Here is a 57671-nt window from a genome sequence, read left to right on the forward strand (position 1 = left end):
CGTGAATCCGAACTACTTCGATGCCCAGTACGCACTCGAGTACGTCGGCGCAACGCCATAGATCTCTGCCCCCTTATCGGACGCAAGTAACTTCTGTGAATTCTAATCATCTAAAGGGGTGAGGTATATCCATTCAATTTTATACACGAGTGTACGCCAAGAGGCGTGCATCGTTGGAAGGAGTAAATGAAGATGTTAATCAGTAAAACATTAAATCAAGCCATGGACACACAAATCGGCAGCGAGTTGGGCGCCTCCAACCAGTATTTGATCATCGCCTCGTATTTCGATAACGAGTCGCTGCCCGAGTTGGCCGGTTTCTTTTTCCGCCAATCGGATGAGGAGCGCATGCATGCGATGAAGTTCGTGCGTTACATCCTGGACGCAAACGGCCGCGTCGAGATTCCTTCGATCCCAGCACCCCCGACTGAGATCCAATCCGCTGAGGCGGCCGCTAAAATGGCGCTCGATTGGGAAGTGGAAGTCACAAAGCAGATCAACAACCTGATGGATTTGGCCATCAAGGAGAACGATCACATCGCTCAGGATTTCCTGCGCTGGTTCGTGACGGAACAATTGGAGGAAGTGTCCACCATGGATGAATTGCTTTCGGTCATCCGCAGAGCAGGGGAAAAGCAGCTGCTGCTGGTCGAGGATTTTTTGGTCCGAAAGGGAGACCCGCACGCAAGCGAAGAGGCGGCGTGATCTCCGCTGAATCGATATTCGAACCACCCGCGTACTGTAGCGGGTGGTTCGCTTTTGGTCAAATTGACAAAGCCCTAGTTTGATTCGGCTGCCGATTTATTCCAGCCGCGGGAATGGCGCTGGTGTTTGGGGGCGTCGAAGTCAGTCCGGCCGAGCAGCGCATCGAGGTCATCGACCATCAAAAAAGGTCTGTAGTTCAGATAATCCGCGCCGGAGGGTACACTGAGCGTTCCGTCCGGGAAAACCATGACGTAGAGACGGTCGAGTGTGTCGTGATCGAGCCAGTTAATCTGGAAACGATGGGGGCTGCTTTCGACAGTTTGACGCAGCTTCGAGAATGCCTCGTCGTCGACGAGGAGTCCTTCCCAATCGCATTCCGCCATGGAGCGAGGGAAGGCCTGGAACACGTTGTAGAAGAGTCGATTTTGCATGCGCCCGGCGTAGCCGTCGAGCAAATCGACGGTGGCGGGGATGGAATCCAGGTTACAGCTTGTCACAGGAGTGGCGACTTTAACATCGATCGTTGGAAACTGCTCAAGCAGGTCCAGATCTCGCAGGATCGTCCGGAAGTGCCCCGGTTTTTTCGTGCGGCTGGAAATCTCCTCCGAAGGTCCGTCGATAGGGAGTGAGATCAAATCGATCCATCGGCCGTAGCCTCGCAGGAAGCCGTAATCCAATTCGTCCCCCGTCGTCGAGAGGGCGACTTCCAATCCGAGTTGTTTGGCGTATCGGATCAATACGCCGATATCCGTTCGCAAGAGCGGATCGCCGCCTGTGTAGACGATCCGTCGTGCTCCAAAGGAATGGATTTTTTTAACGATGGCGATGGCATTGTCGGTATCAACTTCGTTTTCGAAATCCTGGGGACCCCAGCAATATGGGCATTCTTGATTGCAGCGTGAGGTTACGTGGTAGTCGATCGTCGTAAAAGAAGTCATGAAACCCTGCCTCTGTATGTCAGGGAACCATGAGAAATCAGACGTCATCTCAAGCACATCGGTTTGATGGCCGTACTTGCAGTATAACGCAGTTCCACGTTCTCGGGTCGGTTATTTTTTAAAACTGATCGTAATTCCAGGAATATCAATCATTCATCCAAACGTCTGAACGGGGAAAATAGATATCATCGATATGGAATTCCAAGTTGCATCCTTTCGAGACGGAGCGGAAGTCGCAGGAAGGTGAGCCGGAAGCAACGCGGATCTTCATCAAAAGCCGGGTTGGCGACGGACTTTATAGAAGTTCCAGCTGTTTTGCCGGGCGATGGCCATCGAGCGTAATGTACGGTGCGGCACGCTCGGCCACGATGCCGATTCTACGCAGGTCTCCCAATTCACGGAAACGCTGCTCTCCGCGCAGTTTGAGAATCGAAGTTGCACTCTTGAGGCCGATTCCCGGCACGCGTAATAGAACCGATCGATCTGCCCGATTGATCTCCACCGGTGTGTGGGCCAATGCGTTCTGTGCATAAGCGATTTTCGGATCGCGGTCGAGCGGCAGCAGCCCTTCCTTTGTGAACGATATTTCTTCGAAGTCGAAACCATAATCGCGCATCAGGAAGGAGGCTTGATACAGCCGATGCTGACGAAGCGGATCGGTAGGGGTGTGGTTTTCGAGTGGGGTTCCGGCAACGGGATTGAAGGCCTCGAAATACGTACGCTTCAACCCCACGTTTTGGAATAATTTCTCGACCAGGCTGAGAACTTCGATATCGTTCTCGCCTGCAGCGCCGATGACGAACTGCGTGCTGCTCGATGGCCAGCGTCGATTCCACCCTTCGATGGGATCCCGACTCTGACGGATATCCTCGACCCAGATCAACGATTGTAGCAGTTCCTCGTGAAAACGTTTCATCGGGGCAATGCGCGACAGATGATTCTGGTCGGGCGCTTCGAGATTGATCGAAACGCGATCCGCCAGCCGCATCGCCTGAAGCACTTGATCGCGTTCGACTCCCGGCATGATTTTTAGATGCAGGTACCCCCGATAGCCGAGTTTGTGGCGAAGGATCGAAGCGGTGTCGAGCAGTTTGGTTTGTGTGAGGCTTCCACCGCGGATCACTCCGGCGGAAAGGAATATACCTTCTACGGCTCGCATCTGGTACAGCCTGAAGTATGTTTGAGCCATGTCTTCTGCCGAAAATGTGACGCGGCGGAAGTCACGACCGGCCTGGAAGGGACAATAACGGCAGTTCCGTTCGCACGCTGTGCTGAGCATGGCCTTCAACAGAGGAATACGTTTACCTCCGGAGAAGACGGCGTTGGTGATGCGAATGATCCTGCCGTCGATGTTGACTTCGCGATCGTTCCATTTCTCGCCGTATTTATTCCGCAGTTCGGCCGGCGTATATGCGCAGCTTCTCCGTTGTTCCCGAATCGAAGCATTCCCTTCGGATTCGAAGGTCATCGCTCGAGCGGCATGCGACAATTTATCCAGGGTGTCCATACCTCAACCATGATAGCACAAACGTTCTAGATATACAACACGGTAAAGGTTCGTTCTTCACCGGAAAAGACGGACCGATGCGCAGGAATGTCGGGCGAATCACCAAGGCGGGATCTCCGTGCTTGACCGGCCCCGGGTGAGGTACTAGAATCTTGATTCGAGCGGAGGCGGAATCCCATTACGGCGCAATAAATGGCCAATGTTTCCTGCGCGCGCGGGATATGCTATACTGCGCGTAGGTGAACGAAGAGCGCAGTGCTTCCGAACGTGCCGCAAATTGGCTTCGACATTTCGGCTTGGGATTTGCAGCTGCCGGATTTCTCGAGGCATTCCGCTCCCTGACGTATATCGGCGCCCAAGTGTTGTTCTTGTTTGAGCCAATGATTGGCTGGCGCAGTGATTCGATCCGGGATTTTGCGCAGCTCCTGGAGGATCCCGATCAGGTCGAGGATCTGATTCAGCGCCTGCGGGAGGAGGGATAGCCGTTGAACGTGGTGGGGATATTGGTTCTGATGCTCTTCATTGGTGGCCTGATCGTCTACACCACCATCGGTAGGCGTTGGCCTGCCGTCTTTCGTCCCTTGCCTGCATACGATGATTTGGGAGCGGCGATCGAAGAAGCTGTCGAGGCCGGAGAACGCGTTCACGTGTCTCTGGGTACCGGCTCGGTGATCGGTACGGACGTTGCACCCGCGCTGGCTGGATTGACGATGGTGTCGAAAATCGCTGAAATTACATCTGTCAGCGACCGGCCGGTCGTCGTCACCGCAGGGGATGCCGCAATGGCGCTCCTGGCGCAGGATACCCTCCGAACAACCTACAATCGCATCAACGCCAGCGAGGCCTACAGTCCCAATGCTGGAAGGATGCTCGGTCCAACCCCGTTCTCATATATCGCCAACCTTCCGGTACTGATCGATACGGAGAAGGTATCCGTTCACGTTTTGGCTGGTTCATTCGGATATGAAGGGGCTTTGGCAGTGGATTTCGGGACCCGGCAGGGGGCTTTCTGCCTGGCCGGCACCGATGACGTGCAGTCTCAGGCGCTGATCTATGCTACGGCAGAAGATCCGCTTGTCGGGGAGGAGCTCTTCGCGGCAGGAGCCTATTTCAATCAGCATCCAGTGCACCGGGCGGGATTACGCGTACAAGACCTGATGCGCATGATCATTATCGGCGGTATATTGGCGGGGACAATATTGCGCGCTTTGGGGGCGTTCTAGTGAAATTGGGTGCGCACCTCGTCTGGGCCGTTGTGGCGGGCACTGCGGGTCTGTTTGTCCTGTTGGGTTACTTTATCGACCATGAAATCATCATCGCCATGCGCTTGGTGCTCATGCGTTGGGCGGTTCTCATCGCTGCCTGGGCATTGATCCTCGGGATCATCAACATCCTTTACGTGCATTTCATAAAAGTTCAGGATATGGAGCCAGGCTGGCCTTACAGCATTGTGTTGATGCTGGCGTTGATCGCAACCATCGTGTTTGGTTTCCTGTTCCGCCCCGACAGCGAAATCATGGTCATGGTGTTCAATTACATTCATTTACCCATCGAAACCAGCTTGATGGCCTTATTGCCGATAACTCTGGCCGTGGCGGGATTCCGCCTTGTATCCCAAAAACGAGATTGGGCCAGCATGGTTTTTGCCGGCACGGCGTTTCTCGTTCTTCTGGGTACGGTGCAATGGCCTTTTTTCTCGGACGACATGTTCGAAAATCTTTCCGGATTGCGGGACTGGCTGGTTCAAGTTTTGGCCTCGGGAGGAGGGCGGGGAATTCTGTTGGGTGTCGCCCTGGGGGCAATCGTTACCGGTTTGCGGGTCTTGCTGGCCGTCGATCGACCATACGGGGATTGAACGCATGGCGGAAATTCGCTGTCCCATGTGCAGCCAGTTGAACCCTGAAGACGCAGAAGTGTGCGTTTCCTGTCAGGCGCGTTTGAAGCCTCTGGTCGCGGACAGTGCTCCGTCCGGTGCGGCTGACGACAGGCTCGAGACGCCGGCAGCACAAGCGGAAGGCGGAGCAGACCAGGGCTCGGATTGGTTGTCTCGCATACGTAGTGGTGCCGCGGAGTCGGATGCTCGGGATGAGGAACAAGCGGAGGATTTGACCCCCGATGCAACCCCGGATTGGCTTGGAAGATTGCGCGATACGCAGGCCCAACAAGCAGATCAGCAAGTTGGTCAGGAGGCCGAGTCAGACTGGGCGGCTCAGCGTGCGGCGCCTGATGAATCTCCCCCCACCCCTGACGCGCAAGAGGGTGAGGTTCCAGATTGGCTGGCGCGTATTCGCCAGCGCGAATCTGAAGAAACTGCTGCTCCACCCGAGACGCCAGAAATTAACGATGTGGATTGGCGATCCCGCCTCGGACAAGGCGACAGCGCCGGTGTGGAGGATGTGGAAATTTCGGCGCGCCTCATGGGGCAGATGGAGGAACCAGAAGCGGACATGGGGTTGGAAGCCGATCAAGCTGCGCCGCAGTTCAGCCAACCCGCATGGGATGAACCCGTCTCTGCGGGAATCGATGATCGGCAAGAACTCCCCTTTCTGGCCGATGAACCTTCCTCCCCGGCAGGTGGAGAATACGACCGCCCGGAAGAACCGGGCGCTCTCGAATCTGATCTCTCCGATGTTGAATTACCGTGGTTGGCTTCCACAGAATCTCATCCAGAGTCGTTCCCGGATGAAGGTGATTCGGGCGGGTCTGCCGTGGATGATGCGGCTGAATTTTCCGAGGATCTCGAATTCGAATGGCCTGAAATCGAGGGGCTGGACGAACCTTCCGGGATGCCGTGGGAAAGTGAAGCAGAGGCGCAGGAAGCGCAAGGTGAACAGGCTTTCGATTGGTTGGAATCCGGCGAGCCGCAACAGCCTGCTCCACCGATGGACGATGGTGTACTTTCCGGTGACGAACCCGAAGTTGCTCCAGACATATCGGCGGAGGAGCGCATCTTTGGCGTCGACCTCGGGCTGGATGCGGAACTTCCAGACTTTATGGAACCTGCGCCGCCTGAAGCCGTCGAACCCCCAGCTTCATCCGCGTTAATCCTCGAGGAAGAGCAGCCCCCTGAGGCTCCGAGCGGAGTCGATCTAAGCCTCGACGATATCGATCTGCCGGATTGGCTGGCAGACATGCAGGGACCTGCTGGAGCGCCAGGTCGGGAGGAGATCGTCGATGACGCGGCGTTGGCGCCTGCCACATTGCCCTCCTGGTTGGAAGCCATGCGTCCCGTTGACAGTTTCCGCTCGGTCATGGACGGGGAATCTGCCGATAGCCAGGCCGTAGAATCGGCCGGACCGTTGGCCGGGCTGCGGGGTGTGCTCATGGCTGAGCCCGTCGTGGCCATGCCGCGTGCTGCGACGATTGGTTCTGCGGGTCTCGAGGTGACTGAACGGCAGTTCGCGCAGGCTGAACTCCTGCAGCATATTCTCGTGGAGGAGGAGCGTGAATTCCCACCGGCCCAACCTGCACAAACGGGCCTGCCGCTGCTGCGTTGGATCATCAGCATCGTCCTGGTGCTGAGTGTGGCAATGCCGACGTTTCTACCGTCGATCTTTTTCGGCGTGTTCCCCAAGAACTTGTATCCCGATTTTTCAAAATTTTTTGCGGTGGTCGAGAGTCTTCCCACGGATGCGCCGGCGCTCGTCGTGTTCGATTATCCGCCCGGATACAACGGCGAGCTGAGTACGATTGCAGGGCCGTTCCTGGAACATCTCGTCGGGCGAGGGGTTCCGATCGCAACGTTATCCACGACGCCCACCGGTCCCTCCTTGGCCGAAGCGATCCTCAGTAAGTATGGTGAGAACTGGACCAATTACATCCACCTGGGCTATTTATCGGGCGGGCCTACTGCGGTTCAAGTTTTTGCGGCTGCTCCACGTATTGCTATTCCGAGGGGCTTCAAAATTCCAACTACGCTTCAGGATGATCAAATTCTGCCCGATAAGCGGGAAGTCGATATTACAGTCTGGCAATCGAGGCTTCTCGGAAACGTCGAAAGACTTTCTGATTTCAGCATGGTTGCGGTCATCACCGCCGGCCCTGAAAATGCACGCACCTGGGCCGAGCAGGCACCGAAATGGCTGGACGGCAAACCGCTGATCATGATTTTAAGTGCGGGTGCAGAGCCGTTGGTGTGGCCGTACTACGAATCCACGAATCCACAAGTCCAAGGCATCATTGCGGGAATGCCGACGGCAGTTGGTTATGAGTTGTATCTAAACGGACAGACCCACGCAGCAGAGAACAGATGGGATGCTTTTGGGTTCGGCATGTTTTCCGCCCTGCTGCTTCTTCTCGTTGGTGGGTTGTACGGCCTTGGAAGAGGATTGTGGCGCCTCGGTATGAGAACGACCCAAGGTGGCGTGGATGACTGAACTCAGCGGCCTCGATCTCATCGGCACACTCATCGCCGCGCTGCTGACCGTGATGGTGCTATCTTATATCATCGGCGACAATTTCCTTTTTCGCCTGGCGACGTACATCTTCATCGGGGTTGCCTCTGGGTATGCGGGCTCTGTTGCCGCGCACAGCGTCTTGGGCCCAGGTCTTTTTTCACCGTTGCTTAATAATAGTTTACAGGGGATCTTCGAATCGAAAAACATCATCAACTTGCTGATCCCATGGTTGATGATTTTGCTTCTTTCGTTGAAGATTTTTCCGGGCGGCGCTCGCTACGGGGGCTTACCGATGGCGATCCTCGTCGGCGTAGGCGCCGCCGTTGTTGTTGGCGGGGGTATTACAGGCACGTTGATCCCACAATCCCTTGGCGCCACGGAGACGGTCGATTCTCTGCTCCAATCGTCGAATGCGGAAGAGCCACTCTACGAAAGGCTTATCTATGCGGTCGTAATGCCCCTGGGCACGATCAGCACGTTGATGTATTTTCGTTTCAGCGCCAAACGGGAGCTTTCCGGTGAAGCTCGCCGGCCTTTCATAACGAGTGTGTTGGCTACCGTCGGTAAGTTTTTCATCGCGGCGACATTTGGGGTGATGTACGCCGGTGCCCTGGCATCATCGATCGTCATTCTTGCCGAGCGTTTCCAATTCCTGAAAGATGTCTTGTCGATGTTGGCGGACAAGTTGGTGGGCGGATGAACACGAACATCGACATCGAAACCCTCCTGGCGATCGACGTAGGCAGTGTGCACACGCGCGCGATCCTGTTCGACGTCGTCGACGGGCAATATCGCCTCGTTGCAACCGGCCGAGTTCCTTCGACTTCGGGTGCCCCGCTGTTCGACATCAGCGAAGGCGTGCGCAACGTGTTGGATGAATTGAAGCGCATCTCGGGGCGATCCTTCATAGACGATTCCGAAAATTTGATCATGCCGGTCGCCAGTGCCAGCGCTGGGGTCGACCGCTTCATGGCTACGGCTACAGCCGGGCCGAAAGTACGCACTATCCTGGTTGGCCTCATGCCTGGGGTTTCCGTGGAGAGCGTGCGTCGCCTGGCGGCGATGAGTTATCTGGATGTCGTCGGGGAGATCGACCTCATGGACCGCCGCCGGGATGAAGAGCAAATCGATGCCATTCTATCCGCGCGACCGGATTTGATCCTCATCGCTGGCGGCACGGACGGCGGAGCGATAGATTCGGTTCTGCGTATGGTCGAAACCGTGAGTCTGGCGTCACGATTGCTGCCCATCAACCAGCAGCCCAGAATCATCTACGCGGGCAACCAGCAGATTGTGGGCGCCATAGGTGATTATTTCGGAGATTGGGCGACCCTCATCCCATCGTTGAACGTGCGGCCAAGCATCGAAACGGAAGACATCGCTCCGGCTCGTAAACGCGTTACGGACGGCATCGCCGAGCTGCGTGCAGCTAAGATCGCGGGATTTGACGAACTTATCGATTGGTCGGACGGTCACTTCATGTTGACGGCGGATGCTTTCGGCCGGGTGATACGATATTTGAGTCAGGTATACAGCCCGGAGAAAGGTGTCCTGGGGATTGACCTTGGCGCCAGTCAAGTGACCGTTGCCGCTGCTTTTGACGGCAATCTCGATGTTTCTATCCTGGCGGATTTGGGAATGGGTACGTCGTTGGATGGCATTCTTGAACGCGGCAAGATAAGCGATATCAAGCGCTGGTTGCCGATCGAATTACCCGACTCCTACGTGCGTGATTACATTCACAACAAGACGCTGTTTCCGCGCACGGTACCGACCATTCTCGAAGAGCTACATCTCGAGCACGCCCTGGCACGGGAAATCGTGCGTCTGGCGGTTAAAAAGGCACGTTCGGGTTGGGCGGGAAACAGCGCTGCGCATTCTTCTGTTTTAATGCCGCCGTTGGAACCGATCATTGCCAGCGGCGGCGTGCTGACAGGTGTGCCCCGACCGGAATTCGCCGCCTTGATGCTTTTGGATGCCATTCAACCGACCGGTATCACGACTCTGGTTCTCGATCCCAACAGTTTGACACCGGCGCTTGGCGTTGCGGCCGGACAAATGCCGGTCGTAACAGTCCAAGTCCTCGAGACCGGGAGCTACATCAGCCTGGGTACGGTCATCGCACCCATTGGACGCTCGCGTAAGGGTAGGCGTATTCTAAGTTTACGGCTCGAGCGAACGGATGGAGGTGAAGAGGTCACCGGGGAGTTAAGAAAGGGGCAATTGGTGCGTATACCGCTTTCCCAGGGAGAACAGGGCAGGCTTACTATCCGGCCCGAACGAGGCATCGACGTCGGTTTCGGCGGGCCGGGGAAGGCGGGGACAATTCGTGTTTCCGGAGGCGCCGTGGGTTTGGTCATCGATGGGCGGGGTCGACCTTTGCAGCTTTCGAAAGATCCGGCCCACCGACGGGAACTCAATCAGAAATGGCTGTGGGACATTGGAGCGATGGAATAGTGGTCTGGCATCAACCTTGCAACGTAAGGCACGGTGAGATATGAAAAAGTCGTATAACATACCCGTGACTCACGTCGTTTCCATGACGACGATCCGGCGAGAACGCTTGATGCCAGTTCCCGGAACGGTGCTCGTGGGTGTGAACGAATCCGTCAAGGGAGATCAGGTGTTGGCAGAATCCGCACCCACACCACATCATTATTTTTTGAACGTCGCCCGTGGTCTGGGTGTGCCCGTGCGCCGCGTGGGGCAATATCTGGTGCGTAAAGCCGGAGAACGGGTTGAAAAGGGAGAGATTATCGCCGGCCCGGTGGGTTTTGCGCGGCGATCCGTACGCGCCCCGCACGATGGGCGCATCGTGGCGATCACGCGCGGACGGGTGCTGTTCGAAGTGCGAGCAGAACCGATGGAATTACAGGCGGGTTTCCCCGGCCGGGTAATTGCTACGGATGGCGTTCAAACCATAACCCTCGAAACCAGCGGCGCCCTGGTTCAAGGCATATGGGGGAACGGTTTGCAGGATGCCGGCATCATGCGGCTCGCGGGGGATGATCCGTCGAGCAGACTGCGAGCGGGTCAACTCGATATCAAATTGCGCGGCGCGATCGTGGTTGCGGGAATATGCGACCACCCTGCACCATTGAAACAGGCAACGGACATCTCCGTGCGCGGAGTCATATTGGGAAGCATACTCTCGGATATTATTCCCGTCGCGAAGGAATTGCCTTATCCGTTGATTATTACGGAGGGTTTTGGGGAGCTGCCGATGAACAGCGCTGCTTTTCAAATCCTGGGGAGCAACGTGGGACGGGAAGTATCGATCGATGCAACCCCGATGGAACCCTACAAGATAAACCGCCCGGAGGTCATCATTCCGCTGCCTTCGAACGTGCCTATCGAACTGCCGAACGAAGTGATCCCGATCAAGCGCGGAATTCGTGTGCGCATTCTACGTGCACCCCATCGAGGTAAAGTCGGCAAGGTGCGAGAGATGCTGCCCAGGGCGAGCATCTATCCGAGCGGCGTACACGCCGTGAGCGCAAAAATCGAGCTGGAACAGGGTGGCGTGATCTCCGTTCCTGTGGATAATTTGGATGTGATTCAATGAGACCCATCGCCGGTTGTGGGCCGATTGCCCAGCGGGAGGCCGCTTGCCGGTTTGGAGAGTAAGGAGCATGGATTATGGCAGAAGATTTTGAGGTGGGTGGCTTACTGCCCGGAGAGTCCTCGAGCAATCGAACCTTCGTTATGGCTGCCGTCGGATTGGGCGCCTTGCTGATTCTAAGTATGGCTTGCTTGGCGGCCTACGCATTGTGGTATGCGCCAAGACAGAAAGTAGCGCAACAGACAGAGGCGGCGGAAATCGTACTGCAGAACACGGAAGTCGCCGGTACGCAAACCGCAGAAGCGTCGGGCGCCACGGAAGCAGTTGCCCCTCCTACGGAAGCGGAAACTGCCACACCATCTCCGACGATCACGCCGACTCAAGTCGTCGTGCTGCCCACCAACACGCCTACGGAATTCTTGACCCTGGGCACGGTCGAACCGGGCACGGCGACCGCGGCCGCCCAGGCTACGCTCGATGCGGAAATGGGGGGAGGCGGAGGTGGAACACCGACGGCAACAGCCTTGCCGGTGACCGGCTTTGCGGACGAAGTGGGTATGCCGGCGCTGCTATTGCTTGCAGGGGCCTTGCTGGCCGTCATTTTCGTCGCCCGGGGCATTCGAACGCGTGGCGAGGTACAAGACTGAGCCGTATAGATTTCTCAGTGTTTACAGTTGACAATCGAGCAGGGTCAATATACGATTGACCCTGCTCATAATTTAACGACGAAAAGCACAAACGATGGATATGCAACTATCTGATCTGGCACTTCGATTGCTGGGCGACCTTGCTGCTGGAAATTGTGTTGCGATTACAGGATTGAGCAATTCCGGAAAATCGACACTCATGCGATCTCTGGCAACGCAAGAAGCCAAGGACGCCTTTTACCAAGCCGGCGGTCGCCACGGCTTTCTCATCTACATCGATTGCAACCATGCAGTATCGATATCGGCGCAGGCTTTTTATGAGGTCGTATTACGAACGGTATTGGAGAGGCTGACGGATCAAATTTCCGAGGATCTGGCAAAGGGGTTGAGAAATTACTATGAATCCGTAACGGAAGCCGAATCGGCGTTCGCCGCTTCTCTCTCTTTCAATCTTGCTTTGAGCGATCTCTGTGAACAATTGGAGGGCGATCTTTGCCTGCTCCTGGATGAGTTCGACGAAATTTATTCGTCGCTCGACGAGCGTGCTTTGCTCAACTTGCGCGCGCTGAGGGATCGGTTCAGCGATCGTCTGGCGTATGCGACCGCAACACTGCGCGGACTTCCTGTTTTACGCGGCCGTCCCATCGAAGGGGAATTCGCCGAGTTGTTCTCCCGGTTTTGTTACACAATGCCGCTGCTCGATGACGCGCAATCCGAACAAATCCTCGAGAAGCTCCAGCTCGGTTCAATTACCGAGGAAAAACGCTCGTTTTGTGTATCGATGGCAGGTGGACATCCGGGTTTATTAATCGCCGTTGCTCAAGTGGTGGCGGCTTCTGCGGACGATAAAAAAGCGTATCAAGTCGAACGCGTAAGCCGTGAACCGCAGCCGAGGGCAGAGTGCCTGAAGTTGTGGGATCAGCTCAACGAAGATGAACAGGCTCATCTGAGTTCATTGGCGACGGATCCTCAATCCGGACTACCGCAGCAGCATCTCCGCCATCTGGAACAACTCTCGCTACTCCGCGGTAAAAAGATCTTTTCCCCGATCTTCGAGGACTTCTTGCTGCGGAAATCGAGAGGGCCCGAAATCGACGCGCAGGGTGTTTACCTCGATTCGGACTCCGGCGACGTGTGGGTCGACGGCGTGCGTATCCCCGTGTTGACCGACCTTGAATTCCGTTTGCTCGCGTTGCTGTATGAGCGGCTGGATAAATTGACCGATAAATACCGCATCGTTACAGCCGTGTGGGGGGAAGAGTACCTTGGCGATGTGGATGATGCGCGAGTGGAGAAATTGGTGAGTCGCTTACGCAGCAAGATCGAGACCGACCCTGCCGAGCCACGTTATTTGATTACGCAGCGCGGCCGCGGGTATAAGCTTTTATCCGTGCCGCGCACGCAGTAAACTGCAATCATTCGTCTTATCGTCCTGCTCGAATTATCTTCCTTGCACTCGAAATCTGCTGCAGAGTAGCCGTGTTCTGGGGAAGGGGAAACATCGATCCATCATGGGATAGTCAGCATGATGCTGCGCTTTGCATCAACGTCGAGATTCGAGCATGGCTGGAAGCTGCTGTAGCGCGTCGTTTTCCCCTTTAACGACAAACTTGCGTTCCAACTGCGATTGGGGCAAACTAGATGAATAATTCATCGGTGTTTATTCCGCAGTGTGATTACCAGGAACGAGATGGATCTAGATTTTATCCACGTCTTTTATAATCATCATCAAGTGTCAATGCCCACCCCGCGGACGTGGATTGATTGAGGTTTAGACTGATATGGCCGAACCGACGATAATGGTCGTGGAAGATAACGTTTCACTTCTCGAAGGCCTCAAGGACCTTCTGGAGAGCACCGGCTATCGAGTCGAAATCGCCGAAAACGGCGGGGAAGCACTCGAGTTACTCGAAGACGTCAAGCCTGACTTGATCATTTCCGACATCATGATGCCCAGGCTCGATGGCTATGAATTCCAGGCCAGGGTACGTGAAAAGCCGGAGCTGCTCGGCGTACCGTTTATTTTCCTGACCGCGAAAGGGGGAAGAGATGACATCCGCTTGGGTAAAGACCTCGGAGCGGACGATTACATAACCAAACCCTTCGACGAAGAGGATTTGCTGGTTGCCGTCAGGTCCAAGCTCTCTCGTTGGGGCGATCTAAAGAAAGTGCAGGACGAGCAGATTGCTGGCATCAAACAAAATATCCTGCTCACCATGAGCCACGAATTCCGCACGCCATTATCCTAAATACTCAATTACGCAGAAATGCTCGATGAGAATTATGAAACCATTGCCCCCGAGGATTTTCGTTTGTTCATGAAGGGAATTCAAAAAGGCGCGGCACGTTTGAACCGGCTTGTGGAGGATTTCATTCTCCTCGTTGAGTTGGAGACGGGGGAAGCTGAAAAAGCATACCAAATCCGCAGACGCGAGGTCGCGGATTTGGGCGCATGGCTGCGGGTTACCTGCCGCCGTTTTGAAGACGATGCAGGCGCGAGAGGCTTGAACCTCATTCTCGATATACCCGATCAACTGCCGGTGCTTGTCGTGGATGAATATTACCTGGCGAATGCGTTGGGACGGATTGTCGAGAACGCGATAAAGTTTTCGAAATCCACGAGCGAGTGGGTACGTGTGATGGTGAACGTTACCGATGAAGCACTCAGGATCTCCGTACAGGATCAGGGAATCGGAATTCCTGAGGAAGAAATGGAATCGCTGTTCAACATCTTCCATCAGATTGATCGAGCGAAATATGAACAACAAGGAATCGGCTCCGGGCTGGCGATTTGTCAGCGAATCGTCTCGATCCATGGGGGAAGTGTGAGCGTCGAGAGCGAGCATGATGTCGGCACGGTAATCACGATTGAATTACCGTTTGAAGCGGCCTCGGGATAAACTGTCTGCTGCGAAAATCTCAGTCATGGCGAATTGTCGTTCCTTCGATTGCTTTCAATCTACGATTTATTTGGGATGTTGGGGATGATGCGAATTAAAATCCTCTTCTCCATCCTTCTGTTTATTTCCCTTGGCGCTTGCCGCACCCCAACACCCGAACCCTTGCCGGCAAGTACGATCGTCGAGAATTGTGTTGAGAGAATGCAGGCGCTATCCGGGTTCCATTTTTTGATCGAACGCAGTGGGTCACCTTCTTTCATCGACGCTAACCAATCTCTCGCCTTCCGCAGGGCTGAAGGCGATTTCCAGGCGCCGGATCGGGCGAGTGCAACCGTTCGGGTGATCGGACCCGGGATCGTCGCCGAAGTCGACATCATCAGTGTCGCCGAAAATCAATGGGAAACCAACGTGCTTTCCGGAGAATGGCAGGCATTGCCGCCAAACTGGGGCTTCAATCCCGCCTCGCTCTTCGATCGAGACATCGGCATTCAATCGATCTTGATCTCCGATCTGCGGAATCTCCGTTTACTCGGATACGAAGAACTCGAGGAATATCCCGGTCAATTGCTGTATGCATTGGAAGGGACTCTCGATGGCGAGCGGCTCTACCGATTGAGCTACGGAATGATCGGTCCGCACACATTGGAGATCTCACTATTCATCGCCCCGGAAACCTTCGAGCTGTATCGTTTGAACATCGTCGATCACCGGTCGGACGCGGAAGAAGATACGCTGTGGCAGCTTGATTTCTGGAATTTCGATCAGTCGATAGACATCGTTCCACCCGAAGTGATTGGGGATTCGAACTCGTGACTGCGATCGCGCAAAAGGCGAATCGCTCGGTGATCATACTCTGGATCTGTCTGCCGATTTTCATCGGCGCGATGGATCTCACCGTGGTATCCGCGGTCCTGCCCCAGGTCATTTTCGATCTCGAAATACCACTGCAGACCGGTCTGGATGAAGCGGCATGGCTGGTCACGGGTTATCTTCTGGCCTACAGCGTCGCCCTGATGTTCATGGGGCGATTATCGGATATCTACGGCCGACGCAAAGTCTTTCTGATTTCACTGACCGTCTTTGCGGTTGGGTCCTATCTCGTGGCAGTTGGTGAAACATGGCCGACTCGCTTCGCGCTGCGCACGATCTACACGTTCGCCGAAAATCGTCCAGATCCCGCACACGTCTCTCTGGCCGTTTTGATCGCTGCGCGGATGATCCAGGCTTTTGGTGCAGGCGCCATGGTGCCCGTCGGAATGGCACTCGTTGGAGATTTGTATCCCATCGGAGAGCGGGCAAAACCTTTGGCTGTGATCGCCGCCGTAGACACCGCGGGTTGGGTCGTGGGGCATCTGTACGGCGGCATTATCGTCCGCTTCTACGATTGGCGAACGATTTTCTGGCTCAACCTGCCGCTTTGTCTGCTGGCGTTCGTCATGATTTGGAAGGTTCTGCGAGGTACGGCAAAAGAAAGCGCGAGTGCGCGGATGGACTGGTTGGGTGCCAGTCTGATCGCTGCGAGTCTCGTTCTACTCAACGTTAGCATGGGGACGAAAATGGAGCTGGGAGGAGCGATTTCACAGGCGGGTCATACCGGTCTGCCTTCCTACGCGCTGCCTTTCGCCGCTGCAGCCGTTGGTTTGTTCGCGATATTTTTGCTGCGCCAAGCTCGCTTCGAACACCCGCTCATTCCCCTGCGCCTCTTCCGCTTACCGAACTTCACTTCGGCTACACTGGCCAATTTCCTGGTCGGTTTCAGCCTTTTTGTGGCCATCGCCAACGTTCCCCTTTTTATCAATACCGTCGTGGCACGAACGTTGGAACAAGGCGCCTGGGAGAGCGGTTGGGTTCTCTCCGCACTTACGGTTCCAATGGCGCTCGCCGCGTTGCCCGGTGGCTGGCTGACTGCAAGACGTGGCTATCGTACACCGGCGATTATCGGATTGCTTGTGAGCTTGATTGGCTTTATACTAATGACCGCTTGGCAACAGGACACGCCGTATTCAGTGATGTTGCCGAATTTGATTCTGGCCGGGTGTGGATTTGGATTGACGATCGCGCCCATCGCTGCGGCCGTGATCGACAGCGTTCCTGCACCATTCCGGGGGACGGCTTCTGCGTTGGTCATTTTCTTTCGCTTGATGGGGATGACGCTCGGGGTTTCCAGTATGACCGCTTACGGCTTGTATCGAGCGGATATACTCACCGACCGGTTGCTGCCACTCAATGCCGGTTTGAATGAGAGCTTACAAGTTGGGATGGAAGTCGCCGTCCAAGTGGTACGTGAAACCTTTTTGTTTGCAGGCCTCGTATGCGTAATCGCGCTCCTGCCTGTAATTCGCATCAGGAGCAAGAGAAGACCAAAGGAAGTAGAAAATGAGTGAACAAGAATCAACAGCCCCGGTTTCCGAATCCAGTGATCGCCGGAGGATGTTTGTAGGATTCGGCATTCTCGCAGGCGTCATTCTCGTGATCGTCCTTGCCGTCGTGATCCTGCTTTTCGTCGATCCCTTCAGGTGGGACTTGCTGGGCACGGCCGGAAGGGATGCGGCGGCTGAGGCAATGCCAACCGACGTAGTCTTGTATCTCCACCTGGACATGGATCGTCTCGGTGATGAAAACCTCGAAGCGGTCGTACGTGCACTCTCACCTGAACCGCTGGAGGAAGGCACGACGTTCCTCGATCAAACACTGGAACAGGTGGACGAGTGGCTCGGTGAGGAAATGAACATCACCTACAGTGAAGATATCCAACCCTGGATCGGGAACGATGCGGGCCTCGGCGTCGTAGATTTGATGGCAGGCGTGATTGGTGGAAGCGCGGAAGAGGGAATACTACTCGCTCTCGAGGTCGACGACGAAAGCGCAGCGGATGTGTTTCTCGATCAAACCATCGCCGAATTCGAGGAGAGCGGTGGTACCGTAGAAGAGGAAATCTACGAGGAACAAACCATCTACTTCATCGAAAATGAGATGACGAGTGACGTCGCGATCTGTCGTTCGGGTGATCTGATGCTCATCGGTGAAACCGTAACCTCCATTCAAAACGGAATCGATGCCCAGAATGGTGACTCACTTGCCGATCTTGAAGGCTACCGGGATGCGATCGGGGGGCTGCCCGGCAGCGAAATTCTGACGATATATATGGATATGGTGAAGTACCAGGAAAGTATGGAGCCGTTACTCTCTATGGCATACGGCCCGGGGATGTCGGATTTGATGTCCGAATCAACAGGCGTCGCCGCTTCCGTCGGTGTGGGGATCTCCGCCGTGGGGCTATTTCAACACCAACCCCCAAATCCCATCCATGGCACCAGAAGATACGATCCTGTATCTCGCATCCGGGTTCGACGCAGAGAATATCGAGCAGACGAGAAAAACTATGCTGGAGATGTTGGGCGGCCAGGGGGCGGATGCGGAAGAAGCGCTGGCGATGTTTACCACGGCATTTGGTTTCGACCCGATCGACGATCTCCTCGGCAGCCTGGACGGCGAATTCGATTTCTTGCTGGTGCCGTCCTCTTCAGGTGTGTTGGCTGAATCCCTGGACATTCCCCTCGGTTTTGCGATTTTAGCCGAGACCAATAAACCGCAGAAATTGCTGGACGTTGCCGATAACTTCAGCGCAGCGATGGAAAGACAAGGAATCGGAGAAGCTGAGGTCAGCGAGCAGGAGTTCGGAACAATATATGACCTGGTGAACATGTTCAATGGAGATTCGATCCTCACCTACGGCGTCAGTGATGATCGTCTGATGATCGGATCGTCGCTCGATATCCTTGCTGATCTGTTCGACGGTGGTCCGTCCCTTGCGGACAGCGATAGTTATCAGGACATTTGGAAAGAATTCCCGAAGAACATGGCTCCCGTGGTGTACGTAGACATCGAAGGTTTGATCGGACAGCTTCGGGAGGTGATGGAGCCCTGGGAACGGGAAGATTTCGACGAGGAAGCTGGTGAAGTCCTGGCTGCGATGAAATTCTTCGCTGCAGCAGCAGCGCCAATGAAAGGCAATATTGGTAGAGCCACTTTTATCCTGTTTGTTGAAACCGAATAAGCACGTCAATCTCCGTATCTCGTGCGATCCCGGAACTGCGACCGGTTCATTTCAGTGGATTGCACGAGATTGTTGTAGATATCGAAGAAAAGGGTATTTCACGCAAGAATTATCCCAGAACAGAGCGCCCGGCTTGGTTCTTTCCTGCTGCCGTCTGTGTAATCTTCATGATGGCGAATTTAGCCTGCAGCCTTCCGGCGGTCTTGAAAGATACGGTTGTGGATGACATCGTTCTGGATGCGCTTGGCCCGATAGGCCAATCGCTATACCTGCTTGCCGCCATCGGCGGCGCGCTTTTACTCTTCGCGGGTTGGAAAATTTATCGTTTCATCGTCGCTTTACCCGGATTCTTTATCGGGGCAATGCTCGGTGTGCAGATCGCTTTCCATCTGGATCAGAGCGGGTGGATCGCACTACTTGCCCTGCTCGTCGGTGGGATGATCGGTGCCTGGCTCGCCCTGGCGGTTCACGATCTCGCCATCTTCGTCATCGGAGTGGTAGGAGGCATCTTGCTCGCCGACACGCTGTGGGGAGTGTTTTCGACGACAGATCCAACGTTGTTGTTCGAAGTCGGCGCAGGAATCGCAGGTGGGATACTGCTGTTGGTGATGTCCAGAGCCTGGATGATGCTGCTTTCAGCCGCAGTCGGGGCGGTGATGTTCGTCTGGGGCGTGCAGATCAGTTTGGTCTATGCTCTGCTTTTCTTCATTCTGGGGATCGTCGTGCAATCGCTGTTGTCACGTGCAATGGGGGAACGGGCGTACGAGCAAGCGTCTGAGGCGGAACATCCTCCGATGATAAACGAATAAAGGCAGCCTTCTTGATTCCGCAGGATCGTTCGTATAATTTGTAAGGGCTCACGCACGTGAGCCCTTTTTTCATTTTAAATTTATCCTCGTTCTGCACTTACTCTGCTAATGACCCGCCAAAATCCAGCAGCGCTTGTACTTCATCCGAATTGGGGGCTTCGGCGTAGATGCGCAGCACCGGTTCCGTGCCGGAAGGTCTGATCAAAAGCCAGGAGTCATCCTCGAGGATGTATTTCACACCATCGAGCGTGTTGACTTCGCTTACCTTTACGTCGCCGATTTTATCCGGCGCAGTACTGGCAAGCTGCCGGACCAAACGAGGTTTCTCGATCGGACGGGACAAGCGTAGATCGAGGCGGGCGTACTGGATCGGCCCTGCTTCCTTCAGGAGTTCGTCGACCAATACGTTGAGTGGCTTTCCGGTCACCGCCACCATTTCGACCAGCATCAAGCCCATGAGGATTCCATCGCCCTCGGGGATGTGGCCTTTGAAGGAAATCCCTCCCGATTCCTCGCCGCCGATGAGCACATCGTCGCGAAGCATGTGTTCTGCAATGTAGTTGAAACCCACAGGAGTCTCGATTACCTCCAGGTTGTAGCGGCGCGCGAGGCGATTGATCATCTGTGTCGTCGAGACGGTTTTCACTACTTTGCCGGTAAAGCCGTGGTGTTCAACCAGATGTTTGAGTGCCAAGGCCATGATGCGGTGTGGATCGACAAACTGTCCCCTGCCATCCATGGCGCCGATGCGATCGGCATCCCCGTCTGTGGCCAGGCCAAGTTGGCCATGCCCTGCGGCAATGGCGCCTGCCAGTGCTCCCAGGTAGCGGGCGATGGGCTCAGGATGGATTCCGCCGAACCCGGGATTCATTTCCCCCCGCACCTCGAAAACCTCACAACCGGTTCCCTGCAGAATGCCTTTGATCTGTCCTCGCCCCGAGCCGAACATCGAATCGACGACAATGTGTTGCGGATTGTCGGCGATGGAATCGAAATCGATGAGTGAACGCAGATGATCGTAGTAGGCCGGCGTCGGATTGTAGCGTTCGATGAGGCCCGCTTCCCGCGCGCTTTCGTATTCCATCAAGTTGGGTCCCCGGCCCCGGGCCTCGTTGTCGTTCAGGTACACCTCGACCCGCCGGCACTGTTCCCGCATCGCGGATCCGCCGTATGCGGCTTTCAGTTTGACGCCGTTGTACCGCGGTGGGTTGTGGGATGCAGTGATCATCAACCCGGCGATCGCGCCGAGATGCCTGACTGAATAGGAAATCGTAGGCGAGGGAACGTCGGCGGAGGTGAGGTACACCTTGTAGCCGTTGGCAGCGAGTACGCGCGCGGCTTCGACAGCGAAGCGATCGGAGAGAAAGCGGGTGTCGAAACCTACGACCATACGTTTCGGGTCGGGCTGCACGCCGCTGGTCATGCCGTTGAGCCATTCCGCCGAGGCGACGGCGTCCGCAATCGCCTGGGCTACGAGACGTAGATTGTGAAAAGTAAATGTGTCTGAGATTACGGCACGCCAACCGTCGGTACCGAAATGAATGGGCATACAGACTCCTAGCGGGATGATTGGGCGGCGGGATTGTAACAGCAGGTAAGGCGATGGTCAACCGGCGGAATGGTCATGGCGGCGGTTTCCCTTGATCAGGCGGATGTGTACTTGAGACCGACGACGAGATCGTTGAGGTTGGTTCCACTGGGACCGGTTATCAGCAAAGACCCCAACGCCTCATGGAAGGGGAAGGAATCGTTATTGCCGAGCGCTCCTTCCGGATCCAGGCCGAGTCGGCGGGCGCGGGGAATGCTGTCTCCTGTAACGATCGCGCCGGCGCCCGGAGTGGGGCCATCGACTCCGTCTGTAGCCAGCGCCATCACTGCGCAACCGGGAGTCCCTTCAAGCTTCAGGGCAGCGGCAAGGGCAAGTTCTTGATTGCGGCCTCCGCGTCCATCCCCCCGAATATCGACGGTGGTCTCGCCTCCCGCGAGCAGACATGCTGGACCGGATGTCCGCAGCAGGCTGTTGGCCATCCGCCTTCCCGCGCTGCGCGCTTCTCCTTCCAATCGCTGGGTGAGGACTCGCGTGGGAAACCCTAATTCGCGGGCTTTTTCCCGTGCTGCGTGAACGACCAGGCGGTTGTTACCGATGACGATGTTTTTGGGTGGAGACGTCCGGGGCAGGGATTTTCGGCTTTGGCGCAGTGTGCGCTGGATGCTTTCCGGGATCCGGCTCCACAAATGGTACTGCTCCAAGATAGCACGAGCTTGTTCGGGTGTCGGCGCACGAAGCACGGTGGGTCCGGAGGCGATTGCGGAGAGGCGATCGCCTATCACGTCGGAGAGGATCAAGGATACGACCCTGGCGGGTGCAGCCATTCGGGCCAGGCCTCCCGCTTTGATCCGGGAGATGGCGCGGCGGACGACGTTGATGGATTCGATCGGCGCGCCGGATTTCAACATAAGCGAATTGATCCTGCGTATGTCTTCCAGGTCGATTCCCGGGCGGGGAAGCTCGAGCATGGCCGATCCGCCGCCCGAGATCAGCGCCAGGACGAGATCGTCCGCCGCCGTATCGGCGAGCATTACGGCGACCGCACGACCCGCATCCAAACTGCCCTGGTCCGGCAGTGGGTGCCCCGTTTGGAAGACCTGCAATCCGCGCGGGAGCGGTCCTTCAAATTCCTTCGGTGCGGCGATCAGACCTTCCGCGAATGGACGATCGAGGATATGTACTACGGCCCGGCTCATTGCGGGAGATGCCTTTCCAAAGGCAACGAGGAAGAACCGGTCGATCGAGTTCCGCCGGATCGTCAGGTCATCGATCTGCAGCGCGTCATCGCACAGGCTCAGCTTGCGGCGGATCAATGCGTCCGGATCTGCCACCGCCATCGCTGCGCTGCGAATGGACTTCAAATGAGCCAAATGGTCACGATATTTCAACATACGTTTACATGGATGAGTGAATATCGACGATCCTCAGTATCTTCGCAGGATCCGATGTGCTCTACGATGAGCCGGCAGTAAAACCCGCGCGGTAGCAGTGGATCGTCTTGATTATTCCGTCTGGCCGCTGGCGATCGATTGTGCGACACTGACTGCTGCGTTGGATGGCTTTACCCCATCACGAATTACCGCGACGATGGCATCGCGGATGGGCGGCCCAAATACGGCCAGCGTTTCTGGCGGAAGTTCAGGCCGCATGATGGTTACCAGGCTGCTGGCCAGGGATGTTTCCGGACCTTCCGGCCACTGGGATAAAGCCAGGTTTGTCGGCGGCAGCATACCCAGGGCGTGTGTCCATGGGCCGAGGAATTCCGGATCCGTGAGCCAGTCGATCATCTGCGCCGCCAGTTCCTGGTTATCGCTGTCGTTGTCGACGATGGCCAAGGACCACGTTTTCGCGAACCCAATACCGGGTTCTGTTTGCGTCGGCAGTGGGACGGCGGAGAGGACACGCAGATCGCTTTCCAGGAGGAATTCATCCAACGGAGCGACCGCACTGGTCGCTCGTTCTGCGACAAGCGCCTGCCAGGTTTCGGTTGCGCTGGCATATTGAAGAGCGGCCGTCGATAAGATATCAGAGTTCCAGGCCGAGTCGTAGAAAGTAAGAACTTCGGTCAACACGATGGGATCGAGTGCCGGATCGCCGGCATCGTCGACGAGAGAACCGTCGAGCGCCAGGTACTGTGCGAGGCTGAAACTCGCCGCTGGATCGTTGGCCGGAAAAAGGAACGATTCAGGTCCGGCGAGGATGTTGGACCAGGTCATCGGCGGTGTTTGGAAGAGAAAGGTGCGATAGGCCAGAATTTCGGTTTCGCTGGCGATCGGACGGCCGTAGAAGCTTCCCTCGATTCGAGCGATGGAGACCGTGTGGTCGTACCAGGCGGGAGACGCCGGCGCTTCGAGGAACGTTTCGAGGGGCAGGATCAGGCCGTCGATTGCAGCCGCTCGAAGGCTTTCCGGGGTAAGACTGATGATGTCCGGTGTTACACTCGGTGCAGCGACCATGGCGGTCGCCAGACTTTGATACAAGCCTCCAACCCCCGTTTCCTCCTTGATGCGAATTTCCACCTCCACGCCGGAATGACTGCTTTCAAACAAATCCAGGCGTTGCCGCAGCAGCATACCGGCCGGACTGCCATCGTCCGGATCGAATGCAGGCGCCAGCCAAAGCCGCAAGACGTTATCAGCTGGTTGAGGTGACTCAGTCGGGGTGGCGGTTCGAATTTGCTCAGAAGGAGCCGGCGTCATCAATTCAGGTCCGTTCGTTTCTTCGGCTGGAACGCAAGCAGAAACAAGCAGGACCGAGATTACGAGGAAAGTGCGGTGTAATTTACTCATGTCCACGGCATTATACTGCATACTTCGGAAAGTGGATTTTAGCGATTTGAAAGCAGCGGAGGCTGCATCCTTCGTGCGAAGACGGCGGTTGAAAGTACATATGCGCCATCAGCATTGTGGAATGGATGTGCTAGAATTTGACTCGATGGCAGCATCCGATCAGATCCAGCCGATCCTGGAAGGGATCCCCTCCAAGCCGGGTTGTTACTTGATGAAGGATGCGCGCGGGCAGGTGATCTACGTCGGTAAGGCCGTCAACCTGCGCAACCGCGTGCGTTCCTACTTCCATGCCTCCGCGTCACACAGTCGGAAAGTCAGCGAAATGATCGAGCACATCGCCGACATTGAGTGGATCGTTGTCGGCTCGGAACTCGAAGCTTTGATCCTCGAAATGACACTGATCAAGCGCTATCGCCCCAAGTACAACGTACGCCTGAAGGACGACAAGCGTTATCCGTACATCAAGGTCCATTGGGCCGATCCTTTTCCGAAGGTGACAGTGACCCGCCGCGTACGCGACGACGGCTCCCGCTATTTCGGGCCCTACACCAGCGTGTGGGCCGTACATCAAACGCTGGATGTCCTGCGGAAGATATTTCCATACCTGACGTGTGACCGCCATATCACCGGGGAAGATTTACGGGCCTGTTTGTACTACGATATTAAGCTCTGTGCAGGACCCTGCATCGGCGCCATCGATAAAGCCGCCTACCGCAAGATGATCGATCACCTTTGCCGATTCCTGCAGGGTCAGACCGCACCCGTGGTTGAAAACCTGGAAGCAGAGATGCAGTGCGCTTCTGCCGGCATGGATTATGAACGCGCAGCCGTCATTCGAGATCAGTTGCAAGCCATCGAGAAGGTCGTCGAACAGCAGAAAGTCGTCCTGCAGGAGAAGGTCGACTCGGACGTCATCGCTTTTGCCAGGGACGATCGCGACGCTTGTGTGCAGGTTTTCTTCATTCGCGCCGGCCGGTTGATCGGGCGAGAATATTTCGTGTTGGAGGGCACACATCAAGCGGATGACGTCGATCTCGTGCAGTCCTTCGTGAAACAATTCTATGCCGATGCGGCTCACATACCCCAACGTGTACTGCTGCCCACCGAAATCGAAGAGAGTCAGATCATCGAAAGGTGGCTTTACCAGCGCCGGGGTGGGAAGAAAGTCCGCCTCGTCGTTCCCCGCCGCGGGAAGAAAAGGGATCTGGTGCGGCTGGCCACCGAGAACGCCGCTGAGACGTTGGCCGCCCTGCGCGCACAGTGGGAAGCCGATCGCAGCAAACACGTCGAAGCCGTGGCGGAATTACAGACTGCGCTTGCCCTGTCCAAACCTCCCAACCGCATCGAATGCTACGACATATCGAACATCCAGGGCACGGCGGCCGCAGGCTCGATGGTCGTTTTTGAACAAGGCACGCCAAATAAACAGCTCTATCGTAAATTCACGGTAAAAACCGTCAAAGGTCAGGATGATTTTGCCAGCATGGAAGAGGTGCTCGACCGTCGATTCCGGCGTTGGAAGATCGCCGACGAAGAAGCGCGTAAACCCGGCGGGAAACGCGACGCTTCTTTTGGTTTCTTGCCGGATTTATTGATCGTCGATGGGGGCAAAGGACAGCTGGGCCGTGCGGTAAAAGTGCTGGATCAATATGATCTCTCGGGCGAGGTTCCCGTCGTTGGCCTGGCCAAAGAGCACGAAGAGCTGTTCCTGCCGGATAATCCCGATCCCGTGTTGCTGCCGCGCCGGTCCGAGGCGCTCTACCTCATCCAGCGCATCCGGGACGAAGCCCATCGTTTCGCACTGAAGCACCACCAAACGCAGCGACGCCGCTCCGGTTTGTCGTCCAAACTGGATCACATTACCGGAATCGGCCCTGCGCGTCGAAAAGCGCTGATTCGGGTTTTTGGTGATGTGGAACGTATTCGCCGGGCGAAAGTGGAAGAGTTGATGCAGGTCCCCGGAATCAGCCGTGGACTGGCCGAGCGCGTAAAGGCAGAGCTGTAGGCGCAAATGGAGGCGCAGATGCGTGTTGCCTGGATCGTTGATGACGACGACGAAATGAGTCAAGCTGTAAGCTTGATGTTGAAGCTGCTGGACTATTCCTGTGAGATCTTTCGTGATGCACGCAGTACTGGCCGACAAATGCTGCAGGGCCGCAAACCGGACGTCTTCATTCTGGACATCAACATGCCGAATGTGTCGGGAATTGACTTGCTTCAATTCATTCGTTCACGCCAGGGTTTCCAACATATCCCGGTGGTGATGCTGTCTTCCGAAACCACTGACGCCCAGGTGGATGAAGCCATGCGGGTCGGTGCGGATGCGTTCGTTTTCAAACCGGTAACGCTGGAAGAATTGGAAGAGGCGTTGGATCGAGCGATTCACAAGCGCTTATGAATGTGGTATACCAATCATTCTTCCCCTGATGATGAAGATCACCTTTATAATCTACAGCCCGTTTCGCTGCACTTTACTAAACAATGGATCAATAATTTAGGAGCCTTGGAACATGCCAAGTGTAATTCGGTACTCTGGGAGCGTAAATGAAGATCGATCTAAACGATCTGGTTTGTTGAGCTTCCTTTATTGCTGTGCGCTGCTTTTGTGTGGATTGCTGGCTACTTATTTACTTTCCCTCGCGATGAAAAGTGGTATGGGAATAAGCAGCGATTCAATTGCCTACATCGGCGTTTCCGAGCACATCGTCGCTGGGAAAGGTTTGAATTGGATCGGTGGGGATGGAACATTACAGCCAATGACACATTTTCCTCCGCTGTATCCCTTATTGCTTGCCGGGATTCAGACTGCGGGATTGAGCAGTATTGAGGCGGCAAGATGGATTAACGACCTAGCCTTTGGTGCGAATGTTTTCATGATTGGCTGGTTCATTTTCCGCATAAGTGGCAACTTCTTCGCCCCGATCGTAGGTTCTCTTTTAGCTGCGTGCTCACCGATCATGATTTCTTGGCACAGCATGGCCATGTCGGAGCCTATTTTTATCACTTTCTTGCTTGTTGGGATGGGTTTGTTGAGCAAGTACTTCGAGCGAAAAAGGGTGATTCTGCTGATTGGTGCTGGAGTGTTATTTGGTTTGCATTATCTGACCCGATATGCGGGCTTGTCAATAATTGTTGCGTCAACACTCGCTATTTTCCTTAGTCGGGCATTCAATACAAAACAGAAAATTCGATCCATTCTAATGTTTTTGCTTGTATGCATTACCCCAATGATGGTTTGGATGGTGCGCAATATGTACTTGGCAGGCAATTTCACAAATCGAAGGATACTCTGGCACCCTCCAAGTGTGTCAAAAGTGAAACACGCATTTGCGATATTTTGGGAATGGATCGTTCCATATAAGTTCACCTACACAGTGCTATATGGAATTATTTTTAGTCTGTTGATAACGGCCATCTTTCTCGTCATCTACTATCGTAAACTAGGCAAAGAAAAATGTATAAAAAAGGTAGATCGTGCACTAAAGAATAGCTTACTCATCATTCTGATACTCTACGCCTTATGTTATTCACTCCTTATTTTGGCAACGATGACCTTTTTTGATGCGTCAACTCCAATGGACACGCGGATAACTTTACCCTTGTACATTGTCTTTTTGATCCTGATGCCCTCCGCGCTAACAATCCTTTTTCGAGGGAGAAGTAAACCACTAAAATACATCTTGTTGTGTACCTTGAGTGGACTCCTTCTGGTTTCGTATATTCACAGAAGCGTTGAACTGATTGATGTGATCAGCGTATATCCCCGCGGATATGGTTCGGAATCGAAACAGCAATTTGCAGATATCGATGAATTACGTGAACTTCCAGCTGACACTGTAATTTATACAAACAATATCGAAGGTTTGTATTTCCAATTTAACCTGTATGGGCATCGGACTCCAATTGGATTCGATAGTGTCACGATGTTAAACAAACCACAATATAAACAAGAGTTGACACAGATGCGGGAATTATTAGAAACCGAAAAAGCTGTATTGGTTCTATTCTTTACACATATACGAATTACACCGTCTGAATGGACAGATGGCTTGAAACTGTGGTGGGAATATCAGGGAACGGCTCTGTATGCTGCGAAGGATTTTTACGATCGGAATCCTTAGGTGAGGCTTACCGTCGAGGTTTCAAACATTTCCCTTGTTAATGCGTGATTGTAGTATGCGACGTATCCTGTTTTACAGTTACGTGTCGCAAGATCATTTTCGGGGATATATTCGATTGTGATTGATATATTGAGCTACTGAATCTGATCAACGATCCTCAAATCCTAAATACAAATTCATTCCCTATTTGTGAATCATTCTACGGCCGGCGGCTCGATGAGAAGTCCCAATCTCGCTGCGGCCGTACAGAGATGCATCCAATCCTGCTCGCGGATGAGGATCACCGTCGGCCCGAGGGTTTCCTGTAGATAGCGGGCGGTCGATCGATTGTTCTGCAGAAATTCCAAAGTCTGCGTATCGTGCACCTGCAGGATCAGATTGCGTTCGATCCAGGCTTCCGATCCCCTTTCGGACCAGCGCTCCAGTGCTTCGATTAACGTGGGCGGCATGTCTTTTTCAACGGCAGATTCAAGGATGGAAAGGATGTGGCTGTATTCCAAGCCCTGGTCCTTCGCGACGTCCAGCGTGGTGGGGGTGATTCGGTAGTGATAGTTGTCTTCGTCTATCGATTCCCACTTCGTAAAACGTGCAATTTGATATCGCAATGATCTCACGGCGCGCCGTGGTACACGCAGGCGTGCGTCCGCCCATATGGACGCTGAGGCCGAACTTTCCTTGATCGTGAGCGCTGTTTCACTGTCGAAGAAGAGCGAAACGGCCGGCGTGAGACGGAAGAACGCCGCGGCATCGTGCTCAGACAGCATTCCAAGGTCGGTTACGCCCAGCCAATGGAGTGGCCCCAGCAGCATGTACCGCAGCATTGCGCCATCGATTGCATCCCAATCGTCGAAGCCGTGCAGGATCGAACCCGTGCGTTTGTCTTTGAAATACCAGGAACTGAAGTCTCCTGCCGGACGCTGGAAAGCCGGCTGTCGTATGCGTACGTCCTCCACGAAGCCGTCCAACCCCCACCAGGTTCCGTGGGGGATTTCCTGCATCAGTTGGAGCGCCGCACGACGGGAAGTGCTCGGGTCGTTCGGCCAACGATCCCCCGAGCGTTCCAGGTATTCGATACCCTGCAGGTCGTTCCATTCCGTGGATCGAAGCCAGGTGAGCAGCAGAGTTTTCAGCGCCTCCGCCCGGGTGGCTTCGAGGAATGCCCGCGTGTTTTCCGGATGCGGAGCGAGCGGTTTGTCGTTAAGAATGGAGGCCTCGCGCAGAATACAGATCAAGAAATCGAGCGAATCGGGTTGCAGTAGAAATGTCGCCAGACGGCTGCGTCGCTGCTGGCTGAGTGTATCGCTCTTCTCGGGATTTTTTCGTAGGGCTGCAAGAATCGTCGTGGCGTCATCCACGGCAGCCGATGAAGTTGCGATGCGGACGGCGGGTGTTTCTGAGGGATGGCCATACGGTTCGCGTTCGTGCCGGGACGGTTGTGGGAGTATGTGGGCCAGATCGTTGGGAATGTATGCGAACTCCATCGGGCCGGTTTCGCTGTCCCCAAAGGCGCGTGCGATCAGGCCTCGATACCACAACGATTCGAGCGGAGATGCGGGAGATCGCCATGGTTTGTCCCGATCACGGCGGGCGGCACCCATCTCGCGCAGCGGCCCAAACATGCGTATTAAATCGGAAAGCGGCGCCTGGTCTCCGTGGCGTTGGATGTAGACGAGTGTTTTGCGTACACCGGAGGGCAAAGACTGGACGATCTCTTGCGCGGTGGGCGGATCCAGCATTTGCTTGGTGAGTGATTGCGCCGCGTGGCGCGAGGAAGCGGAGGGAACGTCAAATCCCCAGAGTTCAGATATGATCCGTAGGTGACCGAGGTCATAATCTTCGAGCGTTCGCTGTAAGGTCCTCATGGCTGCAGTACGCAGTTTCGCGCTTGTCCCACTTGTCTGCAAGTGCCTCGCGCCGGGCTAGCGGATAATCTGGATCGCCTGCGGCAGCACGTCGACTTTCAGGCGCTGTATTTTTGAGCTGAATCCGGCGAAAACCTCACCGTCGATGTGCGCCGTGAACGGATCGTCGGACACGAGATCGAGCTGGCGAAACGAACCCAGGCGGACCGGTTCGAAGCGGCCGTGCGTGCCGCGCATCACTTCTGGTATGAGACGGAACATCATCGGACGGGATACGTGCCGGATCATGGCGTAGTTGAAGATGCCGTCGTCCGATTTTGCTCCCGGTGCGACGTAGAAGCCACCCCCTTCGCGCGGACCGTTGCAAAGCACCAGCATGAGCACGTTTTGCTCGAACTTTTCCGTGTCCGTTGTAATGATCATATGCGGTGCGTCGTGGTTGCGCAAGATGGTTTGAATTACCGCCCACAGGTACATGCCGAAGCCTTTGATGCGGGTAATGCTGTAGGAATGGATCGTAACCGCAGCATCGAAGCCGATCCCCAGCGTGTTGTCGACAAATTCCGTACGCCCCGAATCATCCGTTACCCGACCCAGATCGATCGAACCGGTCTCGCCGGCGTAGACGCGCTGCATGGCGATCTCGGCGTCTTCCGCGATTCCGTTGTTCGAACAGAAATCATTGCCCGATCCAAGGGGCACGGCAGCCAATTTGGGACGGCTCTCGGCCGGCGTGTGCATCAATCCATTTACGACTTCGTGAACCGTACCGTCGCCGCCGAGGGCAGCGATCACTTCAAAACCGTCCCGGCACGCTTGTTCCGCAAGCTCGGTGGCGTGTCCGGGGTATTCCGTTGCCGCCCAGGAGCCACCGCCGCTACGCTCGACGATCGACTGCAGGACCATGGCTGTGTTCCAGGCCCGGCCGCGATTGGCGTGTGGATTGAAGATCAGTTTTATTTTTGTGTCCATGACATCGGCTCCCTCGCTGCGGTCGGAATTCGTCGTTCGTTCGTGCGGCTACCGGTCGTTATTTGGACGGCTGAGGTTATATCGGATAGCCAATAGTACTTTTTTTAAGCCTAACGTTCCTTGACTTATCGCGTTGTGGTTATTAAATTGAAGTTGTGCGAGCTCCAGGGCACCAATAGATCGATTGTCTTCGTCGGCCTTGGCTAATTCCGGCTCCGTCCCTGAACCGCCAAAGAAAGAGCGTGCGTTTCAGGAAAAGATAGCGCCGACCTGCTGGAAATATGCCCTTCCGTTAAGGTTTATCGACGATGGCGTCCCGACGAGAGCGGCAGTGTCGGGCTATCTTGAGGATGGCAGGGAGCTCGTCGGCGTTGTTCCTCATCCGATGCTCAAGTGACTTTCTCCGATTTTTAGATCGTAAAACTCCCAATGTCCTCGGAAAATAGACCACGAACGTTACTTCACCAAGTTGGTCTTATGTTCTCAACAAGAATCAACCCTCAAGATAAATGGAGGGTGCGACGTTTCGAGAAGATTCGCGGGCAGCTTTTCTTGGCAAAATTTGGGTGATTTTTACTGATCTCTGGGAACGCCCATTCAAATCCCGGCGGTTACGGGCGAGCTATCCTTCGAGGATGGCTTTTATTTCTCGTATCGTCTGGGCCGGTGTCTGGAAGTGGATCGCCTGCAAACCAACGGCTCTTGCTCCAAGGATGTTCTCCGGGAAATCGTCGACGAAGACGGCTTGTTCAGGATTGACGTTCAGCCGTTCGATGGTGCGTTGGTAGATGCGTGCGTCCGGTTTTGCGATGCCGACTTCGGCCGAAATGACGATCTCATCGAACGCATCCGCGATGTGCCAAGTATTTCGCAGCACCTCTCTCAGATCCGGCCAAGCGTTGCTGAGTAACGCGGTCTTGTATCTGGGGCGTAAATCACGGATGAACTGCACCAGTTCCCAGTCCACCCGATCACCCTTCCAGAAGTCGCGTTCCAATTCCGGGCGCGCTTCAGGAGGCAGGCCGAGTTGTTCGATGACCCAGTTCCAGACGTCATCCGGGCGTGCTTCTCCGAGTGTGGCTTTGCGCCCCATCTCGCCCTCGAAAACGATTTGCGATAGTCTTCGGTCGGGCAGCCCGAGTTTCTTTTCCCAATGCGTTCTTCCGCTTTGGTCGTGCGTGCGCACGATGACGCCGCCCAGGTCCCAGATGACAGCTTTTAACATGACCCCGTCGATTTCCATGTCAGTTATTCGCGCCGGCTTGATCGATCAGCAAGCAGATTGTATCCGAAAGTACGCCGCTTGCGATCGTGATCGGTTGGCCGCATTCAGAGCGACTCGGTCGCCAGTTCAACACCGGAACGAAGTTCGAGGGCGTACGTCAGCCGGTTGCGTTCGACGTGCATTCCCGCCCGTTTGTAGAGGCGCAGGGCGCCGGTGAGATTTTCGGCGTCCACACCCAGCCCCACGCCCTGTTTGCCGCGGCGGCGAAACTCGACAAAGGCATGCCGCAGGAGCGCCAAACCGAGTCCCCTCCGGCGCCAGGGCCTACGCACACACAATTCTCCAACCCAACCGATCGCTGCGTCGTCGTCGGCTTCCGGTCTGCACAATGCCATGCCTGCGATTTCTTCGCCGTCGACGGCCAAAAACCACAAGGAAGGATCGAAACCGTCGCGATTGACGAGAAAATGCAACCAGCGATCGAACCCTTGTTCAAAGGTGGTTTCTACGTAACCCCAATGATCTCGGAACGCTTCGTCGTTTGCCAGGTAAACGGCTTCAGCGTCTTTGGCGTGATTGTACGTCCGCAGGCCGATTCCCCGGGGCCAGGTTGACTCGGATAGCGGTCCGTTGAAATCGATGCGCATGCGATAGGCTCGTCGAATCAAGCGCATTCCGAAATCTTCGAACAGGCCCTGGCTCGCCTGGTGATCGCCGTATGTGCCGCAGTACATGGCGATACGATACGGTTCGGGAACGCGGTCGAAAGTGGCTTCGATGGCGCGCGCTTTGCCCCAACGAAGCATCGCCGTTCCGATACCCTGTCCTTCCCATCGAGGATCCACCCGCGCCCAGACCCAGGGGTGAACGGGAGGGTCGAAAATTGCCCAGACTTCAACGCAGCCAACGATCGTGTCGTCCTTTGACAACACGAGGCGCGTGTCGTGTTCGAGTTCGAATCCGGGCGCCTGCCATTCGCGGCGGTATTTGGTGGGCGTGAATTCGTCCACGCCGATCATCTTCTGCGAACAACGATTGAACATGCTCACAGTTTCTTCGAGATCGTCCATCGTTGCCGGACGGACGTTGAAGCCCCTGCGTTCGAAAGCTGAAAAAGGTGTTGGCTTCATATGCGCTTCTCTTTCTTGCGGTACTCATCCGCGGGTCGAATCTGTCTGATCGATACTGTTCCGGTAGGTCGTATAGCGTTTCACCGACTTGTATCCGACGCTCTCGTATAACTGCAGTGCACCGTTGGGATTCCGTGTGTCGACGCCCAGACACGCTTCCTGCATGCCCATGCCCTTGAGCGAGTGCAGGGATTGGGTGAGCAGTGCACGAGCGAGACCTCGTCTGCGCCAGGGTCGGCGAACGCAGACGTTCTCCGTATAGCCGCGCTTTCGACCGTATTGTCGATTTTCGGCGTGGTCGATGAAGTTCAGAACCATCCCGGCGACTTGATCCCCGTCCCATGCGACTTCCCACAACTCAGGTTGGAAACTGTCGCTTTTCTGCCACCATTCGTAGGCCGACTCCGACACCGGAACGTAGCCCCAATGGTCGCGGAACGCTTCGTCCATCGCTTCCCATACCAGACGGTAGTCTTCAGGTTTCACCGGGCGGATCTCCAAACCCGGGGGCAACGGTTTTCGCTCGATGTGTTCCGAAAGCGGCCGCAGCATGTCGTAATCGAATCGGATTGGCCGGTAGCCGTGCGATTCCAGCATCGTCATCGAACTGGTGTCGCTGTCCGCAGCCCAGGTCTGGAAAAACCGTGGACCGTTCGAACGATGGCTCTTTGCGAGCGTGCGCAAGCGTTGCTGTGCGAACTGAAGCAGCGCGGTGCCGATTCCCATGTGGCGCCAGCGCGGCAGGACGTGTCCGATGTGATGGTAGATGCGCGGTCCCGGCTCTTCCTGATTCCAATGAACCCGGACGAAGGCAAGGGCATCACCCGCCGCTTCTGCGATCAGCACGTTCTTGAAGGGATTGAAATGATCGAGGTACGCAAAGGTGCGCGCGGCATCCTCCTCACTCCAACGAAAATCGATAGCCTCGACGTCGTAGCAACGCTGCGTGATGTCCGCGATGATGGCGATGTCATTCTCGCCGCGATAGAGCCGGTAGCGCACATCCACCTGCATGGGAAATGTGCTTCTCTCTATGGGTTTTCTCTGTACGTGTTCCTGCAACATATTTCTACCTCTTCAATGTAACTTGAATCATCCATCTCGGCTCAGTTTCCCGGTGCGTTTTGCGTAGCGTTCGGCTACACGGAAGATCTGTAGACCCATGGGAATGGCGATCACACCGATGAGCAGCGCCGGCCAGATATCCGACCACAAGCTGCCGAGTGCGGTGCCATCGAGCATGGCGGAACGCACCCCCTGCAGCACGTACGTCGCAGGCGAGAAGACCGCCGCTTTCTGCAGCAGATCCGGGAGCACGTCGATCGGGTAGTAGACCCCGGAGATGAGCAGCAGTGTGGCGATGATCACGTGCGTCATCTGCGCGCCGCGCTCCGGAAAGAGCAGCGGCAAAATCGAGCCGACGATCCCCACACCGATGAACGAGAGACTGCCGGAAAGCAGTACGACAGTTGCGCCGAAGATGTTGGCCTGGGCGAGGTTGATGTCGAAAAGCTCAACTGTCACCAGCAAGATGACGCTCGTGAATAAAAAACTGTACACGACGGCGAACATCGTCTGCCCGGTCATGTGCGTGATGCGGCGGATTGGGGCCATGAGGGTGTACTCGATCGTGCCCTCCCAGCGTTCCAGTCCAATGATGTCGGTGATCCAGTAAAAGATCGTCGCCAGATAGCGCCATACGAGTGTCCCGATCACCAGGTACAGTACGAGGAAACGCCCGTCAACACCTTCGCCGCCCACCTGTTCCATGCCCATGCCGATGTAACTCACCGACAGGCTGTTGGTGATCGAATAGGTCATCCAGACCATCTCCCAGGACCAGTAGCGTTTCACCAGATAGATGTTGCGCTCCACAAATGCGTAGGAAGCTCTCATTTCTTGAAATGCTGACGATACCATTTTTGCTTTGCCTCCTTGATTGCTTCGTTGCGGACAAAGGCGGGCGTCTCTCAGTCCACCTTTGTCCCATTTCCGTTCGGTTTGGCCAGCTTCTTCCCCGTGAGTTCGAGGAACACGTCCTCCAGGGTCGGTTCGTGGCCGTTGGTCGCCTTGACCAGCTTCTTCAATCGAGCCGGCGTGTCCATGGCCACGACCTTGCCCAGATCCATGATGGCGATGCGATCACACAGTTTGTCCGCCTCGAGCATGTCGTGCGTCGTCAGCAAGATCGTCGTGCCGTCCTGATCGCGCACTTCACGTACCAGGGCCTGAACCTCACGTTTGGAGTGTGGATCCAACCCGGTGGTCGGTTCGTCGAGCAGCAGGATGGCCGGCCGGGTGAGCAAGGCGCGCGCGATGGCGACTTTCTGCTGCATACCGCGCGACATTTCCTCGATCGGTTTTCCGGCGGATTCACGCTCGAGGCCCAGACGCTCCAGGAGTTCAAGCGCACGCTGGCGGGCTTTACGATTGTTCAAACCGTAGAGATGCGCGGCGTAGCTCAAGTTCTCCATCGGGGACAATTTTTTGAAGAATGCCGCCTCGACGGATACCCGATTGATCAAGCGTTGGACTTTGATCGGTTCTCGGACGACATCGTACCCCAGAATGGTCACATCGCCGCCGTCCGGCAAGAGCAGCGTGGCGATCACGCGCACCAACGTGGATTTGCCGGAACCATTCGGTCCCAGGACGCCGAAGATCTCGCCTCGTTTCACTTGAAAGGAGACGTGATCGACGGCCACGGTCGCGCCGTCCTGGCCGTTTTTCTCCTTGCGGCGCCAGAGAAGAAGGTTGGGTTTGTTGAAAATCTTGTATGCGTTCCGGACATCAATCGCTTTTTGATTCACCGAGATTCTCCTTTATAAACAAATCGGCCGCGGTTTTCCGCGGCCAAAAGTCGGACGAAAATAAAAAACCGCGGGCGCTGGAGCGCACCGCGGTCTCGTGAATACGAGATGGTTACCTGTCGGTAGGCGCACTCCGCGAAGGCATGCTGGCAACGAGTCCAATATCGGACTGAATGCGAAGCACCTGGATACTGCTGAGGCGAATTTTCATCATTCGGTGCGCCTTCCTTTCTTGAAAGATGTGCCTAGTCTACTGTAAAACGATACCATCGTCAACCCTGTCGTCCCAAATGATTGCACTCTTCGCTACGGCATCTGCAGCAAGGCGATCGCCTGCTCGACCGAATCGGGGCTGCCGATCAGGCCGATGCGGTCTCCGAGTTGGAGAACGGTATCGCTGTGCGGCACGGAGACGCTTTCCTCGTGCTGGATGCTCAATATGAGTGCGTTGCCGGGCAAGCGAATCTTGCGCATGGGAATCCCGGCCAGCCGGGAATTGCTGCAGTATACCTCTCCAACTTCGACGTCGGCCGTGTCGTGCAGCAGGATATCGAACGCCAACGGATAGCGAATGGCGCCTTCGAGCGCCATCGCAGTCGCGAGCGCAGGCTGAACGACTTTCACACCCAAGTTTTGAAGCTGCGGGATCAATTCGACGTCGCTGATGCGTGAAATCACCAGGGGGATGTCGAAGGTCAGGCGGGCGAGGCTGCATACCTCCAGAGTTTCTGTGGAACTGCTGGTCAGGTCGAGCAGGACGCGGGCCGTCGCGGCATCCGCTACGGTCAATGCGGAATGGAAATCCGTACAGTTGCGGTGGATCGTCACTTTAAGCTTTTCAAAGGCTGGGATGCGGCTTTCGTCCGGGCAGATAACGGAAACCCGTTCGCCGCTCGGCAGCAGGCGTTCAGCCAGGAATTCGGCCATCTGATCTTGCCCCAGGATGATCACGCCCTGGCGGACGGCTTCTTCGCTTTTCGGATAGAGTCGGTTAAAGAGGAGTGGTGCGAAAGTGCAGGAGATGATGGCGAGCAGGATGATGGCGGCGTTCAGCGCCTCGCTGATCACGCCCAGATCGCGGGCGATCGATGCGGCGGCGATGATCAAAGAGAGCCGGGCGGAGAGCAGGAAACCCGCCGCAAGCGATGCGCGCCACGGGAACTGGAAACGGAAGATCGACGCCGGGATGACTTTGACCAAAGCGGCCAAGACAACGAGCACCGGTATGAGCAGCAGGGCGGAAGGAGATTCGATCAGCGCGCTCAGATCGAATTCTACGCCGACCATGATGAAGAAAATGGGGATGAAGAAGCCGTAGCCGATGGCGTCGAGTTTCTCACGTGATTCGACGTCCGTCGATCCGGCGATCAGGCTGGCAATCGCACCGGCCAAAAACGCTCCGAGGATCAGCTCCACACCGAGCGCCTCGGCAAGCACCACCCAGGAAACCATCAGGGCGAAAGCGCCGCGAACGCGAATTTGGGCCGTGGCGCTGGAGAGGTCACTGAGAATCCGGCGTAGGAAAGCCGCCTCGGTGAAACGCTGCCCGATCCTTGCCGCCAGCACGAACAGCGACAATAACGCTGGAATAAGCAGCAGATCGAGCGTCAGTCCCTGGCTGTTTATGGCGATGACGATGGTCAGCAACAGCAGGGTGACGAAATCGGCGATGGAGGCTGCCACCAACAAATACTGCCCATAACGCGAGTCCAGGATTTCTCTTTCCTTGAGCACCGGGACGACGACGCCGAGCGAGGTCGTGCTGAGAATCAGCGCCATCAAGAGCGGATTTTGGACGCCGTCCAGCAACGATAGGGCGTACGCGCCCAGCAGCGCAAGCCCGAGGGTGCCCGTCAGCAGAATGAAGGCGACGGGGAGCGGTTGTTTCCACCACGCATGCTTTGCGCTGTTTCCGCGCGTGGGCAGCAGCAAATTAAAATCCACTTCCAATCCCGAGAGGAACATCAGGTAGGCAAACCCGAATTCGGCAAGGAATTGCAGAATGGGTGAACTGTCGACCAGGTTGAAGCCGCTGTGGCCGATGATCACGCCGGCGAATATTTCGCCGACGACGATGGGGAGACGCAAGCGTCGGATGCGGCTGGTGAGAATGGGAACGACCACGGCCAGCACCGTGATCAGCAAGAGTGCAGAATAAGGATTGTGATCCAAATGTGATTCTCCCGAATATCGCAGATCGAATAGGTGATGCCTAGACGTGCCGGTTGCTACTTGAATGCCTGGATGAAATCTGCCAAGAGTCCGTAGGCGGTTGTCCGCGTGCTGGGGTTGGATTCGACGATCGTGAGATCGCCGAGCACGTCGCTGCGGAAAGTGATGGCACAGGATGTGCCCTGCACGTCGAAAAGCGGATTCTCGGGTCCCACAAGCGTAGGCCGCACGCTGGCGTGGATTCCCCCATCGTGTTTCTCCGCGCGGCAGAGCAGTTTCCAGCGCGTTCTCTCCGCCGCAGCCGATAGGACGTCCTGTGGATCGATATTTTCGATACCCTCACGTTCGACCTGATCCGGTGTGAGCGGGGATCCAATGAGCACGGTGACCAGAGCCGCCACTTTGATGGCGGCGTCCCATCCCTGTGTGTCTCCCTGCGGATCGCTTTCGGCGATGCCGATGGCTTCGGCGGCGGCGACCGATTCCTCGAAGGACTTCCCGTCTTCCATGAGGGACAGGATAAGGTTGGTGGTCGAGTTCAGGATGCCCTCGAAGGAAAGGATTTCGGCGGCCGGAAGTGTTTCTCGCCAGGTTGCAAATACCGGGGCGCCGTCCATCACCGTGGATTCGAACAGGAAGCGCTTGCCGTGCTCCTTCGCCAGCACGGTCAATTGGTCGAAGGCATGGACCACGGGTCCCTTGTTGGCCGTAATGGCGTGCATTCCGTTTTCCAACGCGGTGCGGATGTGGTCGATTGCCGGTTGGCCGCTCTGGTAGTTGACGGGCGTATTTTCGAAGAGAACGTCCGCGCCGCATCTGCGGACGAAATCGAGGCTATCCTCCGGCGTCTCTACCGTCGAGAGCCGGGAGAGCGATACTCCTCGGCCGGCGAGATCGAGGGCTTTCTCGAGCTCGATACCCTGTGAATCCAGCGCCGTCCCGTGACGTCCCGTAGCGATGCCCACGACACGCCAGGCGATGCCGTGTCTGTCGCGCAGAGTCTTTTGCTTATCGAGCAAGAGGCGCGCCAATGCCTGGCCGACGTTACCGAATCCGATAAAAGCGATTTTTACGTCCTGCATGCTACCTCGATCAACTGCGTCGTTAATTGCGAAGGATTATACCAGTGGGTACGGGTAAGGCCGCCCCGGGCCGGGCTTGGGGAAGCGCCGGGCCACGAGCAATTTCCTGGCACGATCTTTTAGCGCCTGGATTTCGTCTTCAGAAAGCAGTTCCTCGTAGGCGGTGTACAACTCCCCAGCCTCATCCAGACGCTGCAGAAACGCCTTCACGTCGGCGAGAAGTTCCTGCGGGATGGGTTCGTCGACGAAGTCCCACACCACGGTGCGCAGCTTGTAGTCCTGGTGGAAGCACACGCCGTGATCGATCAAGTGGATGTGTCCATCCGGCGCCAGGAGAACATGGCCGCCTTTACGATCGGCGTTGTTGATCAGAAAATCGAAGACGACGGCCGGGCGCAGCCGTTGTTTCTCCATCTCGCTGAAACTGAAGTAGTGACGTTCCGGGTCGGCGTCGATGAACAACTGCAGGGAGCCCGATCCGGCAGGGCCATCCCGGCGGAGCACCGTCGGGGGAACGAGATTCCACCCCAGCGCGTTACTGGTGATGAAAGCTGCAACTTCGCGTGCGGCGAGTGTCCCGCGCGGGAAGTCCCACAACGGTCGCTCCCCCTGGGATGGTTTATACACGGCCGGTAGCGTTTCTTGATCGCAGGTCACCTGGGCGAGGAAGGTGTAATTCGAACTCCAGGTGAATTGACCGACGACCTCGATCTCACCGAAGGTGAGATCGTGCAGCACTTTCTGGAGTTCCGTATCCGTTGGAATCATCGTCTTCCACTTCGACATCAATAGCAGCGCATACTTACTGCTGAATTCAGGATGGGTTCCCGGAAACGTTAGTGTTTGTGGCCGTTGCGTTTGGGGCAGAAGTGGCCCTCGGGATCGATGGGTTGACCGCAGTTTCCGCAAATCGGGCGTCCGCGGCTGGCGACTTCCAGTCCCCAGGCGCACATACTGCGGAGTTGCGATCGTGTGCACCAGAATCGCGCGACGTCGCCCGCATCGAGGTCTTCGCCTTCGGCTTCTATCTCGCGCGCTACGAGCACTAAAAGATCGTTGTCTTCATCGTATCCCAAGCCCATGTGTCCGACACGAAAGGCGGGATCGATCGGTTTTTCGAGCTCCATTTCATCTTCGACGAAGGCCGCTTCCGCGTTCGAGAGATCCGGGAATCGTTCGTCGAGATCGGCGAGAAATTGTTCCAGTCCGATCGCCAACGACTGCACCTGCTGCTTTTCAACGATCAGGGTGATTAATTCCTCACCTTTGCTTGCCTGGATATAGAACACGCGTTGGCCCACGGGGCCAATGGCCCCGGTCGTGATTCGAGTTACCGGCTTCAGATCGTATTCCTTGGATGTCATCCGGACTCCAGCAACGATGTCTCCTTTGAAACCATCGCTTTTTCCCAGTGCTACAGGAAGTATATCATCCTCGCTCGGCCGCCAAGGTGGCGCGCCGGTCGTTCAGACCGACGAGGCGTACGTGAGCGCCGTGGACCTGGAGAATGCTGATGGAAGCTGGTGAAATCGTCAGCCGTTGAAAAAGGTCGAGCGGCAGGCCGATGTAATGTGCGAGGGCGAGCTTGATCGGATCGGAGTGGAAGATGCAGGCGATGACCGCCTTGGGCGTCCCGTATTGAGCGCGCAGCGTCTCCAGTTCGGAGACGATGCGGGCCTGGGCCTCGGGGAAGGATTCGCCCTCGGGAAAACGCGCCAATGAGGGGATGCTCTGTATGATCCGCCACAGCTTCCGCCGGTATAGCCTTTTCAGCGAAGCGCCTTGCCATTTCCCGTAATGAATCTCCCCCAGGTTTTCTCTGACGATGACATCCTTTTTCTTTGCTGCGGCTAGCGGTGCGGCGGTTTCCAACGCCCGTTCGAGCGGACTGGAAAAGATCGCCCGCAGTCTGACGGGTCTCAACACTTCCGCCAGGGCTTCCGCTTGCAGCTTACCGCGCGCATTCAGGTGTACGTCGGGAAGCCGGCCGGCGAGTTTCCCTGTTTTTACAAAGTCGTTCTCGGCGTGCCGGATGAGCAGGATGGTGGTCATACGCGTCGCTCAGCGTTTTTGATCGCCACGGCGGGTGAGGTCTCGTTTGATAGTTTGGATTTCGCGTTCTTGCGGCTCGGGAAGGGACTCGACCTGCTCGATGCCCAGCGCTTTACGCTGCGCCTCGCGCCAGCGCGCCAGCCTGTTTTCGACTTCCGTTTCGTACCCCTGATCGGAAGGTTCGTAGAACACCGTTCCCAGGAGCTCGTCGGGCAAATACTGCTGGCCAATGTGGTGGGCGGGAAATTCGTGCGGGTACTGGTATCCTTCGCCGTGCCCCAGTGCTTTTGCGTCGCGATTGGCGTCCTGGAGATGTTTGGGCACATCAACGATGCCCCTTTCTTCGACCAATTTGTACGCTTTGAAGTAGGAGACCGCACTGTTCGATTTGGACGCCGTGGCGAGGTAGAGCGTGGCCTCCACGATGGGGTACACCCCTTCGGGCAGACCGACGAATTCGAAGGACTGCAGCGCCGCAGCAGCGACGACCAATCCCATCGGATCGGCCAATCCGATGTCCTCGGAAGCCAGGATCAGCAGTCGGCGCAGGATGAAGCGCGGATCCTCGCCGGCGTAGAGCATCTTGGCCAGCCAGTAGAGCGCGGCATCGGGATCCGACCCGCGCACGGATTTGATGAAGGCAGAGATGGTGTCGTAATGTGCGTCTCCGTCCTTGTCGTAGAGAATGGCCCGGCGTTGGATCGATTCCTGCGCTACGTCGAGGTCGATGTGAATCGTGCCGCTTTTATTGGGCGGGGTGGTTTCGACGGCGAGTTCGAGGGCGTTGAGGGCATTGCGCGCGTCGCCGCCCGCGACGTGAATGAGATGTGCCAGTGCATCCTCGTCGATCTTGATCGATCTGTCGCCGTAACCGCGTTCTTTGTCGTGCAGCGCGTGCTCGATGACCCGGCGTAAATCGTCGTCGTCGAGCGGCCGCAGTTGGAAGATGCGCGAGCGCGAGACCAGCGCACCGATGACTTCGAAATACGGGTTCTCCGTGGTCGCCCCGATCAGCGTGATGGTGCCGTTCTCGACGTGGGGCAGCAGGGCGTCTTGCTGCGCTTTGTTCCAGCGGTGGACTTCGTCGACGAAGAGGATGGTGCGTTTGTTGTACAGTTTGCGCCGTTCCTGGGCTTCGTGGATCACGCGCCGCAGTTCCGGTTTCCCGGCCAACACGGCTGACATGGTCTCGAAGTGGGATTGCGTCGTGTTGGCGATGATCATCGCCAGAGTCGTTTTTCCGGTGCCCGGCGGGCCCCACAGAATGATCGAGGCGAAGAGGCGATCGGCTTGAATCGCGCGGCGCAGCAAACATCCCTCGCCGACGATTTCCTCCTGTCCGACGAATTCATCCAAATTGCGCGGCCGAACACGCGCTGCCAGGGGCGCTTCGTGCATCAAACGTTCACTCAAGGCGTGATCGAAGAGGTCCATCGGTTATTCGATATTGTACCAACGAGTCGCCCTGCATGAGGCTTTTTCTATCAGAATTGCATCGGGCTTTCCCTATGTGTATCTGATGAAGTTGATGACGGCCAGTAGGGCATTGCGTTTGGGCTGCATGGGTGCTGGACTCCGAGTTAAGCAGGCTATGTTAGAATGTCCCCTCGATGGACACTTGCACTGCGCACGGGATGAAATCAAGCTGCTGTGCGTAATCGGGAGTACGATCGCAGTGACAGGGAAGGAAACGGAAAGACAGGCGTTCACGCTGGCCTCGGCCTCTCCGAGAAGACGGGATTTGATGGGACTGACCGGATGGGACGTACGCGTTATTTCCACCGACGTGAACGAGCGTACGAAATCCGGCGAGGACGCCCAGGCATTGGCCCGCCGCCTGGCGGAGGCGAAAGCCAGAAGTGCGCTGGAGCGGTCGAACCCGGAGGGCATCCTGCTCGCCGCGGACACGGTCGTGGAATACGAGGGCCGGCTGCTGGGCAAACCGGGTGACGAGCGAGATGCGCTGCGCATGCTGACGGAACTGCGCGGGCGGAATCACACCGTCGTGACGGCGCTGGCGATCAGCCAACCCGGTAACGGATCGGTAGAAATCGAAGCCTGCAAGACGTCCGTCCCGATGCGGGAATACGCTACGGAGGAACTGCGTGCGTATGTCGCCTCCGGACGTGCCTTCGATAAAGCCGGCGGATACGGAATACAGGACGAGGATTTCCATCCGGTCGATGTGGATCGATTGGCCGGCTGCTTTGCCAACGTGATGGGTTTGCCATTGTGTCATCTCGTGCGCGCCGCGCGACGAATGGGAGTCGAGCCGCCGATAGACGTTCCGGCGGCATGCCAGGCGTATACCAGCTATACTTGTCCGGTGTACGCGGAGATATTGAGGGACGCATCGTGAAACGACTATCGATTGTCTTTCTCTTTGCACTCGCGCTTTCTGCTTGTACGGGTTCGAACGGCACGCCGAATCAAGACGGAGGAGAAGGGCTGCCCAGCCCACAGGTGACCACGCTGGCAGCCCCGAACCCGGATGAGATGGCGGTCCGATTTCTGGATGCGTGGAAAGACATGGACTACGACACCATGTACGCACTCCTGAGCTCGTTGACCCGGGATGGATTGTCCCAAGACGATTTCGTCGAGCGCTATGAGTACGTGCGCACCACGGCGAACATCATCAGCCTCGATTACCAGATCGTTTCGAGCCTGGTGATCAGCCCCCAGGCCGCCGAGGTGCGCTACCGTCTGACGCTGACCAGCGGAGTCGTCGGGGACATCGTGCGCGAGACGCGCATGGACCTGAAGCGCGAAGGCGCGGACTGGCGTGTGGCCTGGACGGAGGGCATGATCCTGCCCGAACTGGAGGGCGGCAACCGTTTGCGTATGACCACGCTGACTTCGACGCGGGCCAACATCTACGACCGCAACGGCCTGGCGCTGGCTTCCGAGGCGACGGCCGATGAACCCAACGTGGCCGCTTTGTGGCTGCAGCCCGATTTGATCGGCGACGCGGATTCGGAAGACGCCATGCTCTCGGCGCTGCGGCGCATGTTCGGGCTGCCGGACAGCGATCCGATCGTCCAGCGCTATGCGCCCATCCGTTACACGAATTACTTCACCATGTTGGGAACGGTGCCCTACAGCACGTACGAAAATTACGGCGGATTGATCGCCAACCTGGATGCAGTCAAGGTGCGCTTGTACGGCGCCCGCTACTACTTTGGAGAAGGGCTCACGCCTTTTGCGGGCGCGGCCGCACCGCACGCCGTTGGATACGTCAGCCAGATTCAGGAAAGTGAATTGGAGGAACTCCGGGCGCGGGGTTACGCGGGGGACGAGTTCGTCGGCCGCACCGGGATCGAGGCGGTCTACGAAGACGAACTGCGCGGCGTGCCGGGCGGCACGCTGTATCTCACCGACCCGCAGGGCGAAATCACGGAAGCGCTCGCCTCGCGCGAGGTAGAGCTACCCTATGCAGTGTACACCACCCTGGATCGCGATCTGCAGTTGGCGGCGCAGGAAGCCTTCGGCGAGTTTGCCGGAGCGATCGTGGTGCTCGAACGCGACTCGGGCGCCGTGCTGGCGATGACCTCTTCGCCGGGTTTCGACTCCAATCTATTCGACTACGAAAATCCGAACGCGCAGTTCGGCAACGCGCTTCCGATGTTGAGCGAAAGCCCGCTGCAGCCCTATACCAATCGCGCCACGAACGGCACCTACCCGCCGGGCTCGACGTTCAAGATCGTCACCTTGGCGGCGGCGCTCGAATCCGGAGAGTACACCGCCAGTACGATGTACGACTGTCAATTGGAGTTCCTGGAGCTTTACGAGCGGACCGGAAGACCGGAAGATATCTTGCACGACTGGCGCTACGACAGGGATTGGCCTCCCGCCGGGAAGATCAACCTGGTCCAGGGCCTGGAATACTCCTGTAACCCGTACTTCTGGCACATCGGGCTCGATCTTTTCGACAAAGGAATGCCCACTGCCATTCCCGATATGGCTGCGGCGTTTGGATTGGGACAAGAGACCGGCATCGAGATCGGCGACGCTGCGGGCCTGGTGCCCAACCCGGAATGGAAACTGGCTGAAGTCGGCACGGGTTGGGAGATGCACGATCCAGTACAGCTCGCCATCGGCCAGGGGGCGATGCTGGTCACACCGCTGCAAATGGCGCGTTTGGTGGCTGCGGTGGGAAACGGCGGTACGCTGTACCGGCCGAGCCTGGTGCTGCGCGTCGAGAACGCCGACGGGGACGTGCGCTACGAGTTTGCTCCCGAGGCGCAGAGCGAACTGCCTGTGAGCCCGGAGAATCTGGCGGTCATCCAGCAGGCCATGACCAACGTGGTGCGCGTGACCACGGCCACGGCCTACCGCAAGTTCCTCGGCCTGAGCGTCAACATCGCCGGCAAAACCGGCACGGCAACCACGGCGGGCGAGGGCGACAACCCGCACGCCTGGTTCGTCGGATACACATTCGAGGGGCGCGAAGATAAACCGGACATCGCCATCGCTGTCGTGCTCGATTACCGGGGCGAAGGCTCGGATTGGGCGGCGCCGGTGTTCCGCAGAATCGTGGAAACTTATTTCCGCGGCCAGGCGCAGTCGCTCTACCCCTGGGAGGCGCGCATCGGTGTGCCCAAGACGGCAACGCCGGAACCGGAAGAGGGGGAAGCAACGGCCACACCCGAACCTTAACCAAAGGCGAACCCGTGACTGAAGAACGCAAAATGCCCGGCCTGATCGTACGTGCGCAATCCGGTTTCTTTCACGTCGAAACGGACGAAGGCATTGTCGTGGCGGAACTGCGCGGCCGCTTGACGAAAGAACGCATGGAGACCGACGCCGCCGCATTGGGCGATCAGGTCTGGGTTCAGGTGCATGCGGACGGCACGGCAACGATCGAAGCGGTCGAGGAGCGCCGGCGTGTGCTATCGCGGCGATCCCCGGGCAAGATCGAAGTGGAGCAGGTGATCGTGGCCAATCCGGATCAGTTGATCTTCGTCTTCGCCTGCGCCGATCCGGACCCCAATTTCCGCATGCTGGATCGCCTCCTGGTCGTCGCCGAGCGCGAAGGAATCCCGGCAATCGTCTGCGCCAACAAGATCGACCTGGTCACGCGCCGCAGCGCCAGAGCGGAATTCGGGGAATACAAACATCTTGGCTACCGCGTGATCTACACCTCGGCGTTATACGGAAAGGGTATACGCGGTCTGCGCAAGATACTGCGCGGGAAAATCTCCGTTTTCGCAGGTCCTTCGGGCGCCGGAAAAACCAGTTTGTTGAACGCCGTACAGCCCGGGCTTGACCTGGAGACCAAGGAAATCAGTGAAGCGACGCGGAAGGGACAGCATTCGACCGTCGTGCCCAAGCTAATTCCGCTCCGGCGCGGGGGCTACATCGCCGACACGCCGGGCTTGAAGGCCTTCGCCTTGTGGGACATCGAGCCCGAAGAAGTGGACGCTTATTTCCCGGAGATGCGCCAACTTGTGGCGGAATGCGATTTCAGCGACTGTACCCACGAGCACGAGCCCGGATGCGCGGTCATCGCCGCCGTGGAAGCGGGAAAGATCAGCCCGGAGCGCTACGATTCCTACTTACGTATCCGCCATGGGGAAGTGGAGTAAAGACTTCCGAGGGGACCGCGCTGCGGATCGACAAATCCTCACAGCAATAAATATTGCATAGAATTGATAACTAACAGCGGAAATTGTCTTCCATGACCCGATCGGAGGATCGTGTTCTGAGAAAGGAGCGATTTACAGCGGCCGCAGGATGCGGTCCTCGCGCAGACGCTTGAACCACAGCGAAGCGCCGCGAGGCATGGTTTCGATGGCAGCCTCCTGCCAGGCGCGGACGCCGAGGCCTTGAATGGTCTGGGGTTTATAACCCACGGCCCGCCAGGCACCGACGTGCTGCGCCAAATAGGGAGGCAGGAACAGCAGGGAAGCTTCGCTCTGCAGTTCAATCGAGGCTTCTTCGACCGCCTGCATCAATGCGGGGATCACTTCTTCGACGGCCAAACCTTGCTCGAAATATAGCTCGTCGATGCGGGTGACCAGATTCTCGACCTGCCAGCCGGTCACGCCCGCAAGGCGGCTGTCTTGTTCGATCAACAGGTACGCTTTTTCCCCAAAAGCCGCCATGACTTCCGCACGCGACATGCGCCGTTTTCCGTGCGTGGCGTGGGTAATGAAGCGGCCGATTTCGTCGGCGTCTTTGGGCCGGCCGCGGCGCACGATGTACTCGCCGGGGCGGGATACTTCGGGCTCCGGCAGCAGCGGTTCTTCGGGCTGCGGCAGCGATGCCCAGGCGTCCTGTACCTGATCCCAGGTGTCTTCGAAAGAGCCGTTGTTGGTGATGACGATCTTCGCGGACTGGAGTTTCAGCGCCTGCGGGAGCTGCGAGGCAACGCGCTGTTTGGCCATCGTTTCGCTCATGTTGCGTTTTTGGATCAGTCTCGCGACCTGGAGTTTTTCGGTCGCATCCACGACCCAGATGGTATCGCAGCCTGCAGCCAGGTCCGTTTCGAGCAATTTAATGGCTTCGATCACTACGACGCTGTGTTTCGAGCGGCGGATGAGAATATCAATGGCATGGGTGACCAGGGGTTGAACGATGGCCTCCAGTCGTTCCAGCGCTTTCGGGTCGGAGAAGACGACTTTTGCCAGCTTGGCTCGGTCGATTTGCCCCTCGCCGTCCAGCACCCATTCGCTTTTACCGGTGGCGATATTGCCGGTGAGGCCGATGACGTATTTTCCGGGCCAGCGACTCAAAGGCGGAACTCCTTTGATACATTAACGTGCTTCATTCTAACCTTGCGTGTATTGGATGTCAAAGGCCACATCATCGATTCGGCGATGCGTGGTACACATGGCTCCCGATTGCAAGGTAAATATCGTTCGGTGGACCGAGCGTGAAGGCAGAGATTTCGCCTTCAAAGGGCTCCGTTGGCAGGTATTTTCCCTGATAGACCAACCGCATGCTGAAGTGCAGTACGCTGTTACTGAAGATGTCGAGGAAATACAGCGACGGCTCCGGGGGCGGCGAATAGTCGATCTTTGCCGCGATGGCGCCGGGAATTTGCGGTGCCGCCTCGTGCCCCGGTCTATCGTCTTGGAATTGCGGATTCTGCTCGCATTCCACGCGTATGCGGTTCGTTTCCTCGAAGCGCCGGCAGCGGTCGATGCGGCCGTCGGCATAGAGGATGAACAACTCGTCCCCGGCCATGGCCATGTCGATCGACCCGCCGAGATCACGCACGTCTTCCACGAAGAACAATTCCGGCGTGCCGCTGAACAGGCCTCCGGTCGCGTTGTAGATCCAGACGGAATTCTTGAGCGGATCGAGTACGTACAACGTGTCTTCGAGAACGTCTATGGCGCGGATTCGTCCCCAGCCGATGTCCGGTGGCGAAAGTTGTGCGATCGCCGGCTGGCGTTCCGGCGCGCAGTACAGCAGCGTGCCGTCCATATCGATGGCCACGACGCCTTCCGCGCCCAGCGCACCCGGCTCGGGTTGAACGACGATGTCCACGATCGGGTCGAGATCGGCGTATTGGGTGCTCGAGTTGAGGCAATCGAACGCGGGGTCGATCTTGTATCCCCGTTCCGGCGTGCCCCAGGCGTGCCACATAATCTCGTGTTCCGAATCCAGGACGTAGATATCGGTTTCGGAAGCCGCCAATGCGGTGATGTTCGTGTCGCTGCCGAATCCGCCGCTCACCATGGGTTTGAATTCGAGGCGGCCGATCAAATCAAGCGCATCCAGCGCCTCGACGGTCTTCTGCCACAACGTATCGGCCTCTTTATTCCAATCGTAGTCCTTTGCCAGTTCCAGGAAATGGCGTGCCGCATCCCAATCGCCCCGGGCCGCCTCTGCGCTCGGTTTCATCTCTGCGATCTGAACCGCTGCTTCGGCCTGATACAGATATTCTTCGAATTGCTGCGAGCGGCCGCGTCCGAAGTAGGCGACGGCCGCGATGGCCACCACAACCAGCGGGACGCCCACGGCGGTTCCGATGAGAAAACGGGTGGATAATTCACCGGGCGCCGGCGGTTCTACGAGACCCGGCATCATACCGGTGAGCAGATTGGCAAAACGGTGACGCAGGGAAATCAGACCGTCGGAAATCTGTTCCCGCACATCATCGAACGTTTTCGCGAACTGGCTGCGCGCCGGCCTTGCGGCGCGGCGGTGAGCTGCGGTTTGTGGGCCGGTACGTGGTTGTGCATATTCACCTTGCAGCTCGTTCCTCGTGTTTGCGGCCGGCTCCTGTTGGGCGATTTTCCTTTCACCCCGCACGACCAGGCGTGCAAGCACGCCGGTAAGATCGTCGTTGCTTGCGGCCACCAGACGATCGATCGCCTGTACCGGATCGACGGACGAGAGACCGGATAACGTCGTGTCCGACCAGATGGGGGGCGCAGCCGTGGTAAGAATGAAAAGATCGTTCGGCTGAACCTCGAGGTGATGGTAGCGCACGTAAGGCGAGATGGAGGCGCCCAACGGTCGTCTGCTTGCCTCTTCGGAAGTCAATCGAAGCACTCGCCCGGGACGTACGAGTACCGCCTGTCCGGTTCCCGCCTGCGCGATGTACAGATCTCCGAGGTGAAGCGCGCCGGCCAAAAAATGACAGCGGATGGGCTCGCTGACCTCTTCATCTTGATTCAGGTCGGTGAGGTGATCGTTGATGGTCTCCACGGCCTCGCGCAATGCGGAGGTCACCGAACCCGGCGTGCCGAAGTAGGCGTCCAAAGCAAGACGCGTGAGGTGGTCGATGAATCCGGATGGGGGGCTGCTGCCATCGGAAAACCGCAAGGTGACGAAGAGCATGTCCTCCTTGCGCCCGCGCGCTGCCCGCCGCGGCGCGGTCTGTGCGGCCGTGCCGGGTGGCGGTGTGATTCTGACACCGCCACCTGCGATATGGAGTAAGGCTACATCTGCTTCCAAGGTTTCACTCTCTTGTGTATTTTACAGAATCGCCGCCAATGAGCAACTCTCGGTCTCTGATGGTGCAAGAAGCTTGCCTGGACTGGTAGAATGATACGATAATCAGCTCGTCCCTCGAACGTTGCACGGTTGCGTATGTCGACTGAACTTACTTCCCACACACCGTTCCAGCGCCATGTATTACGTTGGAACGCCGTGGCGAAGATTGTGGATGGGGAAATTGTAAGGCTGGTTTGCGAAAGGAAACAAGATGCGGATCTCTTTTGTGCGCGACGATGAGACCTTCGATTCCCGCTCCGGGCTCTGGAACCAACTGCTCGCGAAGTCCATCACGAACGTGCCCTTCCTGCGCCACGAATTCCTGCGTGCCTGGTGGACGGACATGGGCGGCGGCGAGTGGGAATCCGGGGATCTGTGGATCGCAGAAGGTAGAGATGCGCAGGACGATCTGATCGGGATCGCGCCGATTTTCCTTTCCTCCGTAGATGGTCGACGCACGTTGATGTTCATCGGTTCGCACGAGATCGCGGATTATCTGGATTTTATAACGTCCATCGAAAATTGCGAATCGTTTCTCCTGGCATTCTGCGAATCGCTGGTTGCAGACGGTCCCGAAGGTTGGGAAATCCTGGATCTGTATAACATCCCCGAAGGCTCGCCCAGTCTGGCGGCGCTGGAGAAACTCGCCGCGGAACGCGACTGGCAGGTCAAACGGGAGATAACCGCCCCCTGTCCGTGGGTAAGCCTGAACGGTGGTTGGGAGGATTATCTATCCCGTTTGGACTCGAAACAAAGGCACGAACTGCGGCGCAAGATGCGCCGGGCAGCGAAACATCTCCCCAGTGTCACCTGGGAGGTAGTGAAACCCGAAGACGATATCGAACGCGCGACGGATACCTTTTTGGGGCTGATGGCCAAAGATCCCCAAAAGGCGGATTTTCTATCCCGGGCGATGCAGACGCAATTCCATCGGCTGACCCGCAGCGCCCACGAAGCAGGTTGGCTGCACCTTTCGTTTCTGAAAGTCGGCGAGCAATTTGCCGCGGGGTACCTGAATTTCGATTATGCAAACCGAATCTGGATTTACAATTCCGGCATAGATTTGGATTTTCGATCGACTTCACCGGGATGGGTTTTGTTGGGGTACATCATCCGCTGGGCTGCTGAGAATGGCAGGGACGCGGTAGATTTCATGCGCGGTGATGAAGACTACAAGTACCGCCTCGGCGGCGAGGATCGTTCGATCGTACGTTTGACGATCGAACGAAGTTGACCCCCCACCGGGCCTTCGACGATGAAAAGTGCATATCTCGGCTTGACGATAACGGTCGTTCTTTGGGGTGCGTCTTTTGTGGCGACGAAAGTCGCTTTACAGGAGCTCACGCCCGCAGTAATCGCCTTCTTGCGTTTCGCCATGGGCGTGGTCGTCCTCTTTCTGATCCTGATCAAGCGAAACGAGTTGCGGCGCTTCACGCTTCGAGAATTGCCGTCGCTGAGCGTGTTGGGCATATTGGGGATCACCGTTCATCAACTGCTTCAAGCCAATGGCCTGCAGACCGCCTCGGCGACTGCCACCTCGTGGATCGTCGCAACGATTCCGGTGTTCGTCGCTTTGTTGGGCTGGGCTTTTCTCGGTGAAAGGATGTCGGGATCTCGGGTTCTGGGAATCCTGCTTTCCGTCTGCGGTGTGCTCGCCGTTGTCGGAAACGGTGATTTCAAATCCCTGATCCAGGGAGGCTTCGGCACTCCCGGCGATCGCTTGATCGCCATCAGCGCGGTGAACTGGGCAGTCTTCGTCGTTCTCAACAAGCATGTCTTCAAGAAAAGTGAAGCATCGGACTCACGATCGGCCGTGGGGCAGATGTTTGCCATCATGTCCATCGGCTGGATCTTATTAATTCCCTGGGCGATCGCCGACGGTGGGTTGGGGGAATTGGAGCGCGTGAGTCTGCAGGGTTGGCTGGCACTCGCCTTCCTCGGCGTAGGTTGCTCGGGTGTGGCGTACTATCTCTGGTTTAGCGGCTTGGAGCGTATCGACGCCACGCAGGTGGGCGTCTTTCTATACCTGGAGCCAATCGTGACCGTCCTTCTGGCGTGGCAGATCCTGGGGGAGATGATCGGCGCAGCGACAATCATCGGCGGTGCGGCCATCCTCGTGGGGGTTTGGCTGGTCAATCGTAGTCCGGCCCTTCGGCCATCGTACGCCTCGCCCGGCGAATAGCGGTTCATCCGCTGCCCTAGGAATTCCCTTCATAAAGCCGCAACTGCGCCTGGGTTGTCGGAAGTCTCGCAATTTTATGGCCAGGGCCAGATTCCCAGGCTCCAGATGAACGCCAGTCCCAGACCCAGCAGAAAGCCGAATCCCAGCAATGTTACGCCCCACAACATGATTTGTGTGGTCCGGCTGCGTTTTAAGAATCTTCTCCGTGAGTTTTGGGGCACTTCGAGGATCACGATGGTGATGTTGTCGTGTCCTCCTCGTTCTAGCGCCATGTCCGTGAGGTGTTCGACGGCCTGCAGGGGATCGTGTTCGACGAGAACCTGCTGGATCTCCTCATCTTCAACCAGATCCGTCAAACCATCCGTGCACAACAAGAGCATGTCTCCGGCCTGGAGCGTCATGCCCTGGTTGGATTCGGATTGTTTATCGCTTTCGTTGTCCTTCATCCGCAACCGAATGTCGGGCTCGGTTTGAAGCGGGGATCCGATGTAACGTCTCAAAACGTGAGCCTGTGGATGATCGCGCGCCTGTTCGGGTTGGATGATGTCATGATCGATGGCCTCCTGCACCCAGGTGTGATCGATGCTGATTTGCCGGATCGATCCATCGTGCAACAGGTATATGCGGCTGTCCCCGACGGTGGCCGTGTAGAGTCTCGAGCCGATGATCCAGACCGTGACCACGGTCGACCCCATGCCTTGTTGTGCGTCGTTCGTTCGAGCGGCTTTGGCCACGACATCATTGGCTTCCAGGATCGCCTGCTGCAGGCTTAACGTGGGCTGGGTGATGCGTGAGGCCGTCAATCGATTGACGATGGTCTCCACGGTTAAATCTGAAGCGACCTCGCCTGCATTGTGGCCGCCGATCCCGTCGGCAACGATGGCCAGCAGCGCCGGCACGGACGTTCGCTCCATGCGATAAGCCGTTACGGAGAAGCGGTCCTCGTTGTTCGTTCGGGTTTCGCCGGTATGGCTGTGTGCGGCAACGTTGAGGTGAGGTTTATCGGTTGGTATCACGTTTGGCTCCCCTGACTGTGTGTGGCAGTGGATGAATTGGCGGCACTCGGATAAATGCGGATCGTCGCCGGTGGTGCAGACGTGGACTGCAGAAAGCGCAGCTTCACTCGGCCAATGTGGATCAAATCGCCGTGGGATAGTATTCGCCCCTCTTCGGAGACTTCGTCATAATTGACCCAGGTGCCCGCCTCCGATCCTTGATCTTTCAGCAGGTAATTTCCGCCGGCCTGACGTATGAGGCGTGCGTGTAAATTGGATACGGATGGATCCAGCAGCGGTGCCGGAGTCATGCTGGGATCGCGTCCCAGGATGACGTCGACCCCGGTGAGTGGGATGGCATCCATCTCTGTATCATCGCTGTCGAGCAGCACCAGTCGAGCTTCCACTTCCTGTGGGGTTGCCTGCTTCCGGTAGCCGGCACGTTTCAAATGCTGTCTGAGTACAGACGAGTCCTGTTTGGTTTCGGCGGCCGCTGCCGTTTGCGAGTGTGTCCCGCTGAGGATCACAGTGGAGACGGCAATGCCCAAAATCAGGACCACGACAGCCCCGATCACGGGCCCGACTGCGCTGCGCAGTGAACTCAAGCCGCGCGGCGGTGTTTTGACTTCGATGGATACCGGTAGCTCTATGGATACGCCTTGCAGTCCCAGGTTGTCCTCGACGACCGCTTGAATCGTATGCGCCTGGGATTGAAGGTACTCGCTCAGATCCCAATCGAGGTAATCGAAAGGTTCCTGATCGCGAACCGCAACGATCTCACCATCGACGACCAACTGACTTTGTCTCAACGCTCTGGGGTGGCCGTCCGGAAACGTGATCAGCAGCTGCAACGTTCGGGAGGTGGGTGGCAGTTCTTCCAGGGTCAGGTTGGCTTCGCCGGTCTCTCGGGTGATTTGATCCGGAGGTTGGATGAACGCCACGTCCGGGGGCATCACGTTGATCTCGAAGGTCTGGATTTCGGAATAGACCTCGAGGTCGGCGTCGGTGAGGCGAATTTGAACCAGATGACTGCCGGAAGATATGACGTTGGAAGAGTAGGTTAATTTGTATTCCGCACGCTGCGCCAGGATTTTTTCTGCGAGTCCGGAGAGTCCCAGTTTTGGATCGAAGAAGAGGAATTGGCCGCCGGTTGCTTCTGCCAGTTGGCGCAGCGGTTCGGCTTCGGGCTGTTCCATGTTCTCTGCCTGGCCGAACAAGACGGGGTGTATGACGATGCCCGACATGCGCGCTCGAGTGATGATGTTGGAAATCGAGACGTCCTGTGGGATGCGCATCAAGGGTGTCAAAAAAACGACGTGGGTCGGCATGCCCGGATGGGAGGGCGCCTCCAGGGCGATGTCGAGGGCGCGCAGTAGAATGTCGTAGCCGTTACTGCTCTCCTCAAAAGCCGGCGTGAATTCGTCCAGCGTGGCTGCGAGGTCGACCGTCGAGCGCGTGTGCGACACCAGAATTCCCTCGGCCGTGACCAGCCGAAAATCGTCGACGTCGATCACACTCGCTGCCGGCGTCCGCCACCAGGACAGCAGCGCCTGCCTGGCCAATTCGAAACGGGAACGTCCGAGGGAATCACGCACCTTCATGTCCGCCGTCGTGTTGATCACGAAAACCTGACGCGTCCCGACTTGCTCCTCGGTTACGGTGTGATCCAACTGAAGCGCGTCATTTTCAAATACACTGAAGTTCGACGCCGAAAGCCCCGAGATATGCTCCCCGGCGCCATCGGTGACCGTGAGGTAGAGCGTTATCCGGGGGAAGTCGTCCGTGATCGGCCGGGAGACGCGCACGGTCACGTTCTGCTGCGCATGCGTCAGGGAGAACGGCAACATGAAAAGGAAGATGAGAAACGGAACGCACTTCCGTCGTATTGCGGCCGGCTTGGGCATGTGACCATTGTAGCATGTCACTTTGGGTCGGGAACAGGCAGTTTGCAATCGGCTTACAAACCGCGCGCAAGCAGGCACTCAGGTTGTATGATGCTGTTGAAGGAAGCGTTCGAAAGCTCGTGCAAGTAATCAGAGTCGGACGATTTTCGAGGGTGTGACCGGGATTGCGGAGAGAGCCATCATGAACACGAATGAGCGCATGATCCGTTTCGTTTTCGTCAGTGGTTTTCTGGCAGTCTTGGTTGTTGAGGTCTGGCTTCTGGTTCGAGCAGTCGGCATACTCGTGTAGATATTGCAATTATCGGTATATCGTTTGGTTGATGTGTCGGTTTTACAACTTGTGAGAATGTGCTGGTAGTATTTCGTCGGTAGTGTTTAGAGCCTCCCTCTGGCAGACCTTCCCGCTTACCCCCCATAAGCGGGAAGGTCATTTTAACGGCGGAGCGTATTTCGACATGCTGATGGGTTAAACATGAATCGAGACTCGGCGAAATGCGGATGCGATTTGCAGTGAAAAGGGGGTTTGAACTTCGGCCTTATTCCCACTCGATCGTTGCCGGAGGCTTGGAGGAGATATCGTAAACTACACGGTTTACGCTGGCGACCTCGTTGACGATGCGGTTGCTGATGCGCGCCAGGAGTTCATGCGGAAGCCGTGCCCAATCTGCGGTCATGAAATCGTCCGTCGTAACGGCGCGCACCACGATGGTCTCTGCGTACGTGCGTTGATCGCCCATCACCCCGACGGATCGAATCGGCAGCAACACGGCGAACGCCTGCGCAGTCTCATCCCGCAGCATACCCGCCTGATGCAGCTCCTGGGTGACGATGTGGTCCGCAGCGCGCAGTTTGTTCAGCCGCTCCACGGTTAATGGGCCGAGGCAACGCACTCCCAGGCCGGGACCGGGAAAGGGCTGGCGCCAGACGATCGATTCGGGAAGGCCCAACTCGAGGCCAACGGCGCGCACTTCGTCTTTGAACAAGTAGCGCAGCGGTTCGATGAGTTCGAAATCCAGGTCGGGCGGCAAACCACCGACGTTGTGGTGGGTTTTGATGCGTGCGGCGACGCGGCGATCCGGTGCGCTGGACTCGACCACGTCCGGATATATCGTGCCTTGAACCAGAAAGCGAACGTCCCCGGCGACATTCTCGGCTTGTTCTTCGAACACGCGGATGAATTTCTCGCCGATGATGCGCCGCTTCTCTTCGGGTTCGGTTATGCCATCCAGAGCGTCCAGAAAGACTTCGGTGGCGTCGATGGCGATCAGCCGGGCGCCGAGCTGTTCCTCGAAGGTCTCCACCACAGTTTCCGGTTCGCCGAGGCGCATCAATCCGTTGTTCACGAAAATGCAGGTGAGTTGATCACCAACGGCGCGATGGACGAGCGCGGCGGCCACGGAGGAATCGACGCCGCCACTGACGCCGGCGATGGCCCTGGTCGTTCCGATCCGCGAGCGGATATCTTCGACGGCGCTTTCGATGATCGAGGCCGGCGTCCATTGCGGCTCGCAGCCGCAGACGTCGATCACGAAGGCCCGGATGATTTCCACGCCGTTCGGCGTATGGCGGACCTCCGGATGGAACTGCAGTCCGTAGCGTTTTGCTTGCGGATCCCCCATAGCAGCGATGGGAGAATTATCCGAACTCGCCAGGATGTCGAAGCCGGGAGGCGGCGTTTCGGTGCGGTCCCCGTGCGACATCCAGACTCGCTGGGTCTGCGATCCCAGCAGCGGATTGGGGGTAACGACGTCGATCGTGGCGTGCCCGTATTCGCGTTCGCTCGATGCGGAAACGCGGCCGCCCAGGGTATGCGTCAGCGCGTGCATGCCGTAGCATATGCCGAGGATGGGAAGGCCGCTTTCGAGGACATAATCGGGGATTTGCGGCGCGCCTTTCTCGTAGATCGACGCCGGTCCGCCGGATAGAATGAAACCTTTGGGCCGGGAATCGAGCACTTCTGTGGAAGTTGTGTTGTAGGGGAACAATTCGCAGTAGACGCTGATCTCGCGTACACGTCGAGCGATCAACTGCGAGTATTGGGATCCGAAGTCGAGAACGGCGATGGAGTCCATTTCCTTCAGTCTTCGAAGATGATTTTATCGTCGTGCATTTCGGTAACCACGGCGAGCGCTTCGATGGGAATGCCGAGGCTGGCAAACACGTCGCGGCCACCTTCGAAACGCTTCTCGATCACGGCTCCAATCCCCACGACCGTTGCACCTGCGGCCTGGGTCAGCCGCACGAGGCCCATGATCGTTTGCCCCGTCGCCAGGAAATCATCGACGATCAAAATCCTTTCCTTGGCACTCAGGTATTCCGGCGAGACGATCAACTCCACGATGTGGCCTTTGG

At 56.9% G+C, this 57671-nt stretch carries 48 protein-coding genes and 1 pseudogene (1 of these 49 running past the window's edge); 25 read left to right on the forward strand and 24 right to left on the reverse strand.

Annotated elements, in window-relative coordinates:
* The first annotated feature begins 192 nt into the window (after window positions 1-192).
* Window positions 193-705 carry a ferritin gene (locus tag P8Z34_05775; protein ID MEJ2550175.1) on the forward strand — a complete coding sequence of 171 codons (513 nt, stop codon included), beginning with the start codon at window positions 193-195 and terminating at the stop codon, window positions 703-705.
* A gap of 74 nt (window positions 706-779) precedes the next feature.
* Here P8Z34_05775 and P8Z34_05780 read toward each other — a convergent pair whose 3' ends face one another.
* Entirely contained in the window at window positions 780-1643 is an 864-nt protein-coding gene (locus tag P8Z34_05780) for a radical SAM protein (GenBank protein MEJ2550176.1), read from the reverse strand.
* A gap of 295 nt (window positions 1644-1938) precedes the next feature.
* Entirely contained in the window at window positions 1939-3150 is a 1212-nt protein-coding gene (locus P8Z34_05785) for a hypothetical protein (protein MEJ2550177.1), read from the reverse strand.
* Between the two features lie 239 nt (window positions 3151-3389).
* Between P8Z34_05785 and P8Z34_05790 the strand changes: the two genes are divergently transcribed.
* The 16 genes and pseudogenes from P8Z34_05790 (at window position 3390) to P8Z34_05865 (ending at window position 19522) form a co-directional block, all read left to right on the forward strand.
* Window positions 3390-3632: a hypothetical protein gene (locus tag P8Z34_05790; GenBank protein ID MEJ2550178.1), complete on the forward strand. Its 243-nt coding sequence runs from the start codon at window positions 3390-3392 to the stop codon at window positions 3630-3632.
* 3 nt (window positions 3633-3635) lie between these two features.
* The gene (locus P8Z34_05795) at window positions 3636-4373 is read left to right on the forward strand and encodes a hypothetical protein (GenBank protein ID MEJ2550179.1); all 738 of its coding nucleotides are present in this window, start codon (window positions 3636-3638) and stop codon (window positions 4371-4373) included.
* Window positions 4373-5005 carry a hypothetical protein gene (locus P8Z34_05800; GenBank protein ID MEJ2550180.1) on the forward strand — a complete coding sequence of 211 codons (633 nt, stop codon included), beginning with the start codon at window positions 4373-4375 and terminating at the stop codon, window positions 5003-5005. The genes P8Z34_05795 and P8Z34_05800 overlap by 1 nt, the downstream gene beginning before the upstream one ends.
* Window positions 5006-5009: 4 nt before the next feature.
* On the forward strand, window positions 5010-7526 hold the full coding sequence (locus P8Z34_05805) for a hypothetical protein (protein ID MEJ2550181.1): 2517 nt from the start codon (window positions 5010-5012) through the stop codon (window positions 7524-7526).
* Window positions 7519-8247, forward strand: a complete 729-nt coding sequence (locus P8Z34_05810) for a hypothetical protein (protein ID MEJ2550182.1) — start codon at window positions 7519-7521, stop codon at window positions 8245-8247. The genes P8Z34_05805 and P8Z34_05810 overlap by 8 nt, the downstream gene beginning before the upstream one ends.
* Entirely contained in the window at window positions 8244-10004 is a 1761-nt protein-coding gene (locus tag P8Z34_05815; GenBank protein ID MEJ2550183.1) for a glutamate mutase L, read from the forward strand. Before P8Z34_05810 ends, P8Z34_05815 begins: the two co-directional genes overlap by 4 nt.
* A 40-nt stretch (window positions 10005-10044) precedes the next feature.
* A complete protein-coding gene (locus P8Z34_05820; protein MEJ2550184.1) occupies window positions 10045-11112 on the forward strand; it encodes a hypothetical protein in 1068 nt (355 codons plus the stop codon).
* A 74-nt stretch (window positions 11113-11186) separates the two neighbouring features.
* Window positions 11187-11756: a hypothetical protein gene (locus P8Z34_05825; protein MEJ2550185.1), complete on the forward strand. Its 570-nt coding sequence runs from the start codon at window positions 11187-11189 to the stop codon at window positions 11754-11756.
* 100 nt (window positions 11757-11856) lie between these two features.
* The gene (locus P8Z34_05830) at window positions 11857-13164 is read left to right on the forward strand and encodes a winged helix-turn-helix domain-containing protein (protein ID MEJ2550186.1); all 1308 of its coding nucleotides are present in this window, start codon (window positions 11857-11859) and stop codon (window positions 13162-13164) included.
* Window positions 13165-13537: 373 nt separating this feature from the next.
* Window positions 13538-14005, forward strand: coding sequence for a response regulator (locus P8Z34_05835; protein MEJ2550187.1), 468 nt, complete (start codon window positions 13538-13540; stop codon window positions 14003-14005).
* Window positions 14006-14074: 69 nt separating this feature from the next.
* Window positions 14075-14656: a HAMP domain-containing sensor histidine kinase gene (locus P8Z34_05840; protein ID MEJ2550188.1), complete on the forward strand. Its 582-nt coding sequence runs from the start codon at window positions 14075-14077 to the stop codon at window positions 14654-14656.
* Window positions 14657-14740: 84 nt separating this feature from the next.
* Complete coding sequence (locus tag P8Z34_05845; GenBank protein MEJ2550189.1) at window positions 14741-15469, forward strand: LppX_LprAFG lipoprotein; 729 nt, start codon at window positions 14741-14743, stop codon at window positions 15467-15469.
* The gene (locus P8Z34_05850; protein MEJ2550190.1) at window positions 15466-17040 is read left to right on the forward strand and encodes an MFS transporter; all 1575 of its coding nucleotides are present in this window, start codon (window positions 15466-15468) and stop codon (window positions 17038-17040) included. The genes P8Z34_05845 and P8Z34_05850 overlap by 4 nt, the downstream gene beginning before the upstream one ends.
* 46 nt (window positions 17041-17086) lie before the next feature.
* Window positions 17087-17800, forward strand: a pseudogene (locus P8Z34_05855) (DUF3352 domain-containing protein).
* 163 nt (window positions 17801-17963) lie between these two features.
* Entirely contained in the window at window positions 17964-18713 is a 750-nt protein-coding gene (locus P8Z34_05860; protein MEJ2550191.1) for a DUF3352 domain-containing protein, read from the forward strand.
* A 167-nt stretch (window positions 18714-18880) separates the two neighbouring features.
* Complete coding sequence (locus tag P8Z34_05865) at window positions 18881-19522, forward strand: DUF4203 domain-containing protein (GenBank protein ID MEJ2550192.1); 642 nt, start codon at window positions 18881-18883, stop codon at window positions 19520-19522.
* A gap of 97 nt (window positions 19523-19619) precedes the next feature.
* Here P8Z34_05865 and P8Z34_05870 read toward each other — a convergent pair whose 3' ends face one another.
* The 3 genes from P8Z34_05870 to P8Z34_05880 all read right to left on the reverse strand — a co-directional run bounded on the left by P8Z34_05870 (window position 19620) and on the right by P8Z34_05880 (window position 23860).
* A complete protein-coding gene (locus P8Z34_05870) occupies window positions 19620-21071 on the reverse strand; it encodes a phosphoglucomutase/phosphomannomutase family protein (protein MEJ2550193.1) in 1452 nt (483 codons plus the stop codon).
* 95 nt (window positions 21072-21166) lie between these two features.
* Window positions 21167-22462: a DUF4147 domain-containing protein gene (locus P8Z34_05875; protein ID MEJ2550194.1), complete on the reverse strand. Its 1296-nt coding sequence runs from the start codon at window positions 22460-22462 to the stop codon at window positions 21167-21169.
* A 111-nt stretch (window positions 22463-22573) separates the two neighbouring features.
* Window positions 22574-23860, reverse strand: a complete 1287-nt coding sequence (locus tag P8Z34_05880; protein ID MEJ2550195.1) for an extracellular solute-binding protein — start codon at window positions 23858-23860, stop codon at window positions 22574-22576.
* 145 nt (window positions 23861-24005) lie between these two features.
* Between P8Z34_05880 and uvrC the strand changes: the two genes are divergently transcribed.
* The 3 genes from uvrC (at window position 24006) to P8Z34_05895 (ending at window position 27981) form a co-directional block, all read left to right on the forward strand.
* Window positions 24006-25865: an excinuclease ABC subunit UvrC gene (gene uvrC, locus P8Z34_05885; protein MEJ2550196.1), complete on the forward strand. Its 1860-nt coding sequence runs from the start codon at window positions 24006-24008 to the stop codon at window positions 25863-25865.
* Between the two features lie 18 nt (window positions 25866-25883).
* Entirely contained in the window at window positions 25884-26258 is a 375-nt protein-coding gene (locus P8Z34_05890) for a response regulator (GenBank protein MEJ2550197.1), read from the forward strand.
* A gap of 112 nt (window positions 26259-26370) precedes the next feature.
* The gene (locus P8Z34_05895) at window positions 26371-27981 is read left to right on the forward strand and encodes a glycosyltransferase family 39 protein (protein MEJ2550198.1); all 1611 of its coding nucleotides are present in this window, start codon (window positions 26371-26373) and stop codon (window positions 27979-27981) included.
* Between the two features lie 194 nt (window positions 27982-28175).
* Here the strand turns inward: P8Z34_05895 and P8Z34_05900 are convergent, their stop codons facing one another.
* The 13 genes from P8Z34_05900 to P8Z34_05960 form a co-directional block, all read right to left on the reverse strand.
* Window positions 28176-29843 (reverse strand): helicase-associated domain-containing protein, encoded by a 1668-nt coding sequence (locus P8Z34_05900; protein ID MEJ2550199.1) that lies wholly within the window; start codon window positions 29841-29843, stop codon window positions 28176-28178.
* Between the two features lie 57 nt (window positions 29844-29900).
* Window positions 29901-30815: a diacylglycerol kinase family lipid kinase gene (locus P8Z34_05905; GenBank protein MEJ2550200.1), complete on the reverse strand. Its 915-nt coding sequence runs from the start codon at window positions 30813-30815 to the stop codon at window positions 29901-29903.
* 622 nt (window positions 30816-31437) lie between these two features.
* Window positions 31438-32040, reverse strand: coding sequence for an HAD family phosphatase (locus P8Z34_05910; protein MEJ2550201.1), 603 nt, complete (start codon window positions 32038-32040; stop codon window positions 31438-31440).
* A 104-nt stretch (window positions 32041-32144) separates the two neighbouring features.
* Window positions 32145-33170 (reverse strand): GNAT family N-acetyltransferase, encoded by a 1026-nt coding sequence (locus P8Z34_05915; GenBank protein MEJ2550202.1) that lies wholly within the window; start codon window positions 33168-33170, stop codon window positions 32145-32147.
* A gap of 24 nt (window positions 33171-33194) precedes the next feature.
* On the reverse strand, window positions 33195-34235 hold the full coding sequence (locus P8Z34_05920) for a GNAT family N-acetyltransferase (protein ID MEJ2550203.1): 1041 nt from the start codon (window positions 34233-34235) through the stop codon (window positions 33195-33197).
* Between the two features lie 27 nt (window positions 34236-34262).
* On the reverse strand, window positions 34263-35090 hold the full coding sequence (locus P8Z34_05925; protein MEJ2550204.1) for an ABC transporter permease: 828 nt from the start codon (window positions 35088-35090) through the stop codon (window positions 34263-34265).
* 50 nt (window positions 35091-35140) lie between these two features.
* Window positions 35141-35980 (reverse strand): ABC transporter ATP-binding protein, encoded by an 840-nt coding sequence (locus tag P8Z34_05930; protein MEJ2550205.1) that lies wholly within the window; start codon window positions 35978-35980, stop codon window positions 35141-35143.
* A 306-nt stretch (window positions 35981-36286) separates the two neighbouring features.
* Window positions 36287-38152: a cation:proton antiporter gene (locus P8Z34_05935; GenBank protein MEJ2550206.1), complete on the reverse strand. Its 1866-nt coding sequence runs from the start codon at window positions 38150-38152 to the stop codon at window positions 36287-36289.
* A 56-nt stretch (window positions 38153-38208) separates the two neighbouring features.
* Window positions 38209-39234 carry a homoserine dehydrogenase gene (locus P8Z34_05940; protein ID MEJ2550207.1) on the reverse strand — a complete coding sequence of 342 codons (1026 nt, stop codon included), beginning with the start codon at window positions 39232-39234 and terminating at the stop codon, window positions 38209-38211.
* A gap of 36 nt (window positions 39235-39270) precedes the next feature.
* Window positions 39271-40002: an SCO1664 family protein gene (locus P8Z34_05945; GenBank protein MEJ2550208.1), complete on the reverse strand. Its 732-nt coding sequence runs from the start codon at window positions 40000-40002 to the stop codon at window positions 39271-39273.
* Window positions 40003-40070: 68 nt separating this feature from the next.
* Window positions 40071-40598, reverse strand: coding sequence for a DUF3090 domain-containing protein (locus tag P8Z34_05950; GenBank protein MEJ2550209.1), 528 nt, complete (start codon window positions 40596-40598; stop codon window positions 40071-40073).
* A 64-nt stretch (window positions 40599-40662) separates the two neighbouring features.
* Entirely contained in the window at window positions 40663-41286 is a 624-nt protein-coding gene (locus tag P8Z34_05955) for a histidine phosphatase family protein (GenBank protein ID MEJ2550210.1), read from the reverse strand.
* 9 nt (window positions 41287-41295) lie between these two features.
* Window positions 41296-42720, reverse strand: coding sequence for an AAA family ATPase (locus P8Z34_05960; GenBank protein MEJ2550211.1), 1425 nt, complete (start codon window positions 42718-42720; stop codon window positions 41296-41298).
* 241 nt (window positions 42721-42961) lie between these two features.
* On the opposite strand from P8Z34_05960, the gene P8Z34_05965 reads away from it, so the two are divergent.
* The 3 genes from P8Z34_05965 to rsgA are packed head-to-tail and all read left to right on the forward strand — an operon-like array spanning window position 42962 to window position 46874.
* A complete protein-coding gene (locus P8Z34_05965; protein ID MEJ2550212.1) occupies window positions 42962-43645 on the forward strand; it encodes a Maf family protein in 684 nt (227 codons plus the stop codon).
* A complete protein-coding gene (locus P8Z34_05970; GenBank protein MEJ2550213.1) occupies window positions 43642-45945 on the forward strand; it encodes a penicillin-binding transpeptidase domain-containing protein in 2304 nt (767 codons plus the stop codon). The genes P8Z34_05965 and P8Z34_05970 overlap by 4 nt, the downstream gene beginning before the upstream one ends.
* Before the next feature lie 14 nt (window positions 45946-45959).
* On the forward strand, window positions 45960-46874 hold the full coding sequence (rsgA, locus tag P8Z34_05975; protein MEJ2550214.1) for a ribosome small subunit-dependent GTPase A: 915 nt from the start codon (window positions 45960-45962) through the stop codon (window positions 46872-46874).
* Between the two features lie 132 nt (window positions 46875-47006).
* Here the strand turns inward: rsgA and coaE are convergent, their stop codons facing one another.
* Window positions 47007-48023: a dephospho-CoA kinase gene (coaE, locus tag P8Z34_05980; protein MEJ2550215.1), complete on the reverse strand. Its 1017-nt coding sequence runs from the start codon at window positions 48021-48023 to the stop codon at window positions 47007-47009.
* Window positions 48024-48093: 70 nt separating this feature from the next.
* Complete coding sequence (locus P8Z34_05985) at window positions 48094-50199, reverse strand: hypothetical protein (protein ID MEJ2550216.1); 2106 nt, start codon at window positions 50197-50199, stop codon at window positions 48094-48096.
* Between the two features lie 250 nt (window positions 50200-50449).
* On the opposite strand from P8Z34_05985, the gene P8Z34_05990 reads away from it, so the two are divergent.
* Together P8Z34_05990 and P8Z34_05995 are read left to right on the forward strand one after the other, a co-directional pair.
* The gene (locus P8Z34_05990; protein ID MEJ2550217.1) at window positions 50450-51472 is read left to right on the forward strand and encodes a GNAT family N-acetyltransferase; all 1023 of its coding nucleotides are present in this window, start codon (window positions 50450-50452) and stop codon (window positions 51470-51472) included.
* Between the two features lie 21 nt (window positions 51473-51493).
* Window positions 51494-52420, forward strand: coding sequence for a DMT family transporter (locus P8Z34_05995; protein MEJ2550218.1), 927 nt, complete (start codon window positions 51494-51496; stop codon window positions 52418-52420).
* A 74-nt stretch (window positions 52421-52494) separates the two neighbouring features.
* Here P8Z34_05995 and P8Z34_06000 read toward each other — a convergent pair whose 3' ends face one another.
* The 4 genes from P8Z34_06000 to xpt all read right to left on the reverse strand — a co-directional run.
* Entirely contained in the window at window positions 52495-53436 is a 942-nt protein-coding gene (locus tag P8Z34_06000) for a protein phosphatase 2C domain-containing protein (protein MEJ2550219.1), read from the reverse strand.
* Window positions 53433-55319 carry an FHA domain-containing protein gene (locus P8Z34_06005; protein MEJ2550220.1) on the reverse strand — a complete coding sequence of 629 codons (1887 nt, stop codon included), beginning with the start codon at window positions 55317-55319 and terminating at the stop codon, window positions 53433-53435. Before P8Z34_06005 ends, P8Z34_06000 begins: the two co-directional genes overlap by 4 nt.
* Window positions 55320-55855: 536 nt before the next feature.
* On the reverse strand, window positions 55856-57391 hold the full coding sequence (guaA, locus tag P8Z34_06010; protein MEJ2550221.1) for a glutamine-hydrolyzing GMP synthase: 1536 nt from the start codon (window positions 57389-57391) through the stop codon (window positions 55856-55858).
* Window positions 57392-57396: 5 nt separating this feature from the next.
* Window positions 57397-57671, reverse strand: the 3' end of a protein-coding gene (gene xpt / locus P8Z34_06015) for a xanthine phosphoribosyltransferase (protein MEJ2550222.1). Its footprint extends 298 nt past the window's final position; the window shows 275 of its 573 coding nt (coding positions 299-573); its start codon lies beyond the right edge, outside the window; its stop codon occupies window positions 57397-57399.

Source organism: Anaerolineales bacterium, from assembly GCA_037382465.1.
Lineage (GTDB): Bacteria > Chloroflexota > Anaerolineae > Anaerolineales > E44-bin32 > WVZH01.

Coding starts and splice junctions, on each gene's coding strand:
- P8Z34_05835 (MEJ2550187.1), top strand. CDS start 13,538: ATGGCCGAACCGACGATAATGGTCGTGGAAGATAACGTTTCACTTCTC.
- P8Z34_05925 (MEJ2550204.1), bottom strand. CDS start 35,090: ATGGTATCGTCAGCATTTCAAGAAATGAGAGCTTCCTACGCATTTGTG.
- P8Z34_05875 (MEJ2550194.1), bottom strand. CDS start 22,462: ATGTTGAAATATCGTGACCATTTGGCTCATTTGAAGTCCATTCGCAGC.
- P8Z34_05945 (MEJ2550208.1), bottom strand. CDS start 40,002: ATGATTCCAACGGATACGGAACTCCAGAAAGTGCTGCACGATCTCACC.
- P8Z34_05920 (MEJ2550203.1), bottom strand. CDS start 34,235: ATGTTGCAGGAACACGTACAGAGAAAACCCATAGAGAGAAGCACATTT.
- P8Z34_05940 (MEJ2550207.1), bottom strand. CDS start 39,234: ATGCAGGACGTAAAAATCGCTTTTATCGGATTCGGTAACGTCGGCCAG.
- uvrC (MEJ2550196.1), top strand. CDS start 24,006: ATGGCAGCATCCGATCAGATCCAGCCGATCCTGGAAGGGATCCCCTCC.
- P8Z34_05780 (MEJ2550176.1), bottom strand. CDS start 1,643: ATGACTTCTTTTACGACGATCGACTACCACGTAACCTCACGCTGCAAT.
- guaA (MEJ2550221.1), bottom strand. CDS start 57,391: ATGGACTCCATCGCCGTTCTCGACTTCGGATCCCAATACTCGCAGTTG.
- P8Z34_05960 (MEJ2550211.1), bottom strand. CDS start 42,720: ATGGACCTCTTCGATCACGCCTTGAGTGAACGTTTGATGCACGAAGCG.
- P8Z34_05805 (MEJ2550181.1), top strand. CDS start 5,010: ATGGCGGAAATTCGCTGTCCCATGTGCAGCCAGTTGAACCCTGAAGAC.
- P8Z34_05825 (MEJ2550185.1), top strand. CDS start 11,187: ATGGCAGAAGATTTTGAGGTGGGTGGCTTACTGCCCGGAGAGTCCTCG.
- P8Z34_05890 (MEJ2550197.1), top strand. CDS start 25,884: ATGCGTGTTGCCTGGATCGTTGATGACGACGACGAAATGAGTCAAGCT.
- P8Z34_05905 (MEJ2550200.1), bottom strand. CDS start 30,815: ATGGACACAAAAATAAAACTGATCTTCAATCCACACGCCAATCGCGGC.
- P8Z34_05845 (MEJ2550189.1), top strand. CDS start 14,741: ATGATGCGAATTAAAATCCTCTTCTCCATCCTTCTGTTTATTTCCCTT.
- P8Z34_05815 (MEJ2550183.1), top strand. CDS start 8,244: ATGAACACGAACATCGACATCGAAACCCTCCTGGCGATCGACGTAGGC.
- P8Z34_05865 (MEJ2550192.1), top strand. CDS start 18,881: ATGATGGCGAATTTAGCCTGCAGCCTTCCGGCGGTCTTGAAAGATACG.
- P8Z34_05775 (MEJ2550175.1), top strand. CDS start 193: ATGTTAATCAGTAAAACATTAAATCAAGCCATGGACACACAAATCGGC.
- P8Z34_05860 (MEJ2550191.1), top strand. CDS start 17,964: ATGGCACCAGAAGATACGATCCTGTATCTCGCATCCGGGTTCGACGCA.
- P8Z34_05880 (MEJ2550195.1), bottom strand. CDS start 23,860: ATGAGTAAATTACACCGCACTTTCCTCGTAATCTCGGTCCTGCTTGTT.
- P8Z34_05910 (MEJ2550201.1), bottom strand. CDS start 32,040: ATGTTAAAAGCTGTCATCTGGGACCTGGGCGGCGTCATCGTGCGCACG.
- P8Z34_05820 (MEJ2550184.1), top strand. CDS start 10,045: ATGAAAAAGTCGTATAACATACCCGTGACTCACGTCGTTTCCATGACG.
- P8Z34_05955 (MEJ2550210.1), bottom strand. CDS start 41,286: ATGACCACCATCCTGCTCATCCGGCACGCCGAGAACGACTTTGTAAAA.
- P8Z34_05830 (MEJ2550186.1), top strand. CDS start 11,857: ATGCAACTATCTGATCTGGCACTTCGATTGCTGGGCGACCTTGCTGCT.
- P8Z34_05995 (MEJ2550218.1), top strand. CDS start 51,494: ATGAAAAGTGCATATCTCGGCTTGACGATAACGGTCGTTCTTTGGGGT.
- P8Z34_05840 (MEJ2550188.1), top strand. CDS start 14,075: ATGAAGGGAATTCAAAAAGGCGCGGCACGTTTGAACCGGCTTGTGGAG.
- P8Z34_05810 (MEJ2550182.1), top strand. CDS start 7,519: ATGACTGAACTCAGCGGCCTCGATCTCATCGGCACACTCATCGCCGCG.
- P8Z34_06005 (MEJ2550220.1), bottom strand. CDS start 55,319: ATGCCCAAGCCGGCCGCAATACGACGGAAGTGCGTTCCGTTTCTCATC.
- P8Z34_05990 (MEJ2550217.1), top strand. CDS start 50,450: ATGCGGATCTCTTTTGTGCGCGACGATGAGACCTTCGATTCCCGCTCC.
- P8Z34_05900 (MEJ2550199.1), bottom strand. CDS start 29,843: ATGAGGACCTTACAGCGAACGCTCGAAGATTATGACCTCGGTCACCTA.
- P8Z34_05915 (MEJ2550202.1), bottom strand. CDS start 33,170: ATGAAGCCAACACCTTTTTCAGCTTTCGAACGCAGGGGCTTCAACGTC.
- P8Z34_05950 (MEJ2550209.1), bottom strand. CDS start 40,598: ATGACATCCAAGGAATACGATCTGAAGCCGGTAACTCGAATCACGACC.
- P8Z34_05895 (MEJ2550198.1), top strand. CDS start 26,371: ATGCCAAGTGTAATTCGGTACTCTGGGAGCGTAAATGAAGATCGATCT.
- P8Z34_05785 (MEJ2550177.1), bottom strand. CDS start 3,150: ATGGACACCCTGGATAAATTGTCGCATGCCGCTCGAGCGATGACCTTC.
- P8Z34_05870 (MEJ2550193.1), bottom strand. CDS start 21,071: ATGCCCATTCATTTCGGTACCGACGGTTGGCGTGCCGTAATCTCAGAC.